This window comes from Cycloclasticus sp. P1, assembly GCF_000299965.1.
GTDB classification, from domain to species: Bacteria; Pseudomonadota; Gammaproteobacteria; order Methylococcales; family Cycloclasticaceae; genus Cycloclasticus; species Cycloclasticus pugetii.
In genome coordinates, this window is the sequence record NC_018697.1 from 288,358 (window position 1) to 346,028 (window position 57,671).

Annotated in this window: 54 protein-coding genes and 1 tRNA gene (2 of these 55 only partly in view); 37 read left to right on the plus strand and 18 right to left on the minus strand. The window is 42.8% G+C overall.

Going from position 1 to position 57,671, the window contains the following annotated elements:
* The 5 genes in view from argE to Q91_RS01440 are tightly spaced (at most 59 nt apart) and all read right to left on the minus strand, a layout consistent with a single transcriptional unit that may run on beyond the window.
* On the minus strand, window positions 1–856 hold the 5' portion of the coding sequence (argE, locus tag Q91_RS01420) for an acetylornithine deacetylase (protein WP_041230472.1). Its footprint begins 290 nt before the window's first position; only the first 856 of its 1,146 coding nucleotides appear in the window; the start codon lies at window positions 854–856; its stop codon lies beyond the left edge, outside the window.
* Window positions 857–915: 59 nt separating this feature from the next.
* Entirely contained in the window at window positions 916–2,610 is a 1,695-nt protein-coding gene (gene ilvD / locus Q91_RS01425; protein WP_015005092.1) for a dihydroxy-acid dehydratase, read from the minus strand.
* Between the two features lie 25 nt (window positions 2,611–2,635).
* Window positions 2,636–3,301 carry a TIGR04211 family SH3 domain-containing protein gene (locus Q91_RS01430; protein ID WP_238538345.1) on the minus strand — a complete coding sequence of 222 codons (666 nt, stop codon included), beginning with the start codon at window positions 3,299–3,301 and terminating at the stop codon, window positions 2,636–2,638.
* 32 nt (window positions 3,302–3,333) lie between these two features.
* The gene (argF, locus tag Q91_RS01435) at window positions 3,334–4,239 is read right to left on the minus strand and encodes an ornithine carbamoyltransferase (RefSeq protein ID WP_015005094.1); all 906 of its coding nucleotides are present in this window, start codon (window positions 4,237–4,239) and stop codon (window positions 3,334–3,336) included.
* Between the two features lie 26 nt (window positions 4,240–4,265).
* On the minus strand, window positions 4,266–5,432 hold the full coding sequence (locus Q91_RS01440; RefSeq protein WP_015005095.1) for an aspartate aminotransferase family protein: 1,167 nt from the start codon (window positions 5,430–5,432) through the stop codon (window positions 4,266–4,268).
* 115 nt (window positions 5,433–5,547) lie between these two features.
* On the opposite strand from Q91_RS01440, the gene Q91_RS01445 reads away from it, so the two are divergent.
* Together Q91_RS01445 and grxD are read left to right on the plus strand one after the other, a co-directional pair.
* Window positions 5,548–7,077 (plus strand): hydantoinase B/oxoprolinase family protein, encoded by a 1,530-nt coding sequence (locus tag Q91_RS01445; protein ID WP_015005096.1) that lies wholly within the window; start codon window positions 5,548–5,550, stop codon window positions 7,075–7,077.
* 56 nt (window positions 7,078–7,133) lie between these two features.
* The gene (gene grxD, locus Q91_RS01450; RefSeq protein ID WP_015005097.1) at window positions 7,134–7,451 is read left to right on the plus strand and encodes a Grx4 family monothiol glutaredoxin; all 318 of its coding nucleotides are present in this window, start codon (window positions 7,134–7,136) and stop codon (window positions 7,449–7,451) included.
* Here the strand turns inward: grxD and rnt are convergent.
* Complete coding sequence (gene rnt / locus Q91_RS01455) at window positions 7,438–8,061, minus strand: ribonuclease T (RefSeq protein WP_015005098.1); 624 nt, start codon at window positions 8,059–8,061, stop codon at window positions 7,438–7,440. The genes grxD and rnt overlap by 14 nt on opposite strands.
* A 140-nt stretch (window positions 8,062–8,201) precedes the next feature.
* Between rnt and Q91_RS01460 the strand changes: the two genes are divergently transcribed.
* Window positions 8,202–8,897 (plus strand): VacJ family lipoprotein, encoded by a 696-nt coding sequence (locus Q91_RS01460; protein WP_015005099.1) that lies wholly within the window; start codon window positions 8,202–8,204, stop codon window positions 8,895–8,897.
* Window positions 8,898–8,963: 66 nt separating this feature from the next.
* Here Q91_RS01460 and pyrC read toward each other — a convergent pair whose 3' ends face one another.
* Entirely contained in the window at window positions 8,964–9,995 is a 1,032-nt protein-coding gene (gene pyrC / locus Q91_RS01465; protein ID WP_015005100.1) for a dihydroorotase, read from the minus strand.
* A 151-nt stretch (window positions 9,996–10,146) separates the two neighbouring features.
* Here pyrC and Q91_RS01470 point away from each other — a divergent pair, with 151 nt between their 5' ends.
* The 3 genes from Q91_RS01470 (at window position 10,147) to nadA (ending at window position 13,351) form a co-directional block, all read left to right on the plus strand.
* Window positions 10,147–10,383 (plus strand): FmdB family zinc ribbon protein, encoded by a 237-nt coding sequence (locus Q91_RS01470; protein ID WP_015005101.1) that lies wholly within the window; start codon window positions 10,147–10,149, stop codon window positions 10,381–10,383.
* 82 nt (window positions 10,384–10,465) lie between these two features.
* A complete protein-coding gene (aspS, locus tag Q91_RS01475) occupies window positions 10,466–12,253 on the plus strand; it encodes an aspartate--tRNA ligase (RefSeq protein WP_015005102.1) in 1,788 nt (595 codons plus the stop codon).
* 9 nt (window positions 12,254–12,262) lie between these two features.
* Window positions 12,263–13,351 carry a quinolinate synthase NadA gene (gene nadA / locus Q91_RS01480; RefSeq protein WP_015005103.1) on the plus strand — a complete coding sequence of 363 codons (1,089 nt, stop codon included), beginning with the start codon at window positions 12,263–12,265 and terminating at the stop codon, window positions 13,349–13,351.
* 118 nt (window positions 13,352–13,469) lie between these two features.
* On the opposite strand, the gene Q91_RS01485 is transcribed toward nadA, so the two are convergent.
* The 4 genes from Q91_RS01485 to Q91_RS01500 form a co-directional block, all read right to left on the minus strand.
* Window positions 13,470–14,756 (minus strand): lipopolysaccharide assembly protein LapB, encoded by a 1,287-nt coding sequence (locus tag Q91_RS01485; RefSeq protein WP_238538346.1) that lies wholly within the window; start codon window positions 14,754–14,756, stop codon window positions 13,470–13,472.
* 698 nt (window positions 14,757–15,454) lie between these two features.
* The gene (locus Q91_RS11825) at window positions 15,455–15,928 is read right to left on the minus strand and encodes a prepilin-type N-terminal cleavage/methylation domain-containing protein (RefSeq protein ID WP_015005105.1); all 474 of its coding nucleotides are present in this window, start codon (window positions 15,926–15,928) and stop codon (window positions 15,455–15,457) included.
* A 195-nt stretch (window positions 15,929–16,123) separates the two neighbouring features.
* Window positions 16,124–17,494 carry a sigma-54 dependent transcriptional regulator gene (locus Q91_RS01495; RefSeq protein ID WP_015005106.1) on the minus strand — a complete coding sequence of 457 codons (1,371 nt, stop codon included), beginning with the start codon at window positions 17,492–17,494 and terminating at the stop codon, window positions 16,124–16,126.
* Window positions 17,495–17,500: 6 nt separating this feature from the next.
* On the minus strand, window positions 17,501–19,132 hold the full coding sequence (locus Q91_RS01500) for a PAS domain-containing sensor histidine kinase (protein ID WP_015005107.1): 1,632 nt from the start codon (window positions 19,130–19,132) through the stop codon (window positions 17,501–17,503).
* 95 nt (window positions 19,133–19,227) lie between these two features.
* On the opposite strand from Q91_RS01500, the gene sucC reads away from it, so the two are divergent.
* The 3 genes from sucC (at window position 19,228) to Q91_RS01515 (ending at window position 22,986) form a co-directional block, all read left to right on the plus strand.
* Entirely contained in the window at window positions 19,228–20,388 is a 1,161-nt protein-coding gene (gene sucC, locus Q91_RS01505) for an ADP-forming succinate--CoA ligase subunit beta (RefSeq protein ID WP_015005108.1), read from the plus strand.
* A 14-nt stretch (window positions 20,389–20,402) separates the two neighbouring features.
* Window positions 20,403–21,275 carry a succinate--CoA ligase subunit alpha gene (gene sucD, locus Q91_RS01510; RefSeq protein ID WP_015005109.1) on the plus strand — a complete coding sequence of 291 codons (873 nt, stop codon included), beginning with the start codon at window positions 20,403–20,405 and terminating at the stop codon, window positions 21,273–21,275.
* An 88-nt stretch (window positions 21,276–21,363) separates the two neighbouring features.
* A complete protein-coding gene (locus tag Q91_RS01515) occupies window positions 21,364–22,986 on the plus strand; it encodes an NAD+ synthase (protein ID WP_015005110.1) in 1,623 nt (540 codons plus the stop codon).
* A 24-nt stretch (window positions 22,987–23,010) separates the two neighbouring features.
* Here the strand turns inward: Q91_RS01515 and Q91_RS01520 are convergent, their stop codons facing one another.
* Window positions 23,011–23,787 (minus strand): outer membrane protein assembly factor BamD, encoded by a 777-nt coding sequence (locus Q91_RS01520; RefSeq protein ID WP_015005111.1) that lies wholly within the window; start codon window positions 23,785–23,787, stop codon window positions 23,011–23,013.
* Window positions 23,788–23,903: 116 nt separating this feature from the next.
* Here Q91_RS01520 and rluD point away from each other — a divergent pair, with 116 nt between their 5' ends.
* The 4 genes from rluD (at window position 23,904) to clpB (ending at window position 29,100) form a co-directional block, all read left to right on the plus strand.
* Window positions 23,904–24,896, plus strand: coding sequence for a 23S rRNA pseudouridine(1911/1915/1917) synthase RluD (gene rluD / locus Q91_RS01525; RefSeq protein WP_015005112.1), 993 nt, complete (start codon window positions 23,904–23,906; stop codon window positions 24,894–24,896).
* A gap of 9 nt (window positions 24,897–24,905) precedes the next feature.
* A complete protein-coding gene (gene pgeF / locus Q91_RS01530; protein WP_015005113.1) occupies window positions 24,906–25,640 on the plus strand; it encodes a peptidoglycan editing factor PgeF in 735 nt (244 codons plus the stop codon).
* Window positions 25,641–25,650: 10 nt separating this feature from the next.
* A complete protein-coding gene (locus Q91_RS01535; protein WP_015005114.1) occupies window positions 25,651–26,430 on the plus strand; it encodes a ZIP family metal transporter in 780 nt (259 codons plus the stop codon).
* 90 nt (window positions 26,431–26,520) lie between these two features.
* Window positions 26,521–29,100: an ATP-dependent chaperone ClpB gene (clpB, locus tag Q91_RS01540; protein WP_015005115.1), complete on the plus strand. Its 2,580-nt coding sequence runs from the start codon at window positions 26,521–26,523 to the stop codon at window positions 29,098–29,100.
* 165 nt (window positions 29,101–29,265) lie between these two features.
* Here clpB and Q91_RS01545 read toward each other — a convergent pair whose 3' ends face one another.
* Complete coding sequence (locus Q91_RS01545; RefSeq protein ID WP_015005116.1) at window positions 29,266–31,053, minus strand: GGDEF domain-containing protein; 1,788 nt, start codon at window positions 31,051–31,053, stop codon at window positions 29,266–29,268.
* A gap of 238 nt (window positions 31,054–31,291) precedes the next feature.
* Here Q91_RS01545 and phoB point away from each other — a divergent pair, with 238 nt between their 5' ends.
* From phoB to Q91_RS01630, 17 genes are all read left to right on the plus strand, one after another.
* On the plus strand, window positions 31,292–31,987 hold the full coding sequence (gene phoB, locus Q91_RS01550) for a phosphate regulon transcriptional regulator PhoB (RefSeq protein WP_015005117.1): 696 nt from the start codon (window positions 31,292–31,294) through the stop codon (window positions 31,985–31,987).
* Window positions 31,984–33,288 (plus strand): phosphate regulon sensor histidine kinase PhoR, encoded by a 1,305-nt coding sequence (gene phoR / locus Q91_RS01555; RefSeq protein ID WP_015005118.1) that lies wholly within the window; start codon window positions 31,984–31,986, stop codon window positions 33,286–33,288. Before phoB ends, phoR begins: the two co-directional genes overlap by 4 nt.
* A 113-nt stretch (window positions 33,289–33,401) precedes the next feature.
* The gene (pstS, locus tag Q91_RS01560; protein WP_015005119.1) at window positions 33,402–34,400 is read left to right on the plus strand and encodes a phosphate ABC transporter substrate-binding protein PstS; all 999 of its coding nucleotides are present in this window, start codon (window positions 33,402–33,404) and stop codon (window positions 34,398–34,400) included.
* Between the two features lie 80 nt (window positions 34,401–34,480).
* The gene (pstC, locus tag Q91_RS01565; protein ID WP_015005120.1) at window positions 34,481–35,479 is read left to right on the plus strand and encodes a phosphate ABC transporter permease subunit PstC; all 999 of its coding nucleotides are present in this window, start codon (window positions 34,481–34,483) and stop codon (window positions 35,477–35,479) included.
* Window positions 35,479–36,291: a phosphate ABC transporter permease PstA gene (gene pstA, locus Q91_RS01570; RefSeq protein WP_015005121.1), complete on the plus strand. Its 813-nt coding sequence runs from the start codon at window positions 35,479–35,481 to the stop codon at window positions 36,289–36,291. Before pstC ends, pstA begins: the two co-directional genes overlap by 1 nt.
* Window positions 36,291–37,076, plus strand: coding sequence for a phosphate ABC transporter ATP-binding protein PstB (gene pstB / locus Q91_RS01575; RefSeq protein WP_015005122.1), 786 nt, complete (start codon window positions 36,291–36,293; stop codon window positions 37,074–37,076). Before pstA ends, pstB begins: the two co-directional genes overlap by 1 nt.
* Window positions 37,077–37,085: 9 nt before the next feature.
* Window positions 37,086–37,784: a phosphate signaling complex protein PhoU gene (phoU, locus tag Q91_RS01580; protein ID WP_015005123.1), complete on the plus strand. Its 699-nt coding sequence runs from the start codon at window positions 37,086–37,088 to the stop codon at window positions 37,782–37,784.
* A gap of 162 nt (window positions 37,785–37,946) precedes the next feature.
* The gene (locus tag Q91_RS01585) at window positions 37,947–39,140 is read left to right on the plus strand and encodes a putative porin (RefSeq protein WP_015005124.1); all 1,194 of its coding nucleotides are present in this window, start codon (window positions 37,947–37,949) and stop codon (window positions 39,138–39,140) included.
* Between the two features lie 87 nt (window positions 39,141–39,227).
* Window positions 39,228–39,989 carry a TIGR00153 family protein gene (locus Q91_RS01590; RefSeq protein WP_223253195.1) on the plus strand — a complete coding sequence of 254 codons (762 nt, stop codon included), beginning with the start codon at window positions 39,228–39,230 and terminating at the stop codon, window positions 39,987–39,989.
* A gap of 12 nt (window positions 39,990–40,001) precedes the next feature.
* Window positions 40,002–41,252 (plus strand): inorganic phosphate transporter, encoded by a 1,251-nt coding sequence (locus Q91_RS01595; RefSeq protein ID WP_015005126.1) that lies wholly within the window; start codon window positions 40,002–40,004, stop codon window positions 41,250–41,252.
* Between the two features lie 202 nt (window positions 41,253–41,454).
* The gene (gene pomA / locus Q91_RS01600; RefSeq protein ID WP_015005127.1) at window positions 41,455–42,228 is read left to right on the plus strand and encodes a flagellar motor protein PomA; all 774 of its coding nucleotides are present in this window, start codon (window positions 41,455–41,457) and stop codon (window positions 42,226–42,228) included.
* A 21-nt stretch (window positions 42,229–42,249) separates the two neighbouring features.
* Window positions 42,250–43,176 (plus strand): MotB family protein, encoded by a 927-nt coding sequence (locus tag Q91_RS01605; RefSeq protein WP_015005128.1) that lies wholly within the window; start codon window positions 42,250–42,252, stop codon window positions 43,174–43,176.
* The gene (locus tag Q91_RS01610) at window positions 43,176–43,745 is read left to right on the plus strand and encodes a PilZ domain-containing protein (protein WP_015005129.1); all 570 of its coding nucleotides are present in this window, start codon (window positions 43,176–43,178) and stop codon (window positions 43,743–43,745) included. The genes Q91_RS01605 and Q91_RS01610 overlap by 1 nt, the downstream gene beginning before the upstream one ends.
* A 60-nt stretch (window positions 43,746–43,805) precedes the next feature.
* Window positions 43,806–44,798 (plus strand): bifunctional biotin--[acetyl-CoA-carboxylase] ligase/biotin operon repressor BirA, encoded by a 993-nt coding sequence (birA, locus tag Q91_RS01615; RefSeq protein WP_015005130.1) that lies wholly within the window; start codon window positions 43,806–43,808, stop codon window positions 44,796–44,798.
* Between the two features lie 3 nt (window positions 44,799–44,801).
* Complete coding sequence (locus Q91_RS01620) at window positions 44,802–45,539, plus strand: type III pantothenate kinase (RefSeq protein WP_015005131.1); 738 nt, start codon at window positions 44,802–44,804, stop codon at window positions 45,537–45,539.
* Window positions 45,540–45,598: 59 nt separating this feature from the next.
* Window positions 45,599–46,192: a hypothetical protein gene (locus Q91_RS01625; RefSeq protein WP_238538347.1), complete on the plus strand. Its 594-nt coding sequence runs from the start codon at window positions 45,599–45,601 to the stop codon at window positions 46,190–46,192.
* Between the two features lie 44 nt (window positions 46,193–46,236).
* Window positions 46,237–46,312, plus strand: a tRNA-Thr gene (locus Q91_RS01630).
* Window positions 46,313–46,669: 357 nt separating this feature from the next.
* Here the strand turns inward: Q91_RS01630 and Q91_RS01635 are convergent.
* Window positions 46,670–47,659, minus strand: coding sequence for a YeiH family protein (locus Q91_RS01635; protein ID WP_015005134.1), 990 nt, complete (start codon window positions 47,657–47,659; stop codon window positions 46,670–46,672).
* Window positions 47,660–47,807: 148 nt separating this feature from the next.
* Window positions 47,808–47,960 (minus strand): alpha/beta hydrolase, encoded by a 153-nt coding sequence (locus Q91_RS11545; RefSeq protein ID WP_015005135.1) that lies wholly within the window; start codon window positions 47,958–47,960, stop codon window positions 47,808–47,810.
* 55 nt (window positions 47,961–48,015) lie between these two features.
* On the opposite strand from Q91_RS11545, the gene Q91_RS01640 reads away from it, so the two are divergent.
* Window positions 48,016–48,336: a hypothetical protein gene (locus tag Q91_RS01640; RefSeq protein ID WP_015005136.1), complete on the plus strand. Its 321-nt coding sequence runs from the start codon at window positions 48,016–48,018 to the stop codon at window positions 48,334–48,336.
* A 121-nt stretch (window positions 48,337–48,457) separates the two neighbouring features.
* On the opposite strand, the gene Q91_RS01645 is transcribed toward Q91_RS01640, so the two are convergent.
* A complete protein-coding gene (locus Q91_RS01645) occupies window positions 48,458–48,754 on the minus strand; it encodes a putative quinol monooxygenase (RefSeq protein WP_238538348.1) in 297 nt (98 codons plus the stop codon).
* 209 nt (window positions 48,755–48,963) lie between these two features.
* Window positions 48,964–49,851 carry a LysR family transcriptional regulator gene (locus Q91_RS01650; RefSeq protein WP_015005138.1) on the minus strand — a complete coding sequence of 296 codons (888 nt, stop codon included), beginning with the start codon at window positions 49,849–49,851 and terminating at the stop codon, window positions 48,964–48,966.
* A gap of 117 nt (window positions 49,852–49,968) precedes the next feature.
* Between Q91_RS01650 and Q91_RS01655 the strand changes: the two genes are divergently transcribed.
* The 3 genes from Q91_RS01655 (at window position 49,969) to Q91_RS01665 (ending at window position 53,507) form a co-directional block, all read left to right on the plus strand.
* The gene (locus Q91_RS01655) at window positions 49,969–51,270 is read left to right on the plus strand and encodes an OmpP1/FadL family transporter (protein WP_015005139.1); all 1,302 of its coding nucleotides are present in this window, start codon (window positions 49,969–49,971) and stop codon (window positions 51,268–51,270) included.
* Between the two features lie 69 nt (window positions 51,271–51,339).
* Window positions 51,340–52,713, plus strand: a complete 1,374-nt coding sequence (locus tag Q91_RS01660) for a porin (RefSeq protein ID WP_015005140.1) — start codon at window positions 51,340–51,342, stop codon at window positions 52,711–52,713.
* Between the two features lie 20 nt (window positions 52,714–52,733).
* Window positions 52,734–53,507, plus strand: a complete 774-nt coding sequence (locus Q91_RS01665; RefSeq protein ID WP_015005141.1) for an alpha/beta fold hydrolase — start codon at window positions 52,734–52,736, stop codon at window positions 53,505–53,507.
* Between the two features lie 333 nt (window positions 53,508–53,840).
* On the opposite strand, the gene Q91_RS01670 is transcribed toward Q91_RS01665, so the two are convergent.
* Window positions 53,841–54,689: an alpha/beta fold hydrolase gene (locus tag Q91_RS01670; RefSeq protein ID WP_015005142.1), complete on the minus strand. Its 849-nt coding sequence runs from the start codon at window positions 54,687–54,689 to the stop codon at window positions 53,841–53,843.
* 338 nt (window positions 54,690–55,027) lie between these two features.
* On the opposite strand from Q91_RS01670, the gene leuC reads away from it, so the two are divergent.
* The 3 genes in view from leuC to Q91_RS01685 are tightly spaced (at most 31 nt apart) and all read left to right on the plus strand, a layout consistent with a single transcriptional unit that may run on beyond the window.
* On the plus strand, window positions 55,028–56,458 hold the full coding sequence (gene leuC, locus Q91_RS01675; protein WP_015005143.1) for a 3-isopropylmalate dehydratase large subunit: 1,431 nt from the start codon (window positions 55,028–55,030) through the stop codon (window positions 56,456–56,458).
* Window positions 56,459–56,462: 4 nt separating this feature from the next.
* Window positions 56,463–57,077: a 3-isopropylmalate dehydratase small subunit gene (gene leuD, locus Q91_RS01680; RefSeq protein WP_015005144.1), complete on the plus strand. Its 615-nt coding sequence runs from the start codon at window positions 56,463–56,465 to the stop codon at window positions 57,075–57,077.
* Between the two features lie 31 nt (window positions 57,078–57,108).
* A protein-coding gene (locus Q91_RS01685; RefSeq protein WP_016390976.1) for an alpha-isopropylmalate synthase regulatory domain-containing protein crosses the window boundary here: on the plus strand, window positions 57,109–57,671 show its 5' end (the start). It continues 964 nt past the right edge of the window; the window shows 563 of its 1,527 coding nt (coding positions 1–563); the start codon lies at window positions 57,109–57,111; the stop codon falls past the right edge of the window.

A 57,671-nucleotide genomic window follows, 5' to 3' on the forward strand; every position in this document is an offset into this window, starting at 1 on the left:
TGTCGATAGAAAGTATGTTGTTGAGACGTTTTTGCAGGTCGGCCCTTAACGTGTCGATATCCATGCCAGGTAGTGGTCTGATATCTATTTGAGTTTCGCAGTGCGAGCAAATTCTGTTGGGGTTGTCGCCACCATGTATAGATCCGATATTCATCGTTGGTGAGGTTATAGCAAAACTTGGGTTTTGGTGTTTGCGTTGTAAGTCATCACGCCATTTTAATAACTCGTTGATGACTTTATGCATCCCTTCGGTGGCGCTAGCGCCTAAATTAGGGTTGCTAGAATGGCCAGCTTGCCCGGTAACAACAAGTGACTCCATCATCACACCTTTATGCATGCGAATGGGTGTTAACCCAGTGGGTTCGCCAATAATGGCATACTTAGCATGATGGAACTGTTTTTTGGTGAGTGCTTGAGCCCCAGTCATTGCACTTTCTTCGTCTGCAGTGGCCAGTATTGTCAGTGGTCGTTTGAAATCCTTAGGATTAAAGCGCGAAGCAACATCGATGGCCAGCGCGAAAAAAGACTTCATGTCAGTACTGCCTAAGCCATAAAAATGGTTGTTTTTTTCGGTAAGTTTAAAGGGGTCTTGTTGCCAGTGATGTTCATCATAAGGCACTGTATCGGTATGCCCGGAAAGGACCAAGCCATCTGCACCTTTGTGGTTAGGGCCGATGGTGGCGATGAGATTGGCTTTTCCGGGGTGGTTTGAAAGCGGTTCAACTGAGACAGTGAAGCCAAGATTTTCTAACCAATCGGCCAGTAAGTGAATAACTGGAAGGTTGCTCTGGTCGAGCGACTGATTAGTGCTGCTGACTGATGGCGTGCCAATTAAGGCACGCATCATGTCAAGCATATTAAGTGGTGTGATCAAGGCTTATGAGTACAAGCCAAAAAGGAGTGGGATCATCCTAATTAGCTGGTTTTATCAGTCACAGCGCCTTCTGAAGCTGAACTGACCAATTTTGCATATTTGGAAAGAACGCCACGTGTGTAACGCGGTTTAGGTTGTTTCCAATTTGCAAGACGTTGTTGAATGACTTCATCGTCTAGGTGCAGACGTAACTCATTTTTTACGCTATCAATCGTAATCGTGTCGCCATCTTCAACAATAGCGATAGCCCCACCTTGAAACGCCTCGGGAGTGATATGGCCCACCACAAAACCATGTGTTCCACCAGAAAAACGGCCATCAGTGATAAAGGCAACTTTATCGCCCAGTCCTCTGCCCATAATGGCTGATGTTGGCGCTAACATTTCTCTCATGCCAGGGCCGCCTTTAGGCCCTTCGTAGCGAATAACCAAAACATCACCTTCCTTGATGGATCCACTAAGGATGCTGGCCATCGAATCTTCTTCAGAGTCGAAGACGCGAGCGGTTCCTGTAAAACCAAGACCTTCTTTGCCGGTAATTTTAGCGACAGCGCCTTCGGAGGCAAGGTTACCGTGAAGGACAACGAGGTGACTGTCTTTCTTGATGGCATTGTCTAGCGAATGAATAACATCTTGATCATCTGGGTAAGGCGCAACATCAGCTAAGTTTTCAGCTAGCGTTTTACCTGTAACGGTTAAACAATCACCATGCAATAAACCAGCATCTAAGAGTATTTTCATTAATGGTTGAATGCCACCAATTTCAATTAGTTCACCCATGGAATATTTTCCACTGGGTTTTAAGTCGGCGACCATTGGCACGCGTTTACCGATTTCGGTAAAGTCGTTTAATTTAAGGTCAACGTTGGCGCTATGTGCCATTGCTAATAGGTGAAGAACAGCATTGGTTGATCCGCCTAGGGCAATCACAACGGTAATAGCGTTTTCAAAGGCTTTACGGGTCATGATATCGCGAGGCTTGATGTCGAGCTCTAGTAATTTTAAAACAGCTTTACCGGCATCTTCACAATCTTTTTTCTTGTCCGTTGAAATAGCTGCTTGAGCAGAACTGTTCGGCAAGCTCATGCCCATCGCTTCAATAGCAGAGGCCATGGTGTTTGCGGTGTACATGCCTCCGCATGAGCCAGCACCAGGAATCGCTTTTGATTCGATGGCGTGCAATTCGTCGTCATCAATCAGGTTATTTGCACGAGCGCCTACGGCCTCAAAAACTGAGATGACATCTAATTTACGTTGTTTATGGCAGCCCGATAAAATAGTACCGCCGTAAACAAAAATAGCTGGGCGATTTAGACGCGCTAATGCAATCATGCAACCGGGCATGTTTTTATCACAACCACCAATAGCAACAACACCATCAAAACCTTGACAGCCAACTACAGTTTCAATCGAATCGGCGATCACTTCACGAGACGTCAGCGAGTACTTCATGCCTTCGGTGCCCATTGAAATACCATCAGAAATGGTGATGGTGTTAAAAATAACCCCTTTACCACCGGCTGCATTAACGCCTTTGGCTGCGTCATCGGCTAGGCCATTAATGTGCATATTACACGGGGTCACCATTGCCCATGTGGAGGCGACGCCGACTTGTGGTTTTTTGAAATCTTCATCATTAAAGCCAACCGCATGAAGCATTGCACGACTCGGTGCGCGTTCCATACCATCCACTACTTGGGAGGAAAATTTTCTGCTATCGTTCTTTTTGTCTGACATATTGTGCTCGTATAAGTTGGGTTAATTAGAATGAAGATTGCCAAGATGATTTTTTACGCCAACTAACTTTTGGAAGTATAAAACCAAGGATAATACCAAGTAGTAAGACGCCGGAGCCGACTAGGAACCAATCTAACGCGTCACTATTTATCAGCATATCATTTTCTCTTTTCAGGCTTTCTAGTTCGCGTTCAATCGTTACGACGCGTTGTTGAAGCTGGTTACGTTCTTCAAGAATTTGCACGGCATTACTGGAGGTTTCCTTTAATTGTGCTAATTCACGTGATAATGCAGTGTTGATTTCTTTTAACTCAGATGTTTCGGTATCTAGGCTGCCTTTTTCTGAGCTCAGCTGAGTCAATTGTTGGCTGGCATCGCTGAACTTGGTTTTAAGCGCTGCCAGCTCGGCTTCAGCCTTGGCTAAACGAGATTTGGCTGAAGGGGTTTTGTTTAATAACCGTGATAAAACCCAGCCTTCGCGCGAGTTACCTAGTTTGATTTTTGAATAACCGGATGGTCGGTCAGTCTCGATCACGTTGACCATTTTGCCGCTTTTTAGTGTGGCGATAATACGGTGCTTAGAGCTTTTGCCAGAGCGAACCATGATTTCGAGCTCATCTGAGACATAAGCGGGTTGCGCCATGATGGCAGTACTTGTTAAAAGAGTGAGGATCAATAGTATTTTTTTCACAAAACGACCTTTATAAGTAAGGATTGGATTCATTATTCCATTAAAAATTCTAGTAGTGCTTTTTGAGCATGCAAGCGATTTTCAGCTTCGTCCCAAACAACACTTTGTTTTCCGTCAAGCACTTCTGGGCTAACCTCTTCGCCACGGTGAGCAGGTAAACAATGCATAAATAAAGCATCAGGCTTGGCAACAGACATCAGTGCTGAATTAACTTGATACTCTTTGAAGGCTTGCTCGCGTACTTTTTGCTCTTCTTCTTGCCCCATGCTGGCCCAAACATCGGTGACAACAAGGTCAGCGTCACGGGCGGCTAGTTTAGCATCTTGAAAAAGTTCTACATGACTAGCCGTGGCGGAAAGTAAGGCTTGCTCTGGTTCGTAACCGACCGGGCAGGCAATAGTGAGTTGGAAGTCGAGTAATTTTGCCGCATTCATATATGATTGGCACATATTGTTTCCATCACCAACCCAGCACACACGTTTCCCTTTGATATCGCCACGTAATTCAAACCAGGTTTGTAAATCGGCCAATAACTGACAAGGGTGGAAACGATCGGTTAAGCCATTGATCACAGGCACTTTGGAGTTGCTTGCAAATGTAGTCACGGTTTCGTGGTTGTTGGTACGTAACATGATACCGTCTACCATGCGGGAAATTACACGCGCAGAATCTGCAATGGGTTCGCCTCGTCCTAGTTGCGTGTCGCGAGGGGACAAAAATAATGCGCTACCACCGAACTGCGTCATGCCGGTTTCAAATGAGATGCGAGTGCGGGTTGATGATTTTTCAAAAATCATCGCGAGAACTTTATTCTTTAAGGGCTCATGAATAATGCCATCAACACGCATTTTTTTTAATTCGATAGCGCGCTGGATGATTGAGCGTAACTCGTCGGCGCTTAAATCGTTCAGGGTAATAAAATGACGTGGTTTCACCATAATAGATACTTTACAGAAAGAATGGGTTAGTGGGCAATAATCAAGTCGCTAACCAATGTGGTTATTTGTGCGGCTTCATCATCGCTAATAGTGAGCGGCGGCAGTAATCGCACCGTATTGCCGGCGGCTACATTAATGAGTAACTTCTTTTCAAGCGCTTTATTGACCAAGTCCAAACAGGGGGTTGATAGCTCAATGCCAATCATTAGCCCTTTTTGCCTAATCTCTACAACGTGCTCGCAGTGTTTTAGGTTTAACTTAAATGCTTCAGCCATTTGAGTGCCTAGCTGGGTGGCGCGGCTGGCGAGTTGATCACGTTCTACAATTTCAATAACTTTTAAAGCAGCAGCGCAGGCGAGTGGGTTGCCACCAAATGTTGAGCCATGGCTGCCAGCAGTGAGCAAGCCGGTGGCTTTTTTAGACGTCAGGCACGCACCAATAGGTACGCCATTTCCTAAGGCCTTGGCCATTGTAACAACGTCGGCTTGGATGCCATTTTGTTGGCTGGCTAAGAAGCTGCCGGTGCGGCCAACACCAGTTTGCACTTCATCCAGCATAAGTAGCCAGTCATTCTTTTCGCACAAGTCACTTAATTTATTAAGGTAGTCTGCGCTAGGAATGTTAACCCCACTTTCACCTTGGATGGGTTCAACAAGCACAGCGACGATATTGGGCAACTGTTTTGAAAGCGTGTCGAGAGCGTTGATGTCGTTGTATGGGGCATGATAAAAGCCCTCTGGAAGCGGCGAGAAGCCCTCTTTTATTGCCAAATTACCAGTTGCTGTTAGGGTCGCTAATGTACGGCCGTGAAAGCTTTTATCCATAGTAACGATAATAGGGTTTTGGATATTTTTGCTGTGAGCAAAGCGACGGGCTATTTTAATAGCGGCTTCATTAGCTTCTGCACCTGAATTAGCAAAAAAAACATCATTCATGCCAGTGAGCTCGCAAAGCTTGTCAGCCAGTTTTTCTTGTTTATCAATATAATAAAGGTTCGAGGTGTGCATTAGCGTATGGGCTTGATCACTGATGGCACTAGCGACCTCTGGGTGAGCATGACCTAAACCACAAACAGCAATGCCTGATAGAGCATCAAGGTATTTATTGCCGTTTTCGTCCCACAGCCAAGCTCCTTCGCCTTTGAGAAAGCGAACCGGCATTGAAGCGTAAGTTGGCATAATATGGTGGTGCATAACGAACCTTATCAAGTTGTATTATGGTACAAAAACAAAGGCAGCCAAATCTGGCTGCCTATTTTGTTGATCTATCATTATAATTCTCTATATGAAAATCAGCAACTAATCAACTATGGATGCCATTGAGTTAAGTATCTTTTCAAGTCGAATTGAGTCTATTTGCGATGAAATGGGGGCCGTTTTACAGAGGGCAGCCTTTTCGCCAAACATAAAAGATCGTTTGGATTTTTCATGCGCTATTTTTGATGCGCAAGGTCAATTGTGTGCGCAAGCTGCCCATATTCCCGTTCATTTAGGCAGTATGGCGTACGCAATGCAAGATATTGTTGAGCAGGTAGATTGGCAACCTGGCGATATGCTGGCACTTAATGACCCTTACTTAGGTGGAACGCATTTGCCTGACGTGACGCTGGTATGCCCTGTATATATGAATGGGAGGCGAGTTGGTTTTGTTGCTAATCGTGCACATCATGCCGATATAGGTGCCGAGTCGCCAGGTTCTATGCCATTGGCAACGCATTTAGATGAAGAGGGGTTGGTTATTTCACCGACAAAGATCATGCGAGGTAACCAAGTATCTGCGGAGTTTGAACAAATAAAGCAGGCATTACGTCATACGATTGAATCCACTGGAGACTTTAATGCGCAAATCAGTGCAAACCAGCGAGGGGCGCAAAGATTATTGTCTGTTGTGGAGGACATGGGTGCTGAGAAATATGAGCGGGCATTAACACACCTTAATGAGTATGGTGATCGTTTGATGTTGCAATTATTACGGCGTATTCCAGTCGGAGTTTATCATTTTGAGGATGTCATGGATGATGATGGTCTAGGTGCTAAAGATATCAAGATCAAACTCAGTTTAACAATCAATAACAGCGAGGTTATTGCTAACTTTGCGGGTACAGCCAGCCAGGTGACAGGTAATATCAATTGTCCTTTATCAGTAGTGGCGGCGGCTGTTTACTACGTCTTCAGATGCTTAATGCCAGTTAATACTCCGGCGTGCTTTGGTGTTTATCGTCGAATTAAAATAATAGCGGAACACGGTTCGTTGATTAATGCGATAAAGCCTGCTGCCGTGGCAGCTGGGAATGTGGAAACCAGCACGCGATTGGTGGATGTGGTGATCGGCGCGTTAGCGCAGGCTGTTCCAGAAGAGCTTCCGGCCGTTAGCCACGGCAGCATGAATAATGTGGCAATGGGCGCTAAAACTGAGGGTGTTAGTTGGAATTACTATGAAACGATTGGTGGTGGAATGGGCGGGGGCGCCCTGTTTGATGGTTTATCAGCGGTGCAAACACACATGACCAATACCCTAAACACGCCTATTGAGTCTTTAGAGATGCATTACCCTCTTAGGGTTAAGCGTTATCAGGTCCGCAGAGGGTCGGGTGGAGAAGGAAAAACTAAAGGCGGCGATGGGTTGATTAGAGAAATAGAGTTCTTGAAACCGGCGCATATTACTTTGTTAACAGAACGAAGGAGGCATAAACCATGGGGGGTATTAGGTGGGCAGGCAGGAAAGTGTGGTGAAAACTGGCTAAATGAAACGCGTTTAGCCGCAAAAGTTAGCGTGGATGTTAGTGTGGGTGACTGCTTGGCAATTAAAACACCGGGCGGTGGAGGCTATGGAGTTTAGACTTATTCTAAATATTCAGGGTATAATTCAAGAAATTGTTTTTAAAAGGTGTCGATATGTCTGTAAATGAACGAATAGAAGATCAACTAAAAAATCACGCCGTTTTATTGTATATGAAAGGCACGCCGTATTTCCCACAGTGTGGCTTTTCGAGTAAGGCGGTGCAAATTTTACAAGCATGTGAAGTCGAATTTGCTTACGTTAATATTTTTGATGATGACGAAATACGCGAAGGCCTGAAAGAATATTCAAGCTGGCCAACATTCCCTCAGCTTTATGTGAACGGCGAATTAGTCGGAGGTGCTGATATTATGATTGAAATGTTTGAAAGCGGAGAGCTGAAAACTATGCTGGATAAAATTAAGGCTGCTTAGCAAAGGCATCCCATTGATTAACGATCTTACAAAATAAAATAGCGGTTTGCTCGGCGTCATATAGCGCCGAGTGGGCTTGCTCACTATCCCAGTCCATGCCAGCGGCTTTGGCGGCCTTAGCTAATACCGTTTGGCCGTATGCGAGCCCACCTAAAGTAGCCGTATCAAATGTGCTAAAAGGGTGAAAAGGATTTCGTTTGATTTGTGTGCGTTCTACCGCGGCATTCATAAAACCAATATCAAAAGCAGGGTTGTGCCCAACCAAAATAGCACGGGTGCATTGTTGTGCTTTTACAGCTGCCCTTACGGGGGCAAATAACTTCCTAAGAGCTTCTTTTTCATCAATTGCTAGGCGGAAAGGGTGATACGGGTCAATACCGTTGAACTTTAATGCAGCAGGGTCAAGGTTAGCGCCTTCAAAGGGGATGATGTGCTCACGATGAGATGATTCAATAATAAGCTGCCCCGATTCGTCCATAGCGGGAATGACAACTGCCATTTCAAGCAAAGCATCTGTTGTGGCATTAAACCCGGCGGTTTCAAGGTCAACGATGACTGGTAGATAACTACGAAAACGATTGGCCATCGTGTTTACATCAGAATTTAGCATTTTCTCTAGACTAACAATTTAGGAATATTTCGCTATAATAAGTCAAGCAGCCTTTGGCGGCTTTATAAAGTTGCATTAAAAATTACTAAGAGAGAGTTCTCATGAGATTATCGGTGTGTTTTAGAAAAGGAATTGTGTGTATGTTTGTTGCCATGGCGGCTTTATTGTCCGGCTGTGCATCGCTAACCTCACAAGAAGAAAATGACCCTTTAGAGTTTGTGAATAGGGGGGTGTACAAGTTTAATCAAAAAGCAGATGAATATGTTCTTGAGCCTGTTGCAAAAGGTTACCAGTATGTAACACCTGATATTGTCGACCAAAGCATTACGAACTTCTTTAGTAATTTAGATGACGTGGTGGTATTTGTTAATGACATTTTACAGCTTAAGTTTAATCAAGCCTTGTCGGATGGTGGTCGTGTGCTCGTTAACACAACGGTGGGTGTGCTTGGTTTTGTTGATATGGCTACAGACATGGGGATGCCAAAAAACAATGAAGATTTTGGGCAAACATTAGGGGCTTACGGCGTAGGCACAGGGCCATATGTTGTGCTGCCTATTTTAGGGTCAAGTACGTTGCGTGACACGCTAGGTATTTATGCAGATACGTTTGTTGACCCTATTCAGCAAATTGATGATTCTGATGCAAGGTGGGCGACGATGGTGCTCAAAGGTGTAGATACCCGCGCTGATTTGATTAGAGCAAAGAAAATTGCAGACCAAGCTGCGTTAGACCCATATGAGTTTGAAAGGAGTGCGCACTTCCAGCGTCGTAATTATTTAATTTACGATGGAAACCCTCCGTTGGATGATGAAGATATTTTCGATGACGAATAATTAGAGTACACAAAAAAGCCCCGTTTAAACGGGGCTTTTTTTATTGCTTTAGCTACAGCCTAAAGGTTATTTTATTTTCCACTGTAAAGGGGTTTCCTGACGAAAAGGCGTTAACGATTGTGTGCCAAAAGAATAGCTAGGCGGTGCTTGCCAGCTTTCTTTGCTGAGTGTCAACGTCTGTTTGTTTCTTGGTAAGCGATAAAAATCGGGCCCATAAAAACTACTGAACCCCTCCAGCTTATTTAGAGCGCCTTCTTTCTCAAAGGCCTCTGCATAAAGCTCAATAGCGGCATAAGCAGTAAAGCAACCTGCGCAGCCGCACTGGTTTTCTTTGGCCGTTGTTGCGTGGGGGGCGCTGTCGGTGCCTAAAAAGAATTTCGGGTTGCCACTGGTGGCCGCTTTAATCAATGCTTGCCTATGTGTTTCACGTTTTAAGATGGGTAGGCAGTAATTGTGTGGACGGATGCCGCCCGCTAATAAGTCGTTACGGTTGAAAAGGAGGTGTTGTGGTGTCAACGTGGCGGCGGTGTAGTTGTTTTCAAGTACAAAATCAACGGACTGCTGCGTTGTGGCATGTTCTAAAACAATGCGTAGCTCAGGAAATGTCTTTCTGATAGAGGTAAGGTATTTATCGATAAAGGCTTTTTCCCGGTCAAAAATATCAATATCTGTATCGGTGACCTCTGCATGGACCAATAACGGGAGATCATGTTTTTGCATTTCTTCTAACACAGGAAAGAGTGCAGATACATCTGCGACACCGTTAGATGAGTTAGTGGTGGCGCCTGCGGGGTATAGTTTTGCTGCAAAAATATAGTCACTTTGGCTGGCCTGTTTGATGTCTTCGATCGAGGTGTCGTTGGTGAGGTAGATCGTCATCAATGGTTGAAAGCTGCTTTTTTCTGGTAAAGCGTCTAAAATTCGTTGTCGATAAGCACTGGCTCGTTCAGCATTAACAATAGGTTGTGCCAAATTAGGCATCACAATGGCTCGTTGAAATTGCCGGGCACTAAAAGCAACCGTTGTGTTGAGGGCGGGGCCGTCGCGTAAATGTAAATGCCAATCGTCTGGTTTAGTAATGGTCAGTTGAGTCGTCATATTTGTATCAATCGCACGATGAAGCTATAAAAGTGCGTTTATTTTACATACATTGCTTGCTATAGACCTCGTAAATCATTGAAAATACCCAGTTGTGTTTAGTGCAAGCGTATAACAAGAACAACCGATCAGTATTTGGAGTGAAAGAAATATGCCTATATATGAATACCAATGCGATGCATGTAAGCATCGTTGTGAAGCATTGCGTAAAATAAGTGATGCGCCATTAACAAAGTGCCCTGAATGTGGGGAAGATGCATTGAGCAAGCTTATGTCAGCCTCAGGCTTTCGTTTAAAAGGCGACGGCTGGTATGAAACAGACTTTAAAAGTGGAAAAAAGAAGAATTTAGCAGAAGGCTCATCAAAAAAGTCGAGCGAGACTAAATAATTACAGGCCTTTTCTGAAAAAGGTATATCTAGCGTGATAACTGTCAGGCTACTCAAAAAAACATAACGGTAAGGAAATAAAGATGATGCGTAGTCATTATTGTGGTGACATTAACGAAAACCACTTAGGGCAGGAAGTTGAGATTTGTGGTTGGGTACATAGACGGCGCGACCATGGTGGCGTCATTTTTATCGATTTACGTGACCGTGAAGGTATTGTACAAGTGGTGTTTGATCCAGATCGCGCTGATTCTTTTGCCATTGCCGAAAGCGTGCGTGGTGAGTATGTATTAAAACTAAAAGGCCGTGTTCGCCCGCGACCAGAAGGTACTATTAACCCTAAAATGAAAACCGGTAAGGTTGAGTTATTAGGGTTAGAGCTAGAAATTCTTAATCGTTCAGAAACCACGCCAATTCAAGTTGATGGCGATATTGAAGTGAACGAAGAAACGCGTTTACGTTACCGTTATATAGATTTGCGTCGCCCAGAAATGCTAGAAAAAATTCGCTTGCGACGCGATGTAACGCTTAATTTACGTCGCTTTTTAGAAGATGAGGGTTTCTACGAAATTGAAACGCCTTTCTTAACAAAGGCAACGCCGGAAGGCGCGCGTGATTACTTGGTGCCGAGCCGTACGCATGAGAATAGTTTTTTTGCCCTGCCTCAATCGCCACAGTTGTTCAAGCAATTGCTGATGATTGCTGGTATGGATCGCTACTATCAAGTTGTACGTTGCTTTCGTGATGAAGACCTTAGAGCGGATCGACAGCCAGAATTTACCCAGCTAGATATCGAAACTTCTTTTATGGATGAAGGCGAGATAATGGGCTTAATGGAAGGCATGGTTAGGCGTTTATTTAACGAGGTTATCAATGTGAAATTGCCAGAGCAATTTCCGCAGATGACGTACGAAAAAGCTATGGATGTGTATGGCACTGACCGTCCTGACTTGCGTAACCCATTGGTGTTAACTGATGTAGCTGATTTGATGGCAGCGGTTGAATTTAAAGTATTTTCTGGCCCGGCAAATAGTGATGATGGCCGTGTTGCGGCACTTCGTGTGCCAGGTGCGAGTAGCCTGAGTCGTAAGGATATCGATGGTTACACTAAATTTGTTAGCATTTATGGCGCAAAGGGTTTGGCGTATATCAAAGTTAATGATCGTGCGGCTGGTATTGAAGGGCTGCAATCGCCTATTTTAAAATTCCTACCTGATGATGTAGTTGAAAACATCATGGACAGAACTGGCGCACAAACAGGGGACATTGTTTTCTTTGGAGCCGATAAAACTAAGGTTGTTAATGAAGCATTGGGTGCTTTACGTGACAAAATTGGTCAAGATCAAGGTCTATTGGAAGGTGATTGGAAACCTGTTTGGGTGGTTGATTTCCCAATGTTCGACTGGGATGAAAAATCAAGTCGCTGGAATGCTATTCATCACCCATTTACTGCACCTTCTTGTGATGCTGATGAGCTTAAAGCGAATACAGGTAAGGCCTTGTCTAGAGCGTACGATTTAGTGCTTAACGGTACTGAAGTAGGTGGTGGCTCCATCCGTATTCATAAAACCGATATGCAGCAAGTGGTATTTGATTTGCTAGGAATGGACGCAGTGGAATCACAAGAAAAGTTTGGCTTCCTGTTGGATGCCTTAAAGTATGGGTGCCCTCCACATGGCGGTATGGCGTTTGGTTTAGATCGCTTGGTGATGCTGATGTCAGGTGCATCGACTATTCGTGACGTAATGGCGTTCCCTAAAACACAAACAGCTGCATGCCCGTTGACATCTGCACCGGCGACGGTTAGTGATGCTCAGTTAAAGGAGCTTGGTATTCGTTTAAGAAAACCCCCTGTGGTTGAAGAAAAATAAGGATCTGTGATGGCACTTGCTATACAAAATTATTCATTATTGAGCGACGAAGAATGTGATCAACGCATTCAAGCAGCTAAAGAAAAACTGGGTGAGCGATGTGTCATTTTAGGCCACCATTATCAGCGTAATGAGGTGTTTAAACACGCCGATGTAAGTGGTGACTCACTTAAGCTGTCTAAGTATGCAGCAGAGTCTAAAGCAGAATATATTGTGTTTTGTGGCGTACATTTTATGGCGGAGGTGTCAGATATACTGTCACGCCCAGAACAAATAACAGTGTTACCAGATCTAGCAGCTGGCTGCTCTATGGCAGATATGGCAAACCGTGCCAATGTAGAGCGTAGTTGGAAAGAATTAAATACTCTGATCAATGCAGATGAGCAAGTAACGCCCGTTACTTACATTAATTCAGCCGCGGACTTAAAGGCCTTTTGTGGGCAGCATGAGGGCATTGTTTGTACATCATCCAACGCGCAGCAAGTATTAGAGTGGTGTTTCGAAAAGCGTGAAAAAATATTATTTTTCCCCGATGAGCACTTGGGTAGAAATACCGGTTATCGTATGGGGATCCCACTTGAAGAAATGGTTGTCTGGGATTTTAATCAACCAATGGGTGGCTTAACAAAAGAACAAATTGAAAATGCAAAGATGATTCTTTGGAAAGGGTTTTGTTCTGTGCATCAAATGTTTCAAGACAACCAGATTGATGACTTTAAAAAGAAAAACCCGAATGCAATTGTTGTGGCGCACCCAGAAGCTAATTTTGAAGTGTGCGAGAAGGCCGATTATGTTGGCTCAACCGAAGCTATTTTAAAAACGGTTCGTGAAGGTAAAGCGAATACGCAATGGCTGATTGCAACAGAGCTGAACCTAGTCAATCGTCTTAAGGAAGAAGTGAAAGACCAAGGCAAGCAAGTTCATTTTATGTCACCAACCGTTGCGATGTGTTCAACCATGTTTAGAACAGACCCTCAGCACTTAGCATGGGTGTTGGAAAATTTAGCTGAAGGGACTGTGGTTAATCAGATACAAGTCAATGATGATGACAAGCAAATGGCTAAAAAAGCACTAGAGAATATGTTATCGCTTTTTTAGAGGGTCACTATCTTTAGTATTTATGGCCTGCGAGAGTAGGTTGCCTACTGAAGCATAAACCTAGCATAGTTTGCTAGCTATTAAAAAGAAGCGTCAGTCTTGTGAGGTGGACGAAAAATCAAGTTGGCTGTTTTCTTGATTTTGCTTTCTTTATCTTATTGAGTATATCCTTAATTTGTTTTAACTCAGTATCTCTGCGAAGGTGAGTTTTTTCGTTAGCAATGTCAATCCAGCCAATAACTTGCTCCGCATGTTCGAGTTGGTTTAGGCGAATTAAAATATCTGCCATTTCAAATAAAGGGTGTAGAAAGTTAGGGCTAATATCGTAGGCTTGCTGAAAGGTGTTGAGAGCGCCTAATATATCTCCGCTAGCACGTTGGGCCTTACCTTTCATATAATAGTAAACAGCGTGCGTGGGTGCTTTTTTTATCACGACGTTTATCCATTCGAGATAATTTTTACGCAAAGGTGCGCAAACCTCCTTTTTTAAACATCCAGCTATTTGGTCTAAGGCTAATTGTGTGGACGGGGTGAGCCTGTTGTGTTCAAGCCGTCTTAATGTTTCAACTTGTAAGGCGCTTGGTATTTTCTGATCGTGAATGGCTAAAATATTTTGATAATGCAGTGCGTAAGCGGTCTCATTAGGCTCGAGAGTCATTGCTTTTTTTATGGCTTCAGTGGCAATTACTATGTCGCCAGCCTGGTGCGCCGCATTACTGAGCAAAGCCTGGATAGCAGGTGAGTTTGGATGATGTTCTGCTTCATAATACGCCAATGACTGATAATTTCCCCATTGTTTTGAACGAAGCCAGGTGGTGCTGCCTAAGATAAGGGCAACAAAAACAATGCTTGTAATAACTTTCTTGGTTTCTAGTTTGGCCAAAGGAATGAGGGAAAAAACAGCAATGATGATGCCTATAGACGGTAAATTGTTGCGGTGTTCATGAGCGATTTCTAAAGGAAAAAATGTGGACTCTAATAAATGCCCAATGAAAAACCATCCAATGCCTAAGGCAAATAGTGGGTTCTTTTTTCGATAATAAAAAGCTGTGGCCAGTAAGCCAAGGATAAAAATGATAGATGTGATGGTTGTCCACGGAGTGAATAACGAGGTTGACAATGCAATGTCATCATGAAATAAACCAAAGCCATTAATGCGAGGAATGAGTATCAGTGAAAGATAAAAACACAGAACACGTGACTCAGTTAAAACGCGCTCTAACATAGTAAAAGGGCGGTTGTTAAAGCCACCAGAAGCATAATCAATAGCCCACCAAATAGTGGCGATAAATAAGCTGCCAATAACGACTAAACCCAAATTTTGTTGTTGTTTCGTTAGTCGACTAATAACCGACCAAGGTTTCTCTTTTAAGTAGAGAAGCAGTTCAATGAATATAATTATCAAGGGGGTTAAAACAGCATTCTCTTTGCTAAATAGTGCGAGAAGCAAGCTCGTCAAGCTAGCAAAAAATAAGCATCCTACGCGCCAAGTATAGCCTTGAGATAACCAACGGTTACGAGCACAAAGGTAGAGAATAATACAGCCTAGACTAAATAAGGTGCTCAGTGATGTCATGCGTTGTACGACATAGAGCACGCTGGTTAAGTTTATGGGGTGCAGCGCCCATAATAGGCTGACGCCACTGGCAAACAAAAAGGCTATGTTTGTGTTAGGTGCGGTGTGCTGTGTGATGTTGATTCGCTTAAATAGCTGAAAGCACAGAAGATAAACCAATAGTGCATTAAGGCAGTGGATGATGATATTAGTTAGCTTAAATATGGATGCAACGTACCCGCCGGCAAAATAATAATTAAGAGCAAAACTTAGAACGGCAACTGGTCGTTTTAGCGGGCCAGCAGAGCCTGATAAACTACTGTTATATAGACTATAAAAGGATAGATTGTCTATCCTAAGCAAAGAGTTGGAAATGATATTTGAGGTGTCGTCAAATATAAAGGGGCCATTTAAGCCATTTTTATAGATAAAAAATAACAGGCAAAAAAGCGTAAAAATAAAAAGTATGTTTAGTTTTTGTTGTTTTGGCATGCAAATATAAAAAAGGCGGCATAAGCGCCGCCTTTATTAGCTTTTAAATTTAGACGTTAATCTCGTGGCAAGTACTTGGACGCAATCTCTGTACCAGAAGTACAACCAGCTTCAACACTCCACTCTATGTTACGCCCTGATTCAGGGTGTGAGGGAACGTATTGGAAGCACTTCCCGCCAGCATCACCTAGTTTGGGCATTGTCTTTAGTGTTACATCAAGAACTGGGCCTGTTCCTACAGAGATATCCGAGACATATTGTGCGGAAACAGAAGAGAGCCCCAATGTGTCTCCACCTAAACCGGTTCCGGTGTCTGATAAAGTTCCATTTTCACTCCAATAGATTTCAATGGCGGTTTTAAATGCGCCAGAAAGAGACGCACCTTCACCTACGCGAGCCTTAATAGTGTAGTCTTGGTAAGCAGGGATAGCCAATGCAGCTAAAATACCGATAATGGCAACCACGATCATGAGCTCGATCAGGGTGAAGCCCTTTTGAGCGTTATGTTTTATTGTTTGTAGATTTTTCATGTTGATATCCTTATTAATATGTCATAAATTTATATTGCAAAAAGTATAAAGCATTTTGTGTGCCACTTATCTATATTTAATGAATGATGCTAATAACCTACTGATTTTGTTTGTTTAAAATAGTTTATTAATTTTTCGTCTAGATCTTTCTAAAGTGTTTTATGTCATAAAGTGACGCTGAGGGTCAATTAGTGCTTAAGTGTCTAAACCTAGTTTTTTTAGTCGGTATCGTAAGGCACGAAAGGTAATACCTAGGTCTTTTGCTGCGGCTGTTTTGTTCCAGCGTGTTTTTTCTAATGCATTGACGATGGCTTCTTTTTCCAGTGTGCCAAGGTAATCTTCCAGTGGTGCGTCTGATGATTCGCCACTTGCATTGGGCGATGACGCTGGGGTAGTGATTGAGTTAGGTATGTTATGCGGGGTTTCGGGCAGCTGTAAATCTGCCTGGTGAATAAGCCCATTTTCACATAGGGTAAATGCACGTTCGAGTATGTTTTCTAGTTCGCGTACATTGCCAGGGAAGGGGTACTTTGTTAGGGCTTTTAGCGCATTTTCACTAAGGCTTATAGTAGTATTTCCATGTTCGGTATTTAATTTTTGTAAAATATGGGTGGCGAGCTGCTGGATGTCTTCCTTGCGTTCGCGCAGAGCTGGCAAAGGGAGTTCGATGACATTAATCCGGTAATATAAATCCTGTCGAAAGCTCCCTTTTTCAACGAGTTCGCTTAAGTTTTTATGGGTGGCACACAAAATTCTGGTGTCGATCACGGTTTCAGTATCACTGCCGATGGGACGGATGGACTTTTCTTGTATGGCCCGTAATAATTTAACTTGCATGTGTAGAGGGAGGTCGGCGATCTCATCTAAAAATAAAGTGCCACCATGAGCAAGTTGGAATAGCCCCTTTTTATCAGCGATAGCGCCGGTAAAACTGCCTTTTTTATGGCCAAAAAACTCACTTTCCATCAGTTCATGGGGGATGGCGCCGCAGTTAATGGGGACAAAAGCTTGATTAGCCCGAGGGCCTTTTTCATGAATTAGCTTGGCAACTAATTCTTTACCGGTGCCTGATTCACCACTGATATAGATGGGTGCTTGGCTGCGAGCAAGCTTTGCAATTTTGGCGCGTACGTTAGCCATCATCACAGAGTCTCCCAATAATTGGTCGCGACTTCGTCGATCAACAGGTTCAACAGTATCGTTAATTTTTATGGCGGAGCTAACAAGGTTTTTTAAGCTTTTTAAGTCAACCGGTTTGGAAACAAAATCAAAGGCACCTAGCTTGAGGGCTTTGATAGCAACTTCCATACTGCCAAAAGCGGTAATAACAGCGGTGGGTGTGCTGGGGTAGTGTGTTTGTACGTGCTTAACCAGCTCTAAGCCGTTACCGTCTGGTAATTGCAGGTCGGTTAGGCAAATATCAAAAGAGTGGGTCTTTAACAGCAGCTTAGCTTCGCTAAGGTCGTGTGCTGGTTTGCTGGCGATGCCCATGCGTGACAGGGTAATTTCCAGCAACTCTAAAATGTCCGGTTCATCGTCGACAATAAGGGCGAGTGTTTGCGGCATTATCTGTTAAGAATGTTTAAATAAAAGGGTGAAGCAACTACCACCATTGGGGTTGGCTTGGTAACTTAATTTAGCATGGTTAAGTTCGGCTAGTTGACTGGAGATGTAAAGCCCAAGCCCTGTTCCTGAAGGGGATGTTGTGAAAAAGGGCTCAAAAATTTGTTCTGCTGTGGTTTCGTCCATGCCTTTACCTGCATCAGTGATTGAGATGTAAACCTGTTGATTGATAGGACTTATGCCTATCTGCATATAAATTATTTGTTGTTTGTCGACAAGTTGGCCATATTTTAGAGCGTTGCTACAAAGGTTGTCGATAATTTGTTTTAAATGGTTATTGTCAAATTGAATGGTTTTAACGTTCTGGGCAATGTTGATTTGTATAGGGGAGGTTTGCAAACCGAACTGTTCCATAAACTCTTTATCAAAATCGGCAATCCACTTGTCGAGTTTGATAGTTTCAATGTGGCTATCTTCTTGTCGTGAAAGTTGGAGTATGCTTTTTACAATACTGTTCACCCTATTGGTATGGTTATGGATAATATCGAGTAGTCGTAGGTCTTCTTTTTTAATAGAGGTGGATTCGGATAATAACTCGCCGGCATGGCTAATAGCGCCGAGAGGGTTTCTAATTTCGTGTGCAATGCTCGCGGTGAGTCGACCCAGCGAAGCGAGTTTTTCTTGTTGCACCTGTAGCTCAATGGTTGAAAGGTCATCCAAAAAAATGATGTAGGCGTTGTCAGCAAGGTTGTGTAATTGGCTGAAGCGCAGCTTAGTTCGAGGTGAGTGGGCGCTTGCGGCAATATCGGCACTGCTTTGGTTAGGGTCTCTTAACCAGCGAGTAAATAATTGCCAACACTCAGGCGATATGTCTGACAAGGCTGCGCCAATACTAATGGGGTGCTCAATGAGAGTCTTGGCAGCATCATTAGCAAGGCGTACTTTATTGTGGTGGTCAACAACGATGATGCCAGATTGAAGGTGTTTAATAATGTAATCATTTAAATGAATAAGTTCATCAATTTCTCGGCTTTGTAACTGGGCTATTTGCTCTGATTTTTCAACGCGCTTTGCAAGTACTAACGCAAGGATTGAAATAGTGAAAAAAGAGGCGCTTAGCACGCCGCCATAGGTATAAGCGGTTTTTGCAAAAATACCGGTGAGGTCAGCATACAATTGCTCGCCAAGCACAGCGAAAGTGGCCATCGCAGCAAAAACTAAGGTGCATTGCCCGCCAGCCAATAAACCGCCAGCGGCAACGCTGACGGCGAGCAGAACCCCTAAGCCACTAGTAATGCCGCCACTAGCATGCATCAGAAAGGTTAAGAAGATAATGTCGGCAATAATTTTAAACTGTACCTGTCGCGTGTATGCAATATACGGTTTGCGAATAAAGACAGTGCTAAATAGGGTGAGTGCAAAATAAGTCAGGCTAACTGCTTGAAAGAGCCCCGGGTTGCTTTGGCCAAAAATCGAAGGCCCAGTGTGACTGGCAAATAAAGTAAAAAATGCACTAGACAATACTAATTGGTAGGCATGGAACACTTTAAGCGTTCGCCAGGCTTGTTCAGCAGGCAGGTAAAAACCGCTCCCAAATGGACATGTTTTGACGAATTCGCTTTGTTTCGGTGCAGAATGCATGGCGTAAATTTAAGTGTCTGGCTGAATTAAATTGTGAAATCTATTAGAATGGACTGGTTAAGTGACTAACAAAAATTAATCATAGAGGAATTTGAATGAATTTACATGAATACCAAGCAAAACAGGTGTTTGCTGAGTTTGGTGTACCCGTACCAGTTGGTAAGCCAGCACGTTCAGTTAAAGAAGCTGTCAATGTTGCAAAAGAGTTAGGCGGTGAGTGTTGGGTAGTTAAAGCCCAAGTTCACGCAGGTGGTCGTGGTAAAGCGGGTGGCGTTAAATTGTGTAAAGGGATAGACGAGGTAGAAGCGTTTAGCAAAAAGCTATTGGGCTCTCGCTTGGTGACGCCACAAACCGATGAAGAAGGTTTGCCTATCGAAATGCTTATTGTCGAGGAAGTTAAGCCTATCGATCGCGAGCTTTATATTAGCGCTGTGGTTGATCGTGGCACTAAACGAATTATGTTTATGGCGTCTGAAGCAGGCGGTATGGATATTGAAGAAGTGGCGGAAGAAACACCAGAGAAGATTTTATTAGCCGCCGTTGATCCTGTTGCTGGCTTACAGCCGTATCAAGCGCGCGATATAGCTTTTAAAATGGGGCTTAAAGGTAAACAAGTTGGGCAGCTGTTTAAAGTCATGTCTGGCATTTTAGCCGTTTTTTGGGCAAAAGATGCGAGCCAAGTTGAAATCAACCCACTGATTGTTAATGGTGATGGTGACTTAGTCGCACTAGATGCAAAAGTTAATTTAGATGATAACGCCGCTTATCGTAACGCCGATATGGTTGCCATGCGTGATCCGTCGCAAGAAGATGAAAAAGAGCATGCAGCACAACAACATGAGTTGAACTATATTACGTTGAACGGCAGCATTGGTTGTATGGTGAATGGTGCAGGTTTAGCGATGGCGACTATGGACTTAGTTAAATTGGAAGGTGGTTTCCCCGCTAACTTCTTAGATGTAGGTGGTGGCGCAACAGCTGAACGTGTGGCTGAAGCGTTTAAACTTATTTTGTCTGATGACAAAGTAAAAGTAGTGTTAGTGAATATTTTTGGCGGCATCGTTCGTTGTAACTTAATTGCTGAAGGTATTATTGAAGCGGTTAAAGAGGTAGGTGTTAGCGTACCGGTAGTGGTTCGTTTAGAAGGCACTAATGCCGATCAAGGGCGTCAGCTATTGAAAGATTCTGGTTTAGATATTATTGCCGCTGATGATTTAACCTTGGCTGCTAAAGCCGCTGTTAAAGCAGCATCTTAATTTAGGGGTATACGATGAGTATTTTAATTAATAAAGACACAAAAGTAATTTGCCAAGGTTTTACAGGTAAACAGGGGACATTCCACTCCGAGCAAGCAATTGCCTATGGAACAAAAGTTGTCGGTGGGGTTACGCCGGGTCGTGGTGGCGAAAAACATTTAGATTTACCTGTTTTTAACACCGTTGCTGATGCGGTTAAGGAAACCGGTGCAACTGCAACCATGATTTACGTGCCACCTCCGTTCGCTGCGGATGCTATTTTAGAAGCTGCAGCTGCAGGTATTGAAGTGATCGTGTGTATCACGGAAGGTATTCCTGTATTGGATATGTTGAAAGTGAAGGCATCGCTTGAGCAATATGAAAACGTAGTGCTAATTGGCCCTAACTGCCCAGGTGTTATTACTCCAGGTGAGTGTAAGATTGGCATTATGCCTGGCTTTATTCATCAAGCCGGTAGTATCGGTGTGGTGTCACGTTCAGGTACGCTTACTTATGAAGCCGTTCATCAAACAACCTCTGCTGGCTTAGGTCAAAGTACTTGTGTAGGTATTGGTGGTGACCCGATTCATGGGATGAACTTTATTGACGTTATTTCACGTTTCGAAGCCGATGAGAATACCAAGGGTATTATCATGGTGGGTGAAATTGGCGGAACGGCGGAAGAAGAAGCTGCAGAATACATCAAAAACAATGTAACGAAACCAGTTGTTGGTTATATTGCTGGTGTTACAGCGCCTCCGGGTAAACGCATGGGCCATGCTGGTGCGATTGTTTCTGGTGGTCAAGGTACCGCTGAAGCGAAGTTTGCGGCTTTAGAAGAAGCGGGTGTTCACATTGTGAAATCACCCACTGAGATGGGCGCAAAAATGAAGGAAATTTTAGGCTAACTGAGCGTTAAAATTTAAAGTAGTGCAAAAAGGGCTGTAAACTATACAGCCCTTTTTTATGCTAGTAAGAAACTAGGAATAAGCTGTTATGAAATTAGCCTTAGTACAATTTAACCCTATTGTTGGCGATTTAGTGGGCAATGCCAATCGTATCCTTGAATTTTGCCAGCAAGCGGTGAGCGAGCAGGCCCTTGCAATCGTTTTTCCTGAGTTAGCGATAACCGGTTATCCACCAGAAGACTTGCTGCTTCGAAATGACTTTCTTAACGGTGTTGAAAAACAGCTTGAACGGATATCGTCAGAGTGTCCTTTATTAACCATTGTTATTGGCTACCCAGAAAAAGGCGAAGGCGTATTATTTAACAGTGTTGCTGTTTTGCAAGCCGGTGAGTTAGTGGCCAATTACCGAAAGCAGCAATTGCCGAATTATGGTGTGTTTGACGAAAAACGTTATTTTCAGGCAGGGGCACAAGCATGTACATTTAAGTTAGGCTCAGAGGTAATTGGGCTTAGTGTGTGCGAGGACATCTGGTCATCAAGCGTCTGTGATCAGTTACGCCAGTCTGATGCAACGCTTATTCTTAATTTGAATGCGTCGCCTTTTGAGATTAATAAAGCTGAAAAACGTGAACGTACAGTATGTTCACGAGTGAAGGAAACCGGTTTGCCTATTATTTATCTGAACCAAGTGGGTGGGCAGGATGAGTTGGTGTTTGACGGTTCGTCTTTTGTAATGAATGCAGCAGGCAAGGTTGTGCAGCGCTCAGCAGCTTTTGTTGAGTCAATAAACTATATTGATTTGGACTCATTACGCAACTCAACTTTGGAGGCGAAGCAAGATGCGCAATTGCCTGAACTGGAATCCATTTATCAAGCGCTGGTTTTGGGTGTGCGTGATTACGTAACAAAAAATGGCTTTAAAGGAGCGGTATTGGGTCTGTCTGGCGGTATAGATTCTGCTTTAGTATTGGCTGTTGCGGCTGATGCATTAGGTGGTGATAGTGTCGAAGTGGTCCTCATGCCATCAAAATATACGGCCGATATGAGCAATGAAGATGCGATTAAACAAGCAGAAGCCTTGGGCGTTAAGCATCAAACTATTTCTATTGAACCTGCGGTCAACGCTTTTTCAGCAATGTTAGAACCTGCGTTTGAAGGCCTAAATGCTGACGTGACTGAAGAAAATATTCAGGCACGTAGCCGTGGTGTCGTGTTAATGGCGATTTCAAACAAGAAGCGAAAAATTCTGCTTACAACAGGCAATAAAAGCGAGATGAGTGTTGGTTATGCAACGCTTTACGGTGATATGGCCGGTGGTTTTGCGCCGATAAAGGATGTGCCCAAAATGATGGTATATGCCTTGGCTAAATATCGAAATGAACAATCGCCAGTAATTCCTGACAGAGTGATTGAGCGGCCACCCTCAGCTGAGTTGGCGCCGGATCAAAAAGATGAAGATAGCCTGCCACCTTACCCCGTGTTGGATGATATTCTTGAACGTTATGTTGAACGTGACCAGTCGAGGCGAGAGATATTGGATGCAGGTTATGAACCAGCAATTGTTGATAGAGTACTTCGGCTGGTAGAGCAAAACGAATATAAGCGGCGCCAAGCGCCGCCGGGCGTTAAAATCACCTCACGTGCATTTGGTCGCGAGCGCCGATTCCCAATGACCTCGGGCTTTAATAAGGTGCTTTTTTCTGACGATTAACGCACCTTCGGTTCAGTAGCCAGTTTATTTGTCTAACTCTAAAAACTCCCAGATTTTTTCAGAGGTTGTTTTTTCGTGCGCGTACTTAGGGTTTTCTAAAGGTGGAGTGCCGTTTGGATAGTTCAGGTCGTAAACACGTTGGGCATCAGCGGCTAGGTCGTTCATATTAATGTGCTGGTAGGCGTCGACCATTAATAATAAAGCACGAGGTACGGCTGTGGTGTTTTGGTATTGTTCAATGATATTTTTAGCGCGATTAATGGCGGCAACATAGGCTTTGCGCTTCATATAATAATTGGCGACATTTAATTCATGTAACGCTAGGTTTGATTTAAGTGCAATGATACGTTGCTTTGAATCTGCAACATACTGGCTATTGGGGAAGCGCCTAATCAATGTTGCAAAATCATCTAGCGACTCAATGGCTGCGCCAGGGTCACGTTGAGATTTATCAGTGGGTAAGTAGCGCTCTAGAAAACCGATACCTCGATTAAAATTAATTAGGCCTTTAAGGTAGTACAGGTAATCCACGTTTTTATGGCGAGGGTGAATGCGAATGAAACGGTTAGCTGTTGCAATCGCCGACTCTGGTTCGTCATTTTTGTAATAAGCGAAGGCTAAGTCAATTTGTGCTTGTTGGGCATATTGGCCAAAGGGGTAGCGAGACTCAAGCCCTTCATATAGCTCAATGGCGTTAATGTAGTTTTCATCATCCAAAGATTTTTTGGCTTCGTCATAAAAGTCCGCTGCGGACCAATTGGCCGTCTTATCGGGAGTATCTATAGGGGTAACAAGATCCATAGTGGAGCATGCGGACAAGGAGGCCAGCATAAGAATAAGGAAAGCTTTTTTAATCGATGGACGATTCATTAGAGTCATGAGTGAAATAACAAGTTATAAGGAGCTAAACGGTTATAATGCCGGAGCACATCAATTATTACAATCCTATTGGCTTGAAAACTGAACAACAAATAGAATTAATCGTCCCACCTGAAATGGCAGGGCTTCGGCTCGATCAGGCATTAGCTGAGTTATGCCCAGAGTATTCTCGCAGTCGCTTGAAAAGCTGGGTGAACAGCGGCAATATACTGATCGATAATAAAACACTGCGCCCTCGAGACAAGGTTAATGGTGGGGAGGCGGTTATTATTACGCCCATTGCCGATACGTCATTAAATATCAAAGCGGAACCGATCGCGCTTAATATTGTTTATGAGGATGAATCAATGCTGGTGGTAAATAAACCGGCCGGTTTAGTCGTGCATCCTGCAGCGGGTAATTGGGATGGCACATTACAAAATGCTCTATTACATCATGACCCTGCGCTAGAGGGCTTGCCACGAGCGGGCTTGGTGCATCGAATTGATAAAGAAACCAGCGGGTTGCTAATGGTAGCGCGCACCTTAACAGCACATAAGCTATTGGTCGACCAGTTGCAGGCACGTGCTTTTGAGCGTGAATACTTAACGGTGGTGAGAGGCTATATGACGGCCGGTGGCACAGTGGACGCACCTTTAGCGCGACACCCGACTGATCGTAAAAAGTATGCGGTTAGAGAGGGGGGCAAAGAGGCCATCACTCACTATCGAGTTGCGCAACGTTTTGCAAAACATACCTTATTAAAAGTGAACCTTGAAACAGGACGTACTCACCAAATTCGAGTTCATATGAGTCATATAAACCACGCTATCGTTGGTGACCAAGTATATGGTGGACGTTTTAAACCCTTGGCTAATGCAAGTGAACTATTGAGTGATACTTTACGTGGGTTTAAGCGCCAAGCATTACATGCTGCCAGGTTAGGGGTGGTTCATCCGGTCACTGGTGAGCCGATTTCTTGGGAATGCGAGATGCCTGCGGATATGGCCCATTTGGTTGAAGTATTGGCGAAAGAAACCCCGGTTAAATAGGCAGTACACATGCGCTTTATTGAACCGAGTTGGCCCGCGCCAAAAAATGTCAGAGCGTTAACAACGTGTCGTTCTGGCGGCGTTAGCCAAACACCTTATTCAACATTTAATCTAGCCACTCATGTGGGTGATGATGCGCAAGCGGTGATTGATAATCGAGCCTTGTTAAGTGACGAGCTTAACTTGCAAGCTAAGCCTGTCTGGTTATCACAAGTGCATGGCACAACTATCGTCGAGTTGGATCAACTCCAAAAGGGACCTTGTATAGAAGCAGATGGTTCAATTTGTAGGAGTGATGCGTTTGTTTGCACGGTGATGACAGCGGATTGCCTGCCAGTCTTATTGTGTACGGAAGACGGCTCAGCCGTTGCAGCAGTACATGCTGGGTGGCGAGGCTTATTGGCCGGCATCATAGAGCAGGCAGTTGCGCAACTTGCACCAGCAGAAAAAATAATGGCTTGGTTAGGTCCAGCCATTGGGCCGGCTTGTTTTGAAGTGGGTAGCGAGGTTAAAAACGCTTTCGTTAACAAAAGCTTGGTGATGCAGCAGGGGTTTAGGCAGCTGAATGCTGATCATCATCTTGCTGACTTATATGCTTTGGCAAGAATGAGCTTATTGCAATGTGGTGTAAAAAGAATTTATGGTGGTGAATATTGTACGTATAATCAGCCCGATAAATTTTTTTCATACCGGCGTGAGCCGACAACGGGCCGAATGGCTTCGTTAATTTGGCTTCAATATTAACTTATTACCCATGACTGTATTTACTTGGATTATTTTGTTTACCATTCTTGGCGGAATGCTAAGTGTGTTAGGTGCGTCGCTGGTTCTTTTTTTACCTAAAAAGATAATCACTAGAATGTTGCCATTTAGTGTGAGTTTTGCAACGGGTGCATTGTTGAGTGTTTCTTTTGTCGGCTTAATTCCACACGCCTTAGAAGAAGTGGGGCATGAAAATTTTCACACCCTATCGATTACCATTTTGGGCGGCCTGATGTTTTTTTTCGCGTTGGAAAAAATGGTGTTGTGGCGGCATTGTCACCATGATGATTGTGAAACGCACGTGGATGTTCATGCGCACGGTCATCAGTCAGCCGGCAGTTTGATTCTTGTAGGTGATAGTGTTCACAATTTTGTTGATGGGGTGTTGATTGCAGCGGCCTTTTTGACAGATATTCATTTAGGTGTTGTGACGGCATTAGCGGTAACGACTCATGAGATTCCACAAGAAATAGGGGACTTTGCGATTTTGCTACAAAGTGGCTTTACCCGTAAAAAAGCTATTTTGTACAATGTTATTTCTAGCTTCGCAACGCTAATAGGTGGCTTGCTGGCCTATTTCTGGCTAGCAGATTTTGAACACCTTTTACCATATGTTTTAGCGTTTGCTGCGGCTAGCTTTATCTATATCGCAGTGGCAGATTTGATTCCAACGCTGCATAAACGAATTAACCTAGCAGCAGGCGTAGAGCAAATTTTACTGATGCTGTTTGGTATTGGTTTAATTGGTTGGTTACACAGCTTTATTCACTAAAGCTAAGGCTGGCACTATTGGGCTAGCTTGAAAACACTCATTTCATCCCCCATTAATTAGTTATCAAATTAAATTAATGAGGGTTGAAATATGCGAATGGATAAACTCACCAGTCAGTTTCAAGTTGCACTTTCTGACGCACAAAGTTTAGCACTGGGTAAGGATCATCAGTTTATAGAACCGGCACACGTCTTGGTCGCTATGCTTGACCAGCAAGGTGCTAGCGTGCGTCATTTACTACAACTGGCAGGCGTCAATGTAAATCAACTACGCTCATCTTTAGGCGAAACAATTGATCGGATAGCAACGGTTGAAGGTGCAGCCGGTGACGTGCAAATGTCTAATGATCTAGGGCGTTTGCTTAATATTACCGATCAGTTGGCACAAAAACGTCAGGATGCCTACATTTCAAGTGAGTTATTTGTTTTAGCGGCACTTGAAGACAAAGGGCCAGCAGGCAAAGCGCTACAACAAGCGGGAGCGACTAAAAGTGTTTTAGAAAAAGCGATAGATGATATACGCGGTGGTGAAGCGGTGAATGATCAAAATGCAGAAGAGAACCGCCAGGCGCTGGAAAAATACAGTATTGACCTGACGGAACGTGCAGAGCAAGGAAAATTGGATCCTGTGATTGGCCGCGACGAAGAAATTCGACGCACTATTCAAGTGTTGCAACGTCGGACAAAAAATAACCCTGTGCTGATAGGTGAGCCAGGAGTAGGTAAAACCGCTATTGTAGAAGGGCTAGCGCAACGTATTGTTAATGGCGAGGTGCCTGAAAATTTGAAATCTAAGCGTTTGTTGTCGTTAGATATGGCCGCCCTTATCGCAGGTGCAAAATTCCGTGGTGAATTTGAAGAGCGTCTAAAAGCAGTGCTTAACGATGTGTCAAAACAAGAAGGGCAAGTGATCTTGTTTATCGATGAGTTGCATACGATGGTTGGTGCTGGGAAAGGTGACGGTGCGATGGATGCCGGGAATATGCTTAAACCAGCGTTAGCACGCGGTGATTTACATTGTGTAGGGGCGACAACTTTAGATGAATACCGTCAATATATTGAAAAAGATGCCGCATTAGAGCGACGGTTTCAAAAAGTATTGGTTGATGAGCCCAGTGTAGAAGATACCATCGCTATTTTGCGAGGTTTAAAAGAACGATATGAAGTACACCATAGCGTAGATATAACCGACCCAGCTATTGTTTCAGCGGCGGTATTGTCTCACCGTTATATAACTGATCGACAATTACCTGATAAGGCGATTGACCTAATTGATGAGTCAGCGAGTCGTATTCGTATGGAAATGGACTCCAAGCCTGAATCAATGGACCGGTTAGAGCGGCGTTTAATTCAGTTGAAAATTGAACGCGAAGCGTTAAAAAAAGAAACCGATGATGCATCTATAAAACGATTACAGTTACTTGAAACTGAAATTGACCAGTTGGATAAAGAGTATGCTGATTTGGAAGAAGTCTGGAAGTCTGAGAAGGCTGCTATGCAAGGCAGTGCCCAGCATAAAGAAGAGCTCGAAAAGGTAAAGCTTGAAATGGAAACGGCTCGGCGTGCCGGTGATTTAACACGTATGTCAGAGTTGCAATATGGCGAAATTCCACGATTAGAAAAAGCAATTCAAGAGGCTGAGGAAGGCAGTGGTGAACAGGACTTTACCTTATTGAGAAACAAAGTCACCGAAGAAGAAATTGCTGAGGTTGTGTCTAAGTGGACGGGTATTCCCGTTTCCAAAATGCTTGAAGGCGAGCGTGAAAAACTATTGCAAATGGAAGTTGGTTTAAGTGATCGCGTTATTGGTCAAGAAGAAGCAGTTAAAGCAGTCAGCGATGCAATTCGTCGTTCACGAGCAGGCCTGTCAGACCCTAATCGCCCTAATGGTTCGTTTTTATTTTTAGGCCCAACAGGGGTTGGTAAAACAGAGTTATGCAAGGCATTAGCTGAGTTTTTATTTGATACTGAAGAAGCAATCGTACGAATTGATATGTCTGAATTTATGGAAAAACATTCGGTTGCAAGATTAATTGGTGCGCCTCCAGGGTATGTAGGTTATGAAGAAGGGGGCTATTTAACCGAAGCGGTTCGACGTAAACCCTACAGTGTTATCTTGATGGACGAAGTTGAAAAAGCACATGCGGATGTCTTTAATATTTTGTTACAAGTCTTGGATGATGGCCGTTTAACAGACGGGCAAGGCCGCACGGTTGATTTTCGAAATACAGTCATCGTGATGACCTCGAACTTAGGTTCAGATCGTATCCAAGAGCTAGCGGGTGAGGCTAATTATAATGAGATGAAAAGTGCGGTGATGGAAGTGGTCGGGCAGCACTTTAGACCGGAATTTATTAACCGTATTGATGAGTCTGTGGTGTTTCACCCCTTGGGTCGCACACAAATTCGTGCTATTACCACTCTTCAAGTAGATATTTTACGTCAGCGTTTACAAGATAGGGACATAGAGTTGGTTGTTTCAGAAGCTGCGTTGGATAAATTAGGTGAAGCCGGTTTTGACCCTGTTTATGGTGCTAGACCCTTAAAACGTGCGATACAACAACGCTTAGAAAATGAACTGGCACAAGATTTATTGGCGGGTAAGTTTGTGCCTGGTGATGAGGTTGATATAGATGTGCAAGACGATGCTTTGGTGTTTAAGAAACGCTAAGAGGTTTTGAGATGTTGTTTAGTGGTGGTTAAAAAGGCCACTAAATCATAGTCTAACTGGCGGCACCTGTTTGATCGGTGTTCGCCAGTTGGTCAACAGTTTCAAGATTGGGTGTTTTTGTCGCCAAGCATAATGTGGCTACCTGTCATAGAACATTTTCATGATTTAGGCGGACATGTTGCTTAATTGTTTTGAAGGCTTGATTTGATAAAGGCTATTGCCGGGTATCTTTTTAGCTGCAGATTTTGCGTTGCTAGCAATAGAGACGAGATCATTTTCTGACCTAAAAAAGCCGAAATCATGCGGCCTTAATGCTCCAATAGAGATTGATAAAAGTGGATAAAACACCGGCTCAGAATTTCTATCTAACGCAGAGATTCCTCCGTTAAGAAGGTGTTCTTGAGAGTAGAACTCTGACGTTAGGGCGCTAAAGTTATTTAAAGTGGTGTTGCATCGATGCTGCCAGTCGCTGCTTTGAAAAATAATGATGAAGTCATCGCCGCCAACATGCCCTACAAAGTCAATGTCTGTATCTGCAGAATCTGTCAGCAGCTTAGCAGTTTTTCGGAGCACTTTATCGCCCTCGCCAAACCCATAGGTATCGTTATACGGCTTAAAATTATCTAGGTCAAAATAACAAATAACGATATCTTGTTGAGTTTCAATGGAGTGATTAATTCGTTGGCTGATAGGAACATTGCCAGGTAGGTTGCTAAGAGGGTTCATGTGGCGGGCAAAGGTAATTTGCATCTCGGTTATTTCTTTCAATAAATGAAGCAGTTTACCCATGCCTTTGTAGCGGTTAGATGAGGTAATGATGAAATCATCATGTTGTGCGAGGTTGTTTTGACTGGTGATGTGCTGACTAATTTTATTGAGTGATAAAGTAATATCTACCTTTAGCGCCTTAATGTCTAAAAAAGATAAAGCATTTTTTTTACTGTTTAATTCTTTTCCATAGCGGCTAGCATAAATAGTTAAAAATTCAGTCCGCCATATGATGCCTGCGATAGAAGCGTCATCATTTAGAACGGGAAGTGCTGTTAGCTCGGGCGAGGATTGAAAGCGCTCACCAATGTCGTAAAAATTAGTATGAACATATATGGGCTTAACATAAAAAAGTAATTTTGCAGCGGTATTGTTTTTCCGTTCTATATTAAATTTAGGTTTGAAGTTATTTTTTCTGCTTGAAAATAACGAGCAATCCAATAACTCAGTTGGTTTGGAATTGGGGCGGGCAAAGTAAAAACCTTGTGCATAATCAATAGCCATCGCATTAGCCTGTAGGTACTCACCGCGTAGCTCGATACCTTCAGCTATCACTTTGCAGTCAACACCTTTTGCAATATCTACAATAGACTGTACAAATTTTTGCTTGTTGATATCGTTATGAATGTCATTTAAAAAATGACGGTCAATTTTTACGAAGTCGGGTTTAATTTCAGACCAGGTTCTTAAGCCTGAATAGCCCGCACCTAAATCGTCGATGGCGATGGAAAACCCCATGTCTTGATAGTATTTGGTTGCACTTGCCATTAGGTCATAATCTTCAATAGGGTATTGCTCAGTCAGTTCAATAACCACTTGGCTAGCATCTAAATTAGAGTCTTTTATATACTTTAATGTGTGGCCATGCTGATAATCTTTTTGTAAGAGAATTTCAGGAATGGTGTTAATAAATAATCGGGCATTTAAATTAAGTTCGCCAAACCGTTGAATGCTTACTTTTCGACAAAGTAAATCTAATTCGGCAAGCCGATCATATTTAGCCGCAGCGTTAAAAAGGTTGATGGGGGAGTGTAACGGACCATTAGAGGGACCACGAATTAAGCCTTCGTAACCATAAATTTTATTGTCTTTCATCGAAATGATTGGCTGAAAGAGCGGAGTCAGTGAGTCTGTTGCTAATATATCTAAAAGCGATTGATAGTGTAGTTTTTCATCATGTGTCATAGGTGGGGAGTATCAATCAATAATATGACAGTTATATGACGTTCATATAAAAGGACATTATAAAAAGTTTACTGGTTGAGAAACCGCAGGCGCCTTAAGGTGGTTCAGTGCGTTACTGTTATTTTTAATAATTAGAGACAGGGCTTTTTCTGAACCAAGTTAGAAGTAGTTTGTAAATTGTCACCGTGTTGTCATAAATATTAGGTATTCTGTAAACACTTACTTAAATGGCTTTTTTATGGAAACAATGAATGTATTGATGGTTGAAGACGATGAGGATATTGGCGAAATGCTACAACTTTCTCTTCAAACGAATAATATTGAAGTAACGTGGTGTAAAGATGTAATGAGAGCGCAAGAGTCTTTGCGAGATACGACGCCCGATATTATCTTGTTAGATTGGATGTTACCCGGAATTAGTGGGCCAGATTGGATCAAGTTTTTAAAGAATCAAGAAGAAAACAAACGTATCCCGATTATCCTGTTGACGGCACGCAGCGCGGAAGAAGATAAAGTATCGGGCTTGGAAACAGGCGCAGACGATTATGTAACCAAGCCTTTTTCTGTGCAAGAGCTGATTGCCAGAATGAAAGCGGTCTTACGACGAAGCAGTACAGAAAATGAAACAGGGGTGATATCAATTGGCCCATTGTTTATTGACCCATCGAGTCATCGAGTCACTATCAATAAGGTGGACCTGATGATGAGCCCGACAGAGTATAAATTGCTGTCTTTCTTTGCTACAAACCCCAATAAAGTGTTCTCTCGCAATCAGCTGCTTGATAATGTATGGGGCGATAATGTCTACGTAGAAGATCGTACCGTTGATGTACACATTAGGCGTTTAAGACGGATATTAGATGCTCAGGGTTGTGCAGACTTGGTTCAAACGGTAAGAGGGTTTGGTTATAAATTGGTGAATTTAAACGCGTGAATATAAATCATAACTATGAGCGAAACACCTTTCTGTTGTGGTTTTTAACAGTCGGTGTTTTGGGTGTGTTAGTCGGTTACCCCGTCGAGGTGTTGGCACTTTTTTTATTGGCTTACATTGTCTTTCAATATCGTCGGTTACAACGTTTATATAGGTGGTCTAAGAAGTCTGGTGATCATGACCTGCCGTTTGAAGATGGCTTGTTTGGTCAAATTTCGGAAGACATCTATCAATCTAAGATGCAGGGGCTGGCACAAAAAGACAGTGTTAAATACCAACTGGAACGGTTTAAAAAGTTAATTTCTGTTTTTCCAGATGGTGTGGTTATTCTTTCATTGTCTAATGAGATTAAGTGGTTCAATAAGCAAGCCTCCCAGCTACTTATTTTAAAAAAAGAAGATACCGGGCAACTGATTAATCATTTAGTAAGGCATCCTCGGTTTACGCACTTTCTTAAAAATCTCAAGAGCGATGACGCCATTGTGATCGAGGCGCCTGTAATAGACACCAGCTGGTCGGCAGAAAAGATTGAAATAAGGGTATTGCCATATGGTGACGATGAACGTTTATTGTTGATACGAGATGTCACTAAGGTTGAGCGCACGAATCAAGTGCGAAAAGACTTTGTGTCGAATGCATCGCATGAGTTAAGAACGCCGCTAACGGTCATGAAAGGCTATGTGGAAATGTTGTTGGCTTCAACCGCTGAGGATAATGTGCAAGTGGGTGCTTCGCTACGTAAAGTTGATCAGCAAGTGATTAAAATGCAAACCATGATCGAAGAGCTATTAGCGCTAAGTCGGCTAGAAGAGGGTAAAGTCGAGGCAGCCAATAGCTTGGTTAATGTGCGCAGTGTATGTGAACAAATTAAGTCCGAATTTAAGTCAGCGGCAAATGAGCATCAGCAATCATTGGTGTTTGATGTTCCATCGAGTCTTAATTTAAAGGGCAGTAAAGGTTCCTTATTAACCGTGTTGAGAAACTTGGTTGGTAATGCCATCAATTACTCTGATGAAAATGGTGAGATTCGTGTTGGCTGGGCAATCAATGAGCAAGGTCAGGGGCAGCTTTTTGTTAAAGATACAGGTCAAGGAATAGGCGCCAGACACTTATCTCGATTAACAGAGCGTTTCTACCGGGTAGCTGAAAATAATATAAAAAATAAAACTGGGACAGGCCTAGGGTTAGCCATTGTAAAACATGAGTTAGAAAGGCATGAGGCGCATCTGGTTATCGATAGTCAAGAAGGGGAAGGCAGTTGTTTTCAGTGTGTATTTCCCGCTGAAAGAATAGACCCATAAGGCTGTCATCAAACTGTCACATTGCGTTCATTATAATGCCACATACCAAACCTAAAATGATGCACAGAGTAGAGCAAACGCTTTGCCAAATATTCAACTAAATTGGAAAAAATATGAAAATGAAAAAGATAGTGGCACTAGGACTGCTTAGCCTAACGATTGGGACAGCGGCTCACGCAGCTAAAATTGAAGGCACGGGCTCAAGTTTTGCTTACCCTGCGTATACAACGTGGAGTAAAGTTTATTACGGTGAAACAAAAAACCAAGTCAATTACACACCAACAGGCAGTGGTTCGGGTATTAAAGAAGTGAGTGCTCGTCACGTTGATTTTGGTGGCTCAGACAAGCCTTTAAAATCAAGTTCTTTAGCAAAAGCAAGTTTGATTCAATTCCCAACAGCTATTGGTGCGGTGACTTTTGCATATAATGTTGAGGGCGTCAGCGGTATGAAACTAAGCGAAGCCGCTATTTCTGGCATTATGTTAGGCAAAATTACAAAGTGGAATGATCCTATCATAGCGGCTGATAATTCAGGTATTGCTTTACCAAATGAAGATATTTTGTTTGTTCACCGTAGTGATAAATCAGGTACAACCTTTGCCTTTACCTACTACTTGAGCAAAATGAACCAAGAATGGCGCGAAACAATGGGTGCTAAGAAAGTAGTGTCATGGCCGACTAAAAACCGGATTGCTGGCAAAGGTAACTTTGGAGTTGCAACGGCGATTAAAAATAATGGGTTTTCTATCGGTTATGTGGATTACGCGGATGCTAAAAAGAATGGTTTAGATATGGCTATTATTGAAAATCGCGAAGGTATATTTGTTAAGCCAGAGCCAGCAACATTCGAAGCTGCGGCAGTGTATGCAGACTTAGATCCTAAAAAGGACTTTTATGCCAATATTGCATACCCACCAAAAGGCTATCCAGTCGTGACAGCAACGTTTGCATTAGTTCCTCAAAATGGTGAAAATGCAAAAGAAGTGATCAAGTTCTTTGATTATGCATTAACCAAAAAGAACAAGCTCATTGAGTCGGTCGGTTACGTTTCCCTTCCAGATGCAGTGATTAAAAAAATCCAAGGCTACTGGGTGGAAAAAGGCTTAAAATAAGCGCAATCTTTAACACAAGTTAACTTAAAAGCCTTCTCAAGAGGTTGTTGAGAAGGTTTTTGTTTGTCCCAGAGGGCGTAATGGAATTATTTTTTAGAAAAATTGCTCAATTAAGCGCTAGCTTAGTTTTTGTTATCTTAGCGGCTACAACGCTGGTTCTTTATTTATCAGCGAAACCGGCGATAGAAGAGTTTGGGGTTAAGTTTTTGTTTGAATCTCGTTGGGGCGAAGAAGAAAAGCTTGAGTTGTCGCCTGCCCAATTAGCCGAGTTAGAGTCATTAAAGGCGGACAAAGAGCAACCTTTAGAAGATGACTTTATTGAAGATGAAGAGGATTTTATCTTCGACGATGAAGATTTTATTACCGATGACGATATGGACTCTGAAGACAAGACCTCGAGAGAGGTTTATGGTGCATTAGTCCCTATTGTTGGTACGGTTTTCTCAACGCTTATCGCAATGTTGTTTTCAGTGCCTATAGCAATGGGCATTGCTGTTTTTCTATCTGAAATCGCGCCTGCTGCAGTCGCCAAGCCTGTTGGCATAGCGATTGAGTTGTTGGCTTCTATCCCCAGTATCATTTATGGCATGTGGGGGCTGTTCTACTTTGGCCCATTCATCGCGGCTCTGTTTGGTGGAAATACAGTGTCATTGTTGGTTGCGGGGCTGGTACTTGGAATTATGGTTATACCTTTTATGGCGGCTTTAAGTCGAGATGCGATAACGACCGTGCCTGATATGCTGAAAGAATCAGCGTATGCGATGGGGGCGACTAAATTAGAGGTCATAAAAGATGTTGTTTTTCCTTATGCGCGGTCGGGCATTATAGGCTCCATAATATTGTCATTTGGCCGAGCGTTGGGCGAAACGATGGCAGTAGCCTTTGTTATTGGGGGCGTGTATCAATTTGCCAAAAAAGTAACCGACCCGACTAACTCAATCCCAGTGGTGTTGGCAAATAGCTTTGCAGAATCAAGTGGGTTGAGCTTATCTGTCTTATTTTATTTGGCGCTTATATTATTTGTCCTAAGCTTTATTGTGATAGCGAGCGCTAAATTTTACTTCTTGAGGAAAAAATAATGCGTTTAATGATGAATCGCGTGTTTATTGTCTTCTCCAGCTTGGCCGCAGTAGTAGGGTTACTTTTTTTAGGCTGGATTTTGTTCACCTTGTGCTCAAAAGGTTTGCAAGGACTCAGCTGGGATGTGTTTACAAAAGACCTGATTGAGGGAGGGTTACGTAATGTAATCGTCGGCCAAATAATGATGTCTGGTATAGCGACACTGATCGGTATTCCAGTGGGTATTCTCGCGGGTATTTACTTGCAAGAGTATGGCGGTAATTCAAAAAGTACAGAGTTTTTACGTGACCTCAGCGATGTCATGATGTCGGCGCCTTCGATTGTTGTGGGTACATTTGTTTATGCAATTGTTGTTGTGCCTACGGGGCATACCAGTGGTTGGGCCGGTGTTTTAGCGCTGTTTATCTTAATGGTACCTATTATTGTTAGGACAACAGACGATATGTTAAACCTTGTGCCGACAGAACTTCGCGAAGCAGGTATCGCCATTGGCGCATCTAAGTACCATGTGACGATGAACATTGTCGTGCGTTATGCCAAGGCCGGTATTTTAACGGGGATTTTGTTAGCTTTTGCTCGGGTAGTGGGGGAAACGGCGCCTTTGATTTATACCAGTGGTTCGAGTGAATTTTGGTCAACAGACTTAACGAGCACATTCCCGTCGTTAACAGTGTCTATCTATAACCTTGCAACAATGCCAGACGATAAAATGATTCAGTTAGGCTGGACAGGGGCCTTTTTGTTAACGGCAATGGTATTAATAATTAATTTGCTTGGCCGTTATGCTAGCAATAAAAAGAGAGCAAACTAATGAAGAATATGATGGAAGTTAAAGACTTAACGTTTACTTATAGTGGTGCAAGTGAACCATCGCTAAAAGCTATTTCGTTGCCAATTGAAAAGAATAAAGTAACCGCGTTAATCGGCCCTAGCGGCTGTGGCAAATCGACTTTGCTACGTGGTATGAACCGTATTCATGATTTATACCCTGGTCATCGCTATGACGGTGTTATTAACCTTTTGAATGGAGATAGCAAAACGTACACAAATATTTTAGACCTGAAAAAAGAAGCAGAATTGATTCGGTTACGCCAACGAGTCGGTATGATTTTTCAAAAACCAACACCGTTTCCAATGACGATTTTTGAGAATATTGCTTATGGTTTAAGACTTTCTGGCGTTAAAAAACGCGCCGAGCTTCAAGAGGTGGTGGAGCAGTCTTTACGTGATGCGGCCTTATGGGATGAGGCGAAAAACCGATTGGGCCATGATGCACGTGGTCTGAGTGGTGGGCAGCAGCAACGCTTATGTATTGCACGGGCGATTGCATTAAAACCAGAGGTTATTTTATTTGATGAGCCCACCAGTGCGTTAGACCCTATTTCAACCTTAGCGATTGAGGAAATGATTTCTGTTCTTCGTGAGCAATATAGTATCTGCATCGTGACACATAATATGCAGCAGGCGGCGCGCATTTCAGATTACACAGGGTTTATGTATTTGGGTGAAATGATTGAGTACGATGAAACAAAAACCATTTTTATGAAACCATCACAAAAGCAAACTGAAGACTACATTAGTGGTCGATTTGGCTAAGGGGGCAATATGACTACAGGGGAACATATTTCACATAAGTTCGATGAAGACGTTGAAGAGGTGACGAGCAGTGTGCTGAACATGGGTGGTTTAGTCGTTCAGCAAATTGAAAAGTCGGTTAAGGCGCTATTGGCGGGCGATAAAGAAATGGCGGAAGAGGTCATCGAGGATGACTTGAAGGTGAACACGTTTGATGTTGACATTGATGAAATGTGCAACAGTATTATCGTAATGAGGCAGCCTACGGCAACGGACTTGCGTTTGATAATGGCTATTATCAAAACAACCAGTGATCTAGAAAGAATGGGCGATGAGGCAAAGCGTATTGCTAGGCAAGCGATTGATATTTCTAAACGGGGCGCCTTCCCTGAACAGTTTGATAGCATCGAGCAGATGTCGACCCGTGTGATAGGCATGCTGAACAAGGCATTAGACGCGTTCGCACGTCGAGATGTTGATGAGTCGTTTAATGTCATTCAAGTCGATAAAAAAGTGGATAAGGATTATGAAAATTTGGTCCGCCAACAAATCACTTATATGATGGAAGATCCGAGAAAAATTCCGGTAGCAATTGATCTATTATGGTCATCACGAGCTCTAGAGCGCATTGGTGATCGTGCTTGTAATATTTGTGAATACGTTATTTACCTTGTTAAAGGCAAAGATGTTAGACACGTTGAAGTAAAAGAGTTAGAAAAACACTTGTAAACTAAATGATTGTCTACGTTTTAAAAGCCCGCCTTATGGCGGGCTTTTTGTTGTGAAAAGGCAAAAAACAACAATTGTCATCTGGCTGTCACACCATTGTCATTTAGCCCCTTTAATATGCGCCCGAGTTAAAGATATTTATTAAATAACAAGGGATTAAAAATGAAACAAACTAAATTATCTGTGGCGATTAAAGCGACATTATTGGGCGCTTCAATTGTATTGGCACCGGCCTCATTTGCGGTGGATAAGGAATTATTAGACATCTTAAAAGCTAATGGTGCTATTACAGAAGATCAGTATACAGAGCTGACTATGTCAAACATGATGAATAAGCAAAACAAACCTTCAGACGAAATGCTTAAGAAAATGGCATGGGCAGGTAAGCTTAAAGTGAAGGGTGATTTACGATTACGCCAAGAGTTTCGTAATGATACAAATGGTTCTTCAAAGCGTGAAGATCGTCAGCGCTATCGCGCGCGTATAGCCGTAGAAGGTCAAGTGACTGATACAGTAACCGCAGGTGTCAGAATGGCCTCTAATGGTGGCGCAACATCCACGAATGAGACATTAGGTGATGGCTTTGAAAATGATACGGTTTACTTTGATAGGGCGTATATTAATTGGACGCCTCTTAGTGGCTTAGATTTGATGGGTGGTAAGATCAAACAACCATGGGAACAGGTATCTGGTGGCCTTGTATGGGATGGTGATGTGAACCCAGAAGGTGGTGCAGCTCGTTACACAGCTAAATTGGCGGGTGCAGAAATTATAGGGTCAGTTGGTCACTTTGTCTTAGATGATATTGATGGCTATAGCTTTGACGAAGATCAAACGATGCGCTATGGACAATTGACTGCTAAATTTAATGTGGCAGGTGCTAAAGCGATGTTAGGTGGAAGTATTTATGATTACGATGCAAACAAAGCAGGTGCCTTTACAAGTGGCGGCGGTAATGATTCAACAAAATATAGTCTGCAAGAAATATTTGGTTCACTTAATATTAATGCCGGTTTGCCTCTAACAGTTTATGGCCAGTATGTTGTAAATGGTGATGCAGATGGCTTAAACGATGGTGAAGACACCGCATGGTTGTTAGGTGTTGAAACTAAAATGGGTCGCTGGAAAGCCAGTTATGATTATCGTGAAACAGAGTTAAACGCTGTAAACGGCGCTTTTAATGATTCTGACTTCGCGGGTGGACGTACCGACTCTGAAGGTAATCGCTGGAAGTTATCGTACAAGATTGATAAAAATTTCAGTGTTGGAACAACCTATATAGACTCTGAAGTTGGCCAATTAAACGGTGATTTAGATTCAGATATATGGCAAATTGACCTAAAAGCTAAATTCTAGCGTTATGCTTTGATCAGCAGTGCCTTAATGGCATTTGCGCAATAGTTTTATAAGCCCAGGCATTCATGTCTGGGCTTTTTTTGTGATGTGGAAACAATAGTTTTGGCAATACTGGTCAGATTGATGCAAAATGCCGACATTCTTTCTAAATTAAATATTAATAAAAATATGGCTTCTAAAAACTATATTACCGGTCTGTTTGGTACTTCTCCAGTGGCGCCAATACAGGAACATATGGCACTTGTTGACGAATGTGTTTCTAAATTAGTCGATTTGTTTGAATTCATGAGCAAAGGGGATACAGAATCGGTAGAAAAAGTGTATCACCAAATTGCTGAGTTAGAGCAAGACGCCGATGATAAGAAGCACTTTCTTCGTGAGCATTTGCCGACGGGCTTATTTATGCCTATTGCACGTCAAGACTTGTTGGATGCATTGCGTGTGCAAGACTTATTAGCAAACCGTGCCAGAGATATAGCCGGTATTGTTGTTGGTCGCCAACTTAAGTTTCCAGAGCAAGCAAGTAAACGCGCTATTGAGCTGGTGAGAGCGACAGTCGAAACGTGTCATCAAGCATTGAAAGTGGTCAATGAGCTAGATGAGTTGGTAGAAACGGGTTTTAGAGGCCACGCGGTGCATGTGGTTGAGGATATGTTGACCGAGTTAGATAATTTGGAGTCGGCTACGGATCGGATTCAGGTTGATTTGCGTGCTGATTTGTTTGCGGTCGAAAAAGAGTTATATGCGGTAGATGTGATGTTTATGTATCGGATTATAGAATCTATTGCCGATATTGCCGATGATGCTGAGCGTGTCGGTCGTCGCTTTCAATTGATGTTGGCTAAATAAGGGGAAGGGACAATGGATTACGGAACTACTTATTTGGTATTAGCGATTGTTTTCGGCCTATTTATGGCGTGGGGCATTGGTGCGAATGATGTGGCGAATGCGATGGCAACATCGGTTGGCTCTAAAGCGATTACTATTAAACAGGCTGTTATTATTGCAGCCATTTTTGAATTTTCAGGGGCTATTTTAGCGGGTGGGCAGGTTACCTCTACGATTCGAAAAGGAATTGTCGATGTTAGCGATTTGGGTGCAACCCCCGAGATTTTGATTTTTGGTATGCTCGCAGCGCTACTGGCAGCGGGAACTTGGTTACTGGTTGCTTCATTTAAAGGCTGGCCAGTTTCAACAACGCATTCGATTGTTGGCTCTATTGTCGGCTTTGCGATTGTAGGTATGAGTATGGATGCGGTGTACTGGGGCAAGCTCGGTACAATCGTGATGAGCTGGGTCACCTCTCCATTATTGGCGGGGGCTATTTCATATATGTTATTTAGGTCTGTTCAAACGATTATTCTAGATACAGAAAAACCGTTCGAAAACGCTAAGCGTTATGTTCCTTATTATGTCTTTTTGGTTGGCTTTATGCTCACATTGGTCACCATTATGAAAGGCTTAAAACATGTGGGACTAGATTTATCCATGACGGACTCGATTGCGGTAGCACTGGGCTTTGGTGTGCTAACAACGATATTAGGTAAGTATTTAGTGAGTCGTGTAAAGTTTGATGCGAGCGCGGACCGTGATTTCCATTATGCAAACGTCGAAAAAATATTCGGCTCCTTGATGGTTATTACCGCTTGTGCAATGGCCTTTGCACATGGCTCAAATGATGTGGCAAATGCTATCGGCCCATTAGCGGCAATTAATAGTATTATTGATACCGGTGAGTTATCACAGAAATCGGCCTTACCAATGTGGATACTCTTAGTCGGAGGTGTTGGTATTGTATTGGGTCTGGCAATGTATGGCCGTAAGGTTATTGAAACAGTTGGCTCGAAGATTACCGAATTAACACCAAGCCGTGGGTTTTGTTGTACTATCTCAGCGGCTTCAACAGTTGTGTTAGCCTCAGGTATGGGTTTGCCTATCTCAACAACACATACAATGGTGGGGGCGGTTTTAGGTGTTGGTATGGCGCGCGGTATTTCGTCACTTAATATGAGTGTCGTTCGTGGTATTTTTATGTCTTGGATTATTACCTTGCCGGTTGGCGGCGTGCTGGCAATTGTTTTCTTTTTCATACTCAAAGGGATTTTTGCTTAGGAGCTTGCTTTCTTTATGAAGGAGAAAAGTTTTAGCAGATAGGGCAAACAGGCACGGATGAATAGATAATAAGCGTGTTTTTGCGTAGAGCACGCTTGTTTTATGGGAGAGCTTCGCCATAAACGTATTTTATCTGCTAAAGTTTCATTGTTACCTTGCCGATTATTGACGGTATAAATGAGAATTAAATAAGGGAAGAGTTTTGGATTTAGCGACGTTAATAGGTTTTGTGGGTGGTTTGGGCATTATTATTGCCGCCATTGCAACAGGCGGAGATATCATGATGTTTGTTGATGTGCCGTCTGTTTTGATCGTAGTAGTTGGCACCTTCATGGTGACTTTGATGCAGTTGTCGATCTCGGAATTTTTGAGTTCGTTTAAAGTGGCTATTAAAGCCTTCATGAATAAAAATGATAACCCTGTTGATCTCATCAAGCAGGCAGTGGAGCTGTCTGATGTGGCCCGTAAAAATGGACTGTTGGCGTTAGAAGATCAAGAGGTGGATAACGAATTCCTCAAACGAGGCTTGAGTCTTTGTGTAGATGGTCATGACGCAGCGATGGTGCAAAAGTTATTAGGTCGAGATATGGACTTAGCGATTGGTCGCCATGAAGTTGGTCAGAATATGTGGAAGGCGGTCGGTGATATGGCGCCAGCGATGGGGATGATTGGAACCTTGGTTGGCTTGGTGCAAATGCTCGCAAACATGTCTGATCCAGCGGCAATTGGTCCGGCAATGGCCGTGGCCTTACTAACCACTTTGTATGGTGCGGTTATCGCTAATGCGTTTGCATTGCCGATGTCGGCTAAATTGGCGGGTATTAGCCATAATGAGCGACTCAATAAAGTATTAATTTTAGAAACCATTCAAAGTATTCAAGAAGGTATGAACCCACGTGTTTTAGAAACGTTGCTCAAAACGTATTTACCTGAAAGTCAACGATCGTCAGTGGGTGAGCCTGAAGAGGTCGAATAATAATGCAGACAGTGATTCAACATGAGTGATGATAATTGTCCAAAATGTGAAGAAGGGCTGCCAGCATGGATGGGGACCTTTGCCGACTTAATGTCATTATTGATGTGCTTTTTCGTATTGTTATTATCAATGGCAACCATGGATGCAAACCGCTTTAAGAAAATGGCAGACTCTTTAAATGATGCGTTTGGGGTGCAAAGACAGGTGGTTGCTTATGAAATAGTTAAAGGGACCAGTGTGGTTGCACAGCACTTTAGCCCGGCGGCGGGTGACCCAACCATTTTAGATGAGGTGCGGCAGCAAACAACCGACTCGGAAAGAGAGTTTTTAGGCAAAGACTCAGAGTCTGACTCAGACACAACGAAAAAAGAGGATGCTAAAAAACAAGAAGAGGTTGAGGCAAAAGCGAAAATCGTGACGGAGTATGTTGAAGCCACTGAGCAAAAAATTAAGGATGCTGAAAAATTAGCCGAAGAAATTAGAGAGTTTATGGTCGAAGAAATTGACCAAAATATGGTGAGTGTGGAAACCGACCTTGACCGGGTAGTTATTAGAATTCATGAAAATGGTTCGTTCTCCTCAGGTAGTGCGGAATTTAACCCAGAGTTTTTACCCATAATGGATAAAATTACAGCGGTTGTTAATGGTAGTGTTGGTACAGTGACTGTTGCAGGCCATACGGATAATATTCCCATTAAGGCGGGCTTGTATCGGTCTAATTGGGAACTGTCAGCGGCACGTGCCGTAACTGTCGCGCAAACACTGCTAACCGATGGAACGGTGGATGAAAAAAGACTGATCATTGAAGGTCATGCAGATACAGTGCCGCTATCTGATAACGAGACCCCTGAGGGTAGAGCGCTAAATAGGCGTGTCGAAATTATTTTAATTCAAGGTGAAATGCCCCAAGATTTAAGTAACCCCATACTAGACGTGGTGAAACAATAATGAGCCAAGATGCCGGACAAGAGCGTAGACGTTTTTTTAGAATAGACGATGAAGTGGCGATAAGTTATCGCGTTATTTCTAACGACGAAATGACTAAAGCCGATGGTCTTAAAAGGAATGAGGTTGAGCCAGCCTCTCTAGCCAATGAGTTGGAGAAAATGAATGAAGTGTCTCGGATACATTTTCGCCATGTAGAAAAAGAGTCGCCTGAAGTGGCGCGTTACTTTTCTTTTATAGAAGCTAAAATTAATTTATTAGCGCATCATATAATAATGGGTACCGATGAGCTGTTTGTAAAAACGATTCAGCCGGTTAATATCAGTGCCTCGGGTGTTTCATTTGCGGTAAGTAATGCGCTGAATATAGGGGATATTGTTGAGATAAAGTTTATTTTAACGCCCTCTCTAGCCAGCATAAAAACTTTCTCAAAGGTCGTTTCTTGTGAGCAAGATAGCGATCAGTTCAAGGTTGCTGTTGAGTATAGCCAGCTGGGCGATGAAAATAGGGATTTGTTAATTCGTCATATCGTTAAAAAGCAGATGAATGATATACGTGAGCAAAGCGACTAACGTAGACTATATTTTTTAAATCTATCTTCAGTAAATTGCACGAAGCTGTAATCCTTTTTAATGGAACTACTTGAAATTCATAAAGCGATAATAAAACGCATGGCAGATGGTCAGTTTTTTTCTGGGCAGCAGCTAGCCGATGAGTTAAATGTTAGTCGTGCTTCCATTTGGAATTACCTCAAAACACTCGAAACAGCAGGCTTTGACTTCCATGCTGTAAAAGGAAAAGGCACGCGCTTAAAATTAGCAATAGAGTTGTTGGATAAACAACGTATTCTTACCTGCTTATCTAGTGAACACAGAGCCTTGTTGAAGCAGCTCGATGTATTAGATGTGTGCGCATCGACTAACCAAGCCATCGTTGAGAAACACCAACTAACGCCTTTACCCAATGGGTCAGTTTGTATGGCTGAAATGCAGACAATGGGCCGAGGACGATTAGGCAGATCATGGGTGTCTCCATATGGGCAAAACCTATACATTTCTTTTTTGTGGAACTTTAAGGGCGGGATATCGGCCTTATCGGGGCTGAGTTTGGCGTGCGGGGTTGCTGTTTGTCGTGCGCTCAAAAGCCTCGGTTTAAATGGTCATGGCCTGAAATGGCCAAATGATATTCTATGGGAAGGTAAAAAACTGGGTGGAATTTTAGTAGAAATTCAAGGGGAAAGCCAAGGTGGTTATACTGCCATTGTCGGCATCGGGCTCAATTATCAAATGAATGAATTGTCGTCTGGCGAAATTGGCCAGCCTTGGGTTGATGTGTGTCATGCGTATGGCGAGAAAATGGGGCGAAATAAATTGGCTGCCCATGTGCTGGCTGAGGTTTTAAGTATACTGCATGGCTACGAAGAGACTGGTTTATTGCCACATGTTGAGCAATGGAATAACTACGATTGTTATCGAGATAAAACGGTTCGAATTTTATCTGGTGAGCAATACGAGGAAGGCGTTGCGAGTGGTATCTCAAAGACCGGAGAGCTCTTATTGTTAACCCCCGATGGCCGAACGAAAAAAATCATGTCAGGTGAGGTTAGCCTGAGGTTAAGCGAGTAATTAATGTCTGAACTTTATATAGACCGTGGTAATACAGCGCTTAAATGGCAGTTGGTTGAAAGAGGGCGTTTGTTAAATCAAGGCGTGTTTAGTAACGAAATTACGTTGAGGGAAGGTTTTTCAACGTTAAAAGAGAGTCGCCTCGCAAATATTTATGTGTCTAGTGTGGCTGCTGAAGCATTTTGTCGTGACTTGCAGGTTTGGGCTAAAGAACGTCTCTACCCTGCGCCTACGTTTGTAGAAAGTACCCGTAAAGCTTGTGGGGTTGTTAATGCCTATCAAGATGCCGCGCAATTAGGTGTGGACCGTTGGTTAGCAATGATTGCGGCACACCATAAATATACCGGTATGCTATGTGTTGTAGATACAGGGACCGCACTGACCATGGACTTTCTATTAGAGAGCGGCCAACATTTGGGTGGTTTTATAGTTCCAGGCGCTGAATTAATGAGAAAAAGCCTGTTAAGCAACACACATAAAATCAACATAGGTGATACGCCGAATTCTAGTCAGCTTGGAACAAACACAAGTGAAGCGGTTACGTATGGTGTTGAACAGATGTTGGTGCTGTTTGTACGAGAAAAAGTTGTTGATGTAGGGGAAAGGCATCAGCAACCGATAACAACTATTTTAACGGGTGGCCATGCAACTGTTTTAGCGGAAGGCTTATGGCAGGACGTTCGATTGGAAAAAGACCTTGTGTTACAGGGTTTACAGCTAGTGACTAAATCATACCAGTGAAACGTTTATTATTATTGTTGGTTTTTTTAAATGTAGTTTACTTTTTCTGGGGAACCACCGTGGTGGAAACCAAACGGCTGGAGCAACACCAAGCACCCTTGTATAAAGAAAGTGAGCTTGAAACGCTGGTGTTGGTTGGAGACGAAGAAGTGGCTGCGATGCTTGAAAAACAAGTTTTGTTGGAGAGCAAAGCGAAACAGCCTATCAGTGAATGTTATGTGGCCGGTGATTTTGCTGATGAGGGCGAAGCGAAGAAATTATCACAAACATTAAGCAATCACTTAAGTACTGTGTCGGTTATGCCCTCAAAAGTGCTCGAGGAGTTTTGGGTTGTCTACCCTTCTCGTAGTGATGGGGAGCGTCCATTGCATAATGTTGAGACATTAAAAGCTATCGGAGTCGATGATTTGTGGTTAGTGCCCAGCGGTCCAAATAAAGGCATTATTTCATTAGGCTTGTTTGCAACGGCAGACAGTGCTGAAAAGAGACTGAAGGCCTTGTCGGAAAAATCGATTGAAGCCGAACTTATTAGACGCAAAAAGTATCGTTATGGCGTAAAACTTATAACAAGTGATGGTCTGTCACCGATACTGGACAATTTAGATGGCTTTAAAGTAGGCGAAAACATTAGTATTCGTAAAATTGCATGTTAATCATTGCCCGACGTTTTTATTTGGATTAGAATACCGCCCCTAACGCTGGTGTAGCTCAGTCGGTAGAGCAGCTGATTTGTAATCAGCCGGTCGGTGGTTCGAATCCTCTCACCAGCTCCATTTTAGGCATTAAAGCCCCTTATATTTAAGGGGCTTTTTTATTGCTCGATGATTCTACTACTTTATGCCGCTGCCAAGACCAGGCGGGCGGCCAATACTATCAAGCGATTGCAGTGGGGTATCAGCATGCCTTGTTTGAATAATCAGATGGTATTCGTAAATACTTAAGGTACTGATGAGCATGTTGAGAAATGCCGTCAGATAAGCCTAAGCTATCCACTCGGTAGAGTCGTTAAAAAAATACTTTCTTAGCGGTTCAAAGGCACCTAAGATCTGAACGATAGTAATTAGCAGGCCATTTTTTTCGACCTTAAAGGGCTGAATTAATTGAATTTTAAAGGCTAATATAGGGCTTCATTATTTAAAGAAAATAAGGATTAAACTAGAGCTCATTATTATCTGAAACCCAAAAATAACACTTGCTATAAGCAATGTTTTTTTGCCATTTTTAATAATTCCATCAAAGGCAATTTTTAACCCAATGCCTGACATGGCGACAATAAGGGCGTAGTGGCTCATTGTGCTGACTAGCTCAACTTGTTCTTGTTTCAGTAAGCCAAAGGTTTGGATAACTGAGAAACCAAAAAAACCAACGACAAAGAGAGGGATTCTATAGGCGACTTTGAGGTCTTCATTCGTTTTCATGTTTACTCGAGAAAACATGAAGATCAGAATCAGGATTACTGGGGCAAGTAACAAAATTCTGACCATTTTAACGATGGTTGCCGCTTCCCCCGTTGCTTGACTTACTGAAAACCCGGCAGCTAAAACTTGCCCTACAGCTTGTAATGTGTTGCCGATCAATACACCTGCATTAAGCTCAGATAAATTTAATAGGTAGTGGCTAATAAAGGGTAGGAGGAAAATGCCAAGGGTGCCTAAAAAATTCACAATGGCAATGGAGAGGCCAACTTGCTCTTCATTCGCACCGACTATATCCTTGGTCGCTGCAACTGCAGAACTGCCACAAATGCCATTCCCTAAACCAAGCAATAACGCACAGCGTTTATCAAACCCAAACCATTTTGCAAATATCAGCGATGAAAAAATAGTAACGCCCATCGTAAACACGATCATTAAAATGGTCGCATAGCCTAATTCACTTAGAATTGAAAAATTTAGCTGAACACCTAAAAGCGCAATAGCAATGGAGAGTAAATATTTCTCGCTATAGTTAATACCAGCTTTGAATTGATCATTAATACGTAAACTGTTGCCGACAATAAGGCCAAGTATAATGGCTAAGGTAACAGCACCTACCGGAACATAGGCGGCTAACAATATTGCTAAGAAACCCATTCCGCAGCAAAGAGCAACACCCGGTATAACATAAATAATTTTTTTCATGAGTCTTAATATCGTTGATTAGATTAAGTCATATTGACTAGGTGTTTTGTTGCAGTTAACCCATGCAAATAATCGTAACATGACGGTGCATTAAGCCAGTCTAATAGTTAAAACTTGGTCGAGGTCATCCGACAGGTCAGTGGTTTATTTATACAGCTAAACGTTTAAGGAAGTCTGTGCTTCGCTTGGGAACTAGATCAGGTTGTTCAACATGTGGAACATGCCCGCAGTTTTCTATCATAACGGCTTCAAATTCACCAAAAGCCGTACTTCTAACCGCATGCGCTTGAAGTGTTGGCATTCCAGCTCAGCTTGGTTTCTCCGATGTAAGAAACCATTTAAGCACACAAAAATTATTGGATTTATTGGAAACCGATGTTTTTATGTGGCACGGATATAGTGTGCTTTACCTTGAGGGGAAGTGGGTTAAAGCAACGCCTGCTTTTAATATCGAAATGTGTACACGGTCTGGTGTTAAGTCATTGGGGTTCAATGGCGTAGATGATCCATTTATGCACGAATTTAATGAACAAGATAAAAAGCATATGGACTATCTTACCGATTATGGTTTTTTTGCTGACTTACCACATGAGCGCATCATTACGTCATTAAAATCAAGCTACCCTAAGTTCTTTGTGCTTGTTGAAAATAATAAGTCTATAAAAGATAGCTTCTAGGGTGTCGGAAAATTAAATAGCGTACTTTTCAATTAAGGAAAGGTCGCTACTACTTTGATGCGTTTTTCTTGCAAAAAGTATGGGGCTACTAAGCAGCCCCATACGGTGTATTAATAAAGGCTTATATTGTTGTCGGTGTAAGGTATTTAGTCGTTGGTGGTGCGGTTAATAAAGTACCTAGTTTTTCTAAATCTCCGCGCTCTGAGCGCCAAGCCATATAACTTTTGTGGTCTTCGCGCGAGTCCCATTTTTCTAACACCACAATATTTAAAGGGTCATCATCATTACTAGTAACTACAATCTCTTGGCAACCTTTAAAAGCGCGTGTATCTGGTAATATAGCCTCGAATGTATTTAATAGTTTTTCACGGTTTTCTGTACTAACTTGTAAATTCAATATTACATTTATAGACATCATTATTTCCTCTTTTAGTTTTCATTATTTTTTGGTTTTAATAACCAAAAATTAAAATCGCCTAGTATCACCTATCATGGGAAAAGTGATTCTAGACTTGTAAAGTGGCCTAAATATCCGGTCGCTCAGGCGTGTTTATACCACTTTATAAATCAATTCAATATCGTATCCTTGGTGTGAGATATTGCTAACCATGCATTTCATTTTTATTGTCAGTCCAATTTTAAATTTTTCTTAATAAAGTCATTAAATAACTGTATTTTTAACTGCTTATATTGCTTCTCTTGATACACTAAATAAATACCTGCAGACCCTAAGTCATAATTAGGCAGCAACTCAACCAAGCGTCCTTCTCGTAAATCTTCAGCCACTATAAAGTGAGACAAGACAGATGCGCCCGCACCTTGTAACAGTAAAGCTTTAACAGCGCCTGCATTGTTAGTTTTTATAATGGCACCGACCGACACGGTTTCTTTTTGCTTTTTTTGGGTAAATGTCCATTTAGTCGGGTTAGGCAATAAGGAAAAAATGACGCAGGCATGTTTTTCAAGGTCTTTGGGTGTAACTATTGGCCCGTATTGCTTCAAATAGCTAGGACTTGCTGCTAATACCAAGCGTGAATCAGCCACTTTTGTTGCGACAAGGTCAGAGTTTTGTAACCAGCCCACGCGAACACACACGTCTATATTTTCTTCAACCATGTCGATCACTTGGTCTTGTAGCATTAGTTCAATGTTTAATTTGGGGTATAAACGCATAAACTCGACAATTAACGGCGTAATATATTGAATCCCTAAGCTATTAGTTGTGGCAATTTTTAATGAGCCAACGGGCTGGTTTTGCAGCACACTGATTTCATTTTGCATGTACTGCGTCTCTTCTACGATTTTCTTGCAGCTTTGAAAGTAGATTCGCCCAACCTCAGTTAGGTTTAGTTGACGAGTTGTTCGATTTAACAACCTTGCACCAACTTGTTTTTCCAAGAGGGTGACGTGTCGACTAACCGCCGATTTTGCCATTTTCAACACTTTAGCGGCCTCAGTAAAACTGCCCAAGTCAACGACATGGTAGAAAATCATCATTCGATTGAGGTTTTCCATAAGATAATTGTTCTTAAAAAGAGAATAGTCTAGTATATTATCGCCTGCATTATTTCATTATATGAAATTAATGGTGTGGTAACAATTCAATTAACCCAGCACTCCTAGGGGAATGTTATGACATACAAAGCTAAGATTTCAGTAGGGGTTCTTTTGCTCTCCTTTAGCCATTTTGCATCTGCAATCAATGGCTATTTCGCGATTGCTTACGGTGCCAAAATGACGGGCATGGCCGGAGCCGCGATTGCCTTTCCTGAAGACACTTTAACAGGTGCTGTTAACCCTGCCGGCATGTCTCAAGTAGAAGGTTTAGATATTGGCGCTCGTTTTCTCTATTTACCCCGTGACGCCGAATTTGATTGCCGGGGTATCGGGGCTTGTGATGAGCTAGTACGGGATGATAGTCAGCGCGATTATTGGATTGTTCCGAACTTTGGCTGGAATAAACGATTAAATGATAAAAGCACACTGGGTGTTACTGTTTACGGTAATGGTGGGATTAATACGGCATATAGAAAACGCTTGTTTACAGAAACAGCCGAACGTGTTTTAGGGGCTCCAAGCATAACGACAGACGGGCATCTAGGGGTGGATTTTGCGCAACTTATTATCGCCACCACCTACACGTATGAAATGTCTCCAAATAACTATATTGGGGTATCTCCTTTATTTGGTATTCAGAAATTTAGTGCGCAAGGTTTAGACTTCTTTCAAGGCGTATCGTCAGACGCAGGCAGTCTAACGAACAGAGGGGACGAGGTGTCCTACGGACTGGGTATTAAATTAGGGTGGTTTTATAAACCTAACGATACTTACCAGTTTGGCGCCTACTATGCACCAAAAATGCAAATGACTAAGATGAAAAAATATTCTGGCCTGCTTGCTAACAATGGTGAGTTTGATATTCCTTCAAATTATGGCGTGGGCTTGGCCATTAATTTTTCAAAACAACTGTCTATTGCTTTTGATGTGACACGCATTAACTACAAAGATATTGAGGCTTTATCAAACCCAGTGCCCACAGCTTCGGAGCTGAACCCTATGATCGGTTTCTCCGCAGATAGGCTACTCGGTGCAAAAAACAGCGTTGGATTTGGTTGGAAAAGTATTACGGCGTATTCATTAGGTGTTCGTTACATTTTTGATGACAAAATAACGCTTCGGGCTGGTGCAAACGTGGGCGAAGAACAAATTCCTAGACGATCTGGGTTACTAAACCCCATTACCCCCGCCATGCCAGCTAAACATTTAACGGCTGGGTTTAGCTATAAAAACAGTGAGCATTCAGAATGGTCATTGGCTGTTATGCATGCCTTTCGTAATGAATTAACCGCCGAGAACACAGCATTTTTAGGGACGGATGTTAAGTTTGGCATTGCTGAGACGACCTTAGATATTAGCTACAGTTACAGTTACTAAAAGTCGTGTAACATACTACCTCGGTTTGGATAAACCGATCACTCATAATAAGAAAAACTATAAACGATTATGTTAAAAAAATTATCAATCCTTTTGCTGGCGCTTGTTAGCCTTCCTGCTTTAGCTGATTCTTCTCATGCCTATGCAAATGCGGTTCTTGAAGCCCTTCAAAAAAAAGGCTTACTAAGCGAACATGATGTGGCGGACATTAAGCAACATGCTCAACAAGCCGAATTGCAAGCGAGTAAACCCTCCGTGGCTAAAAAAACCAGTGTTAAGTCGGCTGTTAATAATTTAGTCGTAGCGACTAAAAAAAATGTTAACAAGGCGAGTCCTAATATTAAATTTTGGGGGTTAGCGCAGCCACGCTACACCTTTGTTCCCTCTAAAAATGGCCGTCAAGGAACAAATAGTTTTACATTAAGACGGGCGCGTCTAGGTTTTACGGGTTTTGCAAGTGACAATGTGGCTTTTCGCTTCCAGTATGATGCATCTAACGAAGTGGTAGGCTTATCAAACGCGCAAAAACTACTGGATGCTTGGGTGAGTCTGAAGCACTTTGATGACAGCCTTGGTAGTATCACAGTGGGGCAGCAATTTGCACTCGGTTATACAAGGCGACCACATAAATCGGCTAGCGTGGAACGCAAATTTACCGAGGTGTTATCACCCGGGGCTGTCGGTCGAGCGCGTGGGTTAACAATTAGAAAAGGCAATATGGGGCTGCCTGAAACTAACTCAAAGGGGTATTTTGGTAACCGTGTACATTATGCGCTTGGCTTATTTAATAGCCCTGACTTATCGCTAAATAATGATAATAACGATTTGTTGTTTTCAGCCGCCTTTGCGCTCCGCCCAAACGGTATTTCGCCCAGTGATGATGAATATCAATTTAAAGACAGGCCGCTAGCGTACAGCGTTGGTGCTGCCTACAGTACATCATTAGATTCCGTCACGTTGGATACAAAATTTCAGCCTAACGGGGTTGAGTTAGATAATGAGTGGCTTAGCGTATTTGCAGATGTTCAAGCGCACCATTGGTGGCTATGGGCGTCATGGGCAGAATTTAAATCTGATGCCACAGGTGGGTTAGCAGTTAATACGCAAGGTGATAATACAAATGCGCTGAGTTCTAGTGCTTTAACTTTAGGCCTTAGCCGTGCCTATTTGCTGAACTCTGAAGACATGGGCTGGGCATGGGCATTACAGTATCAGCATGTCGATAATGAGCACCCCTCTAGAACAGCTTTCTTTAGACCGTTAACAGGGAAATCGACTGATGAACTAGCTCGCGGTATGAACCAAGGTAGTGTTTACCAAGCTATATTCACTTGGCAGTTTGATGAAAACTTAAGGCTTATTAATGAGCTGGCGTACTATGACCCCACAGACGGTAAATTTAATTATCCATCGTTTATTAGTCAATTACAGCTTTCCTTCTAATTCAATAAAACGTGTAGCCTATGAAACAAGAACACTTTATTCAAGCAGCTAACCGACGCCTTCGTGTGCAACAAATAGGTCATATACAGGCTAACGCACCTACATTGGTTTTTTTGCATGGTGGCATAGACTCTATTGAAATGTGGCGTGATTTCCCCGAACAAGTGCATCAAGCTACTGGTTTATGCGTTATTGTTTATGAACGCTGGGGGCACGGGCAGTCTGAGCCGCTAACTGAGTTTCGAGAGTATGACACGCGTGCAGAGGAGGCGGGTGAGCCGTTGCTTGATCTTTTTAAGCACTTTGGCTTAACTGACGTCATTCTAGTGGGGCATAGTTATGGCGGTGTTATATCTCTTGTTGCAGCAAGCCTGCACAAAGAGGTTGTATGTGCTGTCGTATCGATTGTTCCGCAAATGCTTATTCATGATCAATGTTTAGCCGGTGCACAAGAAGCTAAGGAAGCGTTTGAAAATGGCGACCTTCGAAAAAAGCTCTTTAAATTCCATGGCGAAGGGCTCGATATTTTGTTCTATGATTGGATAAATAGAGTGAATAGTGAGGCTTACCAAGCTGAGGATTGCACGCAGTATTTGCAACAAATAAGCTGTCCGGTCTTGCAGGTTTTTGGCAAAGAGGATGGTTTTGGGTATTTGCCAAACCTTGATCTGTCAAAAAAACATATACCCAGCCAGCTATCAGTCAAGGTTGTGCCCGATGCAGGGCATTATGTTCACTTAGATGCTAAAGAAACCGTCGTTAATGAGGTAAAAGAGTTTTGCCTAACGCTGTAATGCCAAAGTGAGTGTGGTGCGCCTTAGCGCTTTATATTAAAAAGCTAGGGATGTTTTTTTATCTATAAGAGTAACAAGGTTTATCCCTAGTTCTGCAGGGCAATTATCAGCGTCTGTCTATTCCCAACTGTACTTGAGTTGCGAAAACGCTCATCGCTACTAGCAAAAGGCAGATCGGTTTGTTGTGTTGTCTGACCTGTCGAGTGGGGAATAGTCCTGCTTTATCCGATCGTTTTTCTTCTAGCGTATAGCATTGAACAGCACTAGCCTAATGCAGGTTTCAAGCTGGCGGTTGATCGCCTGCATTATGACTAGCGGTTCAATATTTCTGCTTTAGCGAGCTAAAAAATCTAATGTTAATGAGTTGAATTTTTCTGCATGTTCCCACTGCGCCCAATGGCCGCACTTGCTAAGGATGTGCAAGTCTGCATTAGGAATACCCCATAAAAATTTAAGTCCATGATCAAGAGGGCAGAATCGGTCATCACGACCCCAAATGATAAATGTTTCAGCTGCTATTTTGCCGAGGTTGGGTGTAAAGTCACTGACAATAATATTAGAACTGGCAAAGCTTTTCATAAAGTTTTCAAGGTGTTCAGGCTTTCTCATCATATTCTCAAAGCGGCCTTCAATTAGTTCGTCGCTCATTAATGAAGGATCGTAAACAAAAACTTCAATCATTCGTTTTAACGCTTCAAGGGATGGGTTTTGGTATAAAGCGACCAATAATTTAATACCCTCTAATGGCATTGGTGAGAACATGCTTTGGCCACCACCACCAGCACCCATCAATACCATTTTGTCTAGGCGCTCTGGAAACTCAAGAGAAAAGCTAAGTGCGCTGGCACCGCCCATTGAGTTGCCAATTAAGTGTGCTTTTTCAATACCTAACTCATCCATCAGGCCTTTAATAGCACGTGCGTTTAGTACATCGCGTGCTAGGTCTGTAATAACAGCGTCAGATTTATTAAAACCAGGGCAATCTAATAAAATAGTGCGATACTTTTCTGCAAAAGCATCAATATTTCGAGAAAAGTTACTCCAGCCTGCTGCACCAGGTCCACCACCGTGAAGCATGATGACGGTTTCGTCTCCACTGCCTGCTTCGTTATAGTGTAGGTTCATGTCGAGATTTTTAATGTGGATGTTTTTGCTGGTGTTTTGTTCTGTAAGAGTCGTCATGTATTTGCCTATAGTTTTTATTATGTTTGATTAAAGAAGGTCTTAACGTGTAAAGAGTTAACTCAATGCAATTCTTGTTGTTACATTCAATTAGATTTTACTGATGTAAGTAAGTGGTGACTAGAAAAAGTTGATAGGTTTGGTTGCCTATATGGTTTTATGGTAATAAAAAAGTGGCCCGAAGAGTATCTAAGTGCATTAAGTGGGGCTTGAAAACAAGGTATTTAGGTAAAAGTTTGTGCTATCTGCTTAATCCAATTGCAAAAAACCACTAAATTAGCGAAAATACACGGTTCATTTGGCGTGCTGCCTCTCATTTTCTTCTCGTTGTCGAATAGATGCTTGAAGAACTAGCCTTGGAAAGAATTATGAAAAAAACGATGTATGAAAAAATTTGGGAAAGCCACTTTGTTCACCAAGAACCAGGTCAGGCTCCTTTGTTATATGTAGACAGGCACTTAATGCACGAGGTTACTAGCCCTCAAGCATTTGAAGGCCTTCGCATGGCAAATAGGCCAGTGCGTAACCCACATAGCATTTTGGCGACAATGGATCATTGTGTGCCGACTAAAGATCGTGATCTTCCTATTGCTGACCCAATTGCTAAAAAGCAAATTGAAACGATGGCAGAGAACTGTGAAGAAAATGGCCTAAATTTGTACGATATGGAAAGCCCAGATAATGGTGTGATTCATGTTGTTGTGCCAGAGCATGGTTTTGTTCATCCTGGAATGGTCGTAGTGTGTGGTGATAGCCATACAGCAACGCATGGTGCGTTTGGCGCATTGGCGTTTGGTATTGGCACATCAGAAGTAGAACATGTGATGGCGACGCAAACCTTGCCACAGCAAAAATCTAAAACCATGTTGGTTCAAGTGGACGGTAAGTTGTCTAAACACTGTACTGCAAAAGATATTGCCTTAGCGATTATTGGCGTAACAGGCACAGCGGGTGGTACCGGTTACGTCATAGAATATGCCGGTGAAGCGATTGAAGCGCTAACGATGGAAGGCCGTATGACTGTTTGTAATATGGCTATTGAAGCAGGCGCCCGTGCAGGCATGGTGGCGCCGGATCAAAAAACATTTGATTTCTTAGAAGGTAAAGAGTTTGCACCTAAGGGAGAGCAGTGGGAGCAAGCATTAACGTATTGGAAATCACTGGTAACTGATGAAGGTGCAGAATATGACAAAGTTATCACCCTTAATGCATCAGATATCTCTCCTCAAGTTACTTGGGGTACATCGCCTGAACAAGTTATTGGCGTAAACGGTGCAGTACCGACGCCTGAAAGCTTTGATGATAAGGGCAAGCGTTTAGCCTGCGAAAGTGCACTTAAATATATGGGATTGGCAGCAGAAACCAAAATGACCGATATCAACATTGATTACGTGTTTATTGGTTCATGTACTAATGGCCGTATCGAAGATTTTCGTGATGCCGCTGAAATGGCAAAAGGCACAACCGTGGCAGAGGGCGTAACAGCGATAGCCGTGCCAGGGTCTTTCCACGTGAAAGTACAAGCTGAAAAAGAAGGCATTGATAAAATATTTAAAGAGGCAGGTTGGGAATGGCGCGAGCCAGGCTGTTCAATGTGTTTGGCTATGAATGGCGATGAGCTTAAAGACGGCCAACGTTGTGCGTCAACATCAAATCGTAACTTTGAAGGGCGTCAAGGCAAAGGTGGACGTACTCACCTTGTGTCACCCGCAATGGCAGCGGCCGCAGCGGCCGCCGGTCACTTTGTCGATATCAGTAAATTAGGTTAAGGCTATGGAAAAATATACAAAACACGAAAGCGTTGCGGCATTAATGAACCGTAATAATGTTGATACCGATCAAATTATTCCAAAGCAGTTTCTAAAAAAAGTAGAGCGTAGCGGATTTGGCGTACATCTATTTCATGATTGGCGTTATTTGAATGATGGTGTAACACCTAACCCAGAATTTGAGCTCAATAAGCCTGAGTTTGAAGGGGCAAAGATACTAGTAACAGGCGATAACTTTGGTTGTGGTTCGTCACGTGAACATGCGCCATGGGCGATTGCAGATTATGGTTTTAATACCATTATCTCAACAAGCTATGCTGATATTTTTTACAATAACTGTTTTAAAAACGGCATCTTAGCGATTGTTGTGCAGCCTGATCAATTGGATGCGTTAATGGCAGAAATTAGCGCAAACGAAGGGGTTAGTTTTACTGTAGATTTAGAAAATCAAACCGTTACAACACCGGGTGGCAATGGGTTCTCGTTTGAGATTGATCCGTTTCGTAAAGAAAACATGTTAAGTGGCTTGGATGATATTGGGCTAACACTTAAGCATGTAGATAAAATCAGCGCCTTTGAAGAACAGCATAAGCAGCGTCTTCCTTGGCTTTGGGCGTAAAAGCTAATAAGCGGTTAAGTTAAGCGGAAAAATGAGCTCTCGGTATATTCAAATTATGGACACCACCTTGCGTGATGGTGAGCAAACGCAGGGGGTGTCCTTTTCGCCTGCTGAAAAAGTAAGCATTGCGAAGGCGTTATTAGAGTCGCTGCGGGTAGACCGCATCGAAGTTGCGTCTGCTGGTGTGTCCGAGGGCGAGCAAGAAGCAGTTCGTAATATTAATGAGTGGGCGCAAGCTGAAGGCTTTGATGGAAAAGTAGAAGTCTTGGGTTTTGCCGACCATAAGCGTAGTGTCGATTGGATTGTTAATGCCAATGGTAAGGTGATCAACCTTCTTACGAAGGGTAGCGAAAAGCATTGCCGAGAACAGTTAGGTAAAACCTTAGACGAGCACGTTGAACAAGTGCTTAATACGGTTAATTATGCCTTGCAGCAAGGCTTAAAAGTTAATGTGTACCTAGAAGACTGGTCAAACGGCTATGCAGACAGTCCGGAGTATGTGTTTGCATTTATGGAGGCCATAAAAGATGCAGGTATTGATCACTTTATGTTGCCTGACACGCTAGGTGTTATGTCACCTGATGAGGTGCGAAC

Bases quoted from the DNA above. Each gene is read 5' to 3' on its own strand.
- pgeF (WP_015005113.1), top strand. From the start codon at position 24,906: ATGCGCTTTATTGAACCGAGTTGGCCCGCGCCAAAAAATGTCAGAGCG.
- Q91_RS01535 (WP_015005114.1), top strand. From the start codon at position 25,651: ATGACTGTATTTACTTGGATTATTTTGTTTACCATTCTTGGCGGAATG.
- Q91_RS01665 (WP_015005141.1), top strand. From the start codon at position 52,734: ATGAAACAAGAACACTTTATTCAAGCAGCTAACCGACGCCTTCGTGTG.
- aspS (WP_015005102.1), top strand. From the start codon at position 10,466: ATGATGCGTAGTCATTATTGTGGTGACATTAACGAAAACCACTTAGGG.
- Q91_RS01650 (WP_015005138.1), bottom strand. From the start codon at position 49,851: ATGGAAAACCTCAATCGAATGATGATTTTCTACCATGTCGTTGACTTG.
- birA (WP_015005130.1), top strand. From the start codon at position 43,806: ATGGAACTACTTGAAATTCATAAAGCGATAATAAAACGCATGGCAGAT.
- leuC (WP_015005143.1), top strand. From the start codon at position 55,028: ATGCTTGAAGAACTAGCCTTGGAAAGAATTATGAAAAAAACGATGTAT.
- Q91_RS11825 (WP_015005105.1), bottom strand. From the start codon at position 15,928: ATGAAAAATCTACAAACAATAAAACATAACGCTCAAAAGGGCTTCACC.
- Q91_RS01500 (WP_015005107.1), bottom strand. From the start codon at position 19,132: ATGCATTCTGCACCGAAACAAAGCGAATTCGTCAAAACATGTCCATTT.
- pstA (WP_015005121.1), top strand. From the start codon at position 35,479: ATGCGTTTAATGATGAATCGCGTGTTTATTGTCTTCTCCAGCTTGGCC.
- Q91_RS01670 (WP_015005142.1), bottom strand. From the start codon at position 54,689: ATGACGACTCTTACAGAACAAAACACCAGCAAAAACATCCACATTAAA.
- Q91_RS01645 (WP_238538348.1), bottom strand. From the start codon at position 48,754: ATGATGTCTATAAATGTAATATTGAATTTACAAGTTAGTACAGAAAAC.
- clpB (WP_015005115.1), top strand. From the start codon at position 26,521: ATGCGAATGGATAAACTCACCAGTCAGTTTCAAGTTGCACTTTCTGAC.
- sucC (WP_015005108.1), top strand. From the start codon at position 19,228: ATGAATTTACATGAATACCAAGCAAAACAGGTGTTTGCTGAGTTTGGT.
- Q91_RS01610 (WP_015005129.1), top strand. From the start codon at position 43,176: ATGAGCCAAGATGCCGGACAAGAGCGTAGACGTTTTTTTAGAATAGAC.
- Q91_RS01620 (WP_015005131.1), top strand. From the start codon at position 44,802: ATGTCTGAACTTTATATAGACCGTGGTAATACAGCGCTTAAATGGCAG.
- Q91_RS01585 (WP_015005124.1), top strand. From the start codon at position 37,947: ATGAAACAAACTAAATTATCTGTGGCGATTAAAGCGACATTATTGGGC.
- Q91_RS01515 (WP_015005110.1), top strand. From the start codon at position 21,364: ATGAAATTAGCCTTAGTACAATTTAACCCTATTGTTGGCGATTTAGTG.
- pstS (WP_015005119.1), top strand. From the start codon at position 33,402: ATGAAAATGAAAAAGATAGTGGCACTAGGACTGCTTAGCCTAACGATT.
- nadA (WP_015005103.1), top strand. From the start codon at position 12,263: ATGGCACTTGCTATACAAAATTATTCATTATTGAGCGACGAAGAATGT.
- Q91_RS01545 (WP_015005116.1), bottom strand. From the start codon at position 31,053: ATGACACATGATGAAAAACTACACTATCAATCGCTTTTAGATATATTA.
- phoU (WP_015005123.1), top strand. From the start codon at position 37,086: ATGACTACAGGGGAACATATTTCACATAAGTTCGATGAAGACGTTGAA.
- Q91_RS01520 (WP_015005111.1), bottom strand. From the start codon at position 23,787: ATGGATCTTGTTACCCCTATAGATACTCCCGATAAGACGGCCAATTGG.
- Q91_RS11545 (WP_015005135.1), bottom strand. From the start codon at position 47,960: ATGCCAACACTTCAAGCGCATGCGGTTAGAAGTACGGCTTTTGGTGAA.
- Q91_RS01655 (WP_015005139.1), top strand. From the start codon at position 49,969: ATGACATACAAAGCTAAGATTTCAGTAGGGGTTCTTTTGCTCTCCTTT.
- Q91_RS01660 (WP_015005140.1), top strand. From the start codon at position 51,340: ATGTTAAAAAAATTATCAATCCTTTTGCTGGCGCTTGTTAGCCTTCCT.
- Q91_RS01605 (WP_015005128.1), top strand. From the start codon at position 42,250: ATGAGTGATGATAATTGTCCAAAATGTGAAGAAGGGCTGCCAGCATGG.
- sucD (WP_015005109.1), top strand. From the start codon at position 20,403: ATGAGTATTTTAATTAATAAAGACACAAAAGTAATTTGCCAAGGTTTT.
- Q91_RS01460 (WP_015005099.1), top strand. From the start codon at position 8,202: ATGTTTGTTGCCATGGCGGCTTTATTGTCCGGCTGTGCATCGCTAACC.
- ilvD (WP_015005092.1), bottom strand. From the start codon at position 2,610: ATGTCAGACAAAAAGAACGATAGCAGAAAATTTTCCTCCCAAGTAGTG.
- grxD (WP_015005097.1), top strand. From the start codon at position 7,134: ATGTCTGTAAATGAACGAATAGAAGATCAACTAAAAAATCACGCCGTT.
- pstB (WP_015005122.1), top strand. From the start codon at position 36,291: ATGAAGAATATGATGGAAGTTAAAGACTTAACGTTTACTTATAGTGGT.
- phoB (WP_015005117.1), top strand. From the start codon at position 31,292: ATGGAAACAATGAATGTATTGATGGTTGAAGACGATGAGGATATTGGC.
- Q91_RS01635 (WP_015005134.1), bottom strand. From the start codon at position 47,659: ATGAAAAAAATTATTTATGTTATACCGGGTGTTGCTCTTTGCTGCGGA.
- Q91_RS01470 (WP_015005101.1), top strand. From the start codon at position 10,147: ATGCCTATATATGAATACCAATGCGATGCATGTAAGCATCGTTGTGAA.
- rluD (WP_015005112.1), top strand. From the start codon at position 23,904: ATGCCGGAGCACATCAATTATTACAATCCTATTGGCTTGAAAACTGAA.
- leuD (WP_015005144.1), top strand. From the start codon at position 56,463: ATGGAAAAATATACAAAACACGAAAGCGTTGCGGCATTAATGAACCGT.
- rnt (WP_015005098.1), bottom strand. From the start codon at position 8,061: ATGCTAAATTCTGATGTAAACACGATGGCCAATCGTTTTCGTAGTTAT.
- Q91_RS01445 (WP_015005096.1), top strand. From the start codon at position 5,548: ATGGATGCCATTGAGTTAAGTATCTTTTCAAGTCGAATTGAGTCTATT.
- Q91_RS01595 (WP_015005126.1), top strand. From the start codon at position 40,002: ATGGATTACGGAACTACTTATTTGGTATTAGCGATTGTTTTCGGCCTA.
- pstC (WP_015005120.1), top strand. From the start codon at position 34,481: ATGGAATTATTTTTTAGAAAAATTGCTCAATTAAGCGCTAGCTTAGTT.
- Q91_RS01440 (WP_015005095.1), bottom strand. From the start codon at position 5,432: ATGCACCACCATATTATGCCAACTTACGCTTCAATGCCGGTTCGCTTT.
- argF (WP_015005094.1), bottom strand. From the start codon at position 4,239: ATGGTGAAACCACGTCATTTTATTACCCTGAACGATTTAAGCGCCGAC.
- Q91_RS01495 (WP_015005106.1), bottom strand. From the start codon at position 17,494: ATGCCGCAAACACTCGCCCTTATTGTCGACGATGAACCGGACATTTTA.
- pyrC (WP_015005100.1), bottom strand. From the start codon at position 9,995: ATGACGACTCAACTGACCATTACTAAACCAGACGATTGGCATTTACAT.